Here is a 40,688-nt window from a genome sequence, read left to right as displayed (position 1 = left end):
GGCGGCCCACCATCTCGCGCCGGACCGTCCAATCACACCCTCACACCCTCACACCCTCACACCCTCACACCCTCACACCCTCACACCCTCACACCCTCACACCCTCACACCCTCACACCCTCACACCCCGTCCGGCTCCGTCGTCAGCAGGTCCTCGTGCAGATCGGGGATCACGCGGCCGGTCAGCACCAGGTCGCCACCCACCTCCGTCAGCAGCCAGCCGGGCATCCCATCGCCCGCCTCGGGATCGTGGCCCTCATCCACCGTCTGCACCGCGTCAAAGGCGGTGTGGAGGAAGATCGCGCGCGCCACTTCCTTCAGGTCCTCCGGGTCCGCGCCGGCGGCCAGGATGCGCTGCACCGCCTGCTGGGCGGCAAGGAAGGGCGGGTCGCCGTCCTCGTCCATCACCTCGTCGCCGGACGTCTGGACGAGCGTGGGCTCGTCTTCGTCATCCTCGTCACTGACCAGGACATCGTCCGCCGGGATTTCGGCGAACCAGTCCTCGGGCGGCTGCTTCCACTGCCAGGCGCCGCGCCACAGCCGGCGCAGAAAGATGAACCGCGCCAGCTGCGGGATGTCGTCCTCCACCTCCGACGCCGCCCATCCCTCCGGCGCCTCCGCACCCGCGGCGCGGAACCGCTCCGCCAGCGCCTCCGCACGGCGGCGCTGCTCGTGATCGAGCCCCGCAAAGGCGTCGCTCATCCGATCAGCCGGGCCAGCTCGCGGGCGATCAGGTCGGCGGCGTCGGGCTGGCCGCGCTCCTTGGCCTTGGCGGCGAGCGAGGCGCGCTTGGACGCGTCGTTGGCCACGCCCATCATCTCCGTCCACAGGCGGCCCCCGCCCAGCTCCTTTTCCTCTACCATCACCGCCGCGCCGGCCTGCGCCAGGGCGATGCCGTTGTGGAACTGGTGGTTGGCGGCGGCCGTCGGCAGCGGCACCAGGATCATCGGCACGCCCCAGGCGCACAGTTCGGCCAGCGACATGGCGCCGGCGCGGCTGATGGCGAAGTCGGCCGAGGCCAGCGCGCTGGGCATGTCCTCGATGTACGGCACCGCCTTGACCCATGCCGGATTTCCGAGGTCCGCCAGCGCCTTCTGCACCCGTTCGTAGTTGCCGGTGCCGGTGGCCCACAGGATCTCGAAGCCTTCGATCGACGGAACCCGCCGCTCCACCACGCCGCGCAGGTCCGCCATCAGCGCCTCGTTCACCGCCCGCGCGCCCTGGCTGCCGCCCACGACCAGCCCCACGGTGCCGCCGCCGAGGCCGAACTTGGCCCTAGCTGCGTTGCGGTCCACACCGAAGTCGGGCGGGCGGATGGGGTTGCCGAACTCGAAGATCTCCGTCCGCTTGCCGGGCTTCAGGTAGCGCCGCGCCTCGGGAAACGCCAGATGGATCTGCCGCACGCGGCCCGCCACGAGGCGCGAGACGACGCCGGGAAACGAGTTCTGCTCCTGCACCGCCGCGGGAACGCCGCGCATCAGCGCGTAGGCCACCGCCGGCCCGCTGGCGTATCCACCCGTGCCCACGACCAGGTTGGGCTTGAAGGTGCGGAAGATGTGGCCCAATCCGCTGAACGACTGCGCCATCGCCGGAACCAGCCGCCAGTTCTGCCACGGCTTGGCGCGGCGGATGGGCTCCAGCGGCAGCAACTGGTGCGGCACACCCTTCTCCGGAAGGACCCGCGCCTCCACGCCGCGCTTCGCCCCGACGAAGAACACCTCCGCGGCGGGATCCAGCCGTTTGAAGGCATCGCCCAGCGCCAGCGCGGGGTACAGGTGCCCGCCCGTTCCGCCGCCGGCAAAAAGGACGCGCGGCGCCGTCATCGGGCCCCCTCGCGAACCGGTTCCGGGCCCGTCGCCCGCGCAATCGCCATCAGAATCCCCACGGCGGCAAAGGAGGTCAGCAGCGCGCTGCGGCCGTACGACATGAACGGCAGCGCCACGCCGGTCGTCGGCAGCAGGGCCAGCGCCACGCCCATGTGCAGAAAGGCGCTCACGGCGATCAGGTTGGTCATCCCGATGGCCAGCAGGTAGCCAAAGCGGTCCGGCGCGCGCGCGGCGATGCGGTAGCCGACAACCAGGAACCCGCTGAACACGGCGACCACGAACAGGATGCCCAGCAGCCCCCACTCTTCGGCGATCATCGAGAACAGAAAGTCGTTGTGCGGCTCCGGAAGAAAGCCGTACTTCTGCCGGCTCTCCCCGAACCCCACGCCGCCCACCCCGCCCGAGCCGATGGCGATGAGCGACTGGTGGATCTGGTAGCTCACCCCGCCCGTGTCGTGCGTCGGATCGAGGAAGGCGGCAATGCGGCGCGCGCGGTAGCCCTCGCCCTGGATCAGCTTCCACAGCACCGGCACGGCCAGCAGGCCCAGGAGGATGAAGTGGCCGATGCGCGCTCCGCCCGCGAACAGCACCAGCGACGCGAGAAGGACGATCAGCAGCGCCGCGCTCATGTTGGGCTGCTTGAGCACCAGCAGCACGATCGGCAGCCAGACGACCAGAAAGGGCATCAGCCCCTTGCTGAGCGAGTGCAGCCGGTCGGCCTTTTTGACCGCCATGGCCGCCGTCCAGGCGATGATGGCGATCTTCATGAACTCCGAGGGCTGGATGCTGATCCCCAGGTTCAGCCAGCGGCGCGCGCCGTTGATGCGCGGCGCGATGGCCTCCGTCCCCGGCATCACCACCACGACCAGCATCAGCGTCAGCGCGCAGAGCATGGGCCAGGCAAGCAGGCGCCAGCGGCGGTAGTCCACGCGGGAGAGCGCGACCGCCAGCACGGCGCCCGTGATCCCGCCGGTGAGCTGCTTGAGCGCGTAGAAGTGCCCCGGCTGCCCATCCGACGCGGCCAGGAAGCTGCTCGCGCTGTACATCTCCATCAGCCCGAACGCAAAGGCGAACGCCGTCAAGCCGACCAGCGCTCGCGACTCCCACGTCTCCACGTGGGCGACGGGAACGGCGGTTGACGGCGTGCGGTCCCGCGGCGTCACCACGGGCTGCACGGGCTCCGCCTGCTTTTTACGCCATCCCAGTCCGATTGCGATGCTCGTCATCCTACGCGCCCTCCCGGGCCAGCTGCGCGAAGCGCCGTCCGCGCTCCTCGTAGTTCCTGAACATGTCGAAGCTGCTGCACGCCGGGGACAGCAGCACCGCGTCCCCCGGGCGCGCCACCTGCCGCGCGCGGTTCACCACGTCCTCGAAACATCCGTCCACCCGCTCCACCGGCGCCCTGCCCTCCAGGTCGGCGACGATCGTCGGCGCGGCCTCGCCGTAGGCCAGGATCGTCTTGACGCCCTGCAGATCCGGCAGCAGCTCGGTGTAGGGCTCGCCCTTGTGCTTGCCGCCCAGCAGCAGAACCGTGGGCCGCGTCATCCCCCGCACGGCCACGCGGGTGGAGGCGATGTTGGTGGCCTTGCTGTCGTTGATCCACAGCACGCCGTCCTTTTCCACGACCGGCTCCAGCCGGTGCGCGGGCGCCGCAAAGCCGCGCAGCCCGTCGCTGATCCCCTGCACCGACGCCCCCGCCAGCCGCGCCGCCACCGCCGCCGCCAGCGCGTTGGCCACGTGGTGCGGCCCCAGAATCTGCAGGTCCGCCGCGTCGCCCACGCGCTCCGTGCGCCCCGGCTCCGTGCGGATCATCAGCTCGCCGGTGGAAAGCCAGCCGCCCAGCTCGTCCTCGGACTCCGGCGCCGTCTCCACGCGGAAGTACAGCCGTGTCCCCGGCGCATCGCCGATCAGCGTCCGCGCGCGCTCGTCCTCCGCGTTCAGAATCCACCGGCTGTCCGCCGACGCGTTGGTGAAGAGGCGCGCCTTGTCGGCGTAGTAGGCCTCGACGTCGTCGTACCAGTCCAGGTGGTCGGGCGCCAGGTTGGTCAGGATGCCGATCCGCGGCGTAAAGCGGTGGATCCCCGCCAATTGGAACGAGCTGCATTCGACGACCGCCCAGGCCGGCTGCGGCTCGCGCATGGCCAGCTCGCTGAGCGCGGTGCCGATGTTGCCGCCGGCCACCGCGTCGATGCCGTCCGCGCGCAGCAGGTGCTCGATCAGCGCGGTGACCGTCGTCTTGCCGTTGGTGCCGGTGATGGCGATGACGGGCGAATCCAGCTGCTCGTACGCGAACTCGATCTCCGGGATCACCGGCACGCCGCGGATCGCCTCTTCCTTCAGCACCCTGGCCGTGGGCGGGATGCCGGGGGACAGGACGATGCGCCCGCACGCCGCCAGCTTCGCGAGATCGTGCCCGCCCAGCTCCGCGTCGCCGCCCATCCGCCGAACCTGCTCCGCCGCCTCCTTGGCCGCGTCGCTCGATCCCGCGTCGCTGGCGTAGACGTGCGCGCCGCGCGCCAGCCCCAGCCGCGCCGCCGCCAGCCCGCTGCGCGCGAGGCCCAGAACCCCGACGCTTTCGCCCGCCAGCGAACGCGGCATCAGCGGATCTTGAGCGTGGCGAAGGCGGCCATGGCGCAGATGATCCCCGCGATCCAGAAGCGGATGATCACCTTCGATTCATGCCAGCCGATCTGCTCGAAGTGGTGGTGCAGCGGCGCCATGCGGAAGATGCGCTTGCCCACGCCGGTCCGGCTCTTGGTCCACTTGAAGTAGAGGGTCTGCGACGCCACCGACACGGCCTCGGCCACGAACACCGCGCCCACGATGGCCAGCAGGAACTCCGCCTTGAGCATCACCGCCACCGCGCCCAGCACCCCGCCGATGGCCAGCGAGCCGGTGTCGCCCATGAACACTTCCGCCGGGTGCGCATTGAACCACAGGAAGCCCATGCATCCACCCGCGAGCGCGAGGCAGAAGATGGTCAGCTCCCCCGAGCCCGGCAGGTAGAACACGTTCAGGTAGTCCGACGCGTCCACGCGGCCCAGCAGGTACGCGAACACGCCGAACGTGGCGCAGGCGATGGCCGAAAGCCCCGCCGCCAGGCCGTCCAGCCCGTCCGTCAGGTTCACCGCGTTCGAACAACCGATGACGATGAAGGCCACCCACAGGATGTACAGCGGCCACCAGAAATCGACGTGGATGCTCTTGAAGAACGGGATCTGGGTCCAGGTGCTGGGGATGTCGCCGCTCACGTCGAACAGCACCAGCACCGCGCCCAGCAGCAGCCCGATCCCCGCCTGTCCCAGGATCTTGTAGCGTCCCTTGAGCCCCCCGGTGTTCTTGCGGACGATCTTCAGGTAGTCGTCCAGAAAGCCCACGGCGCCCAGCACGATCAACGTGACCAGCGCCAGCACCGTGTACCAGTTGTCCAGCCGCGCCCACAGAAAGACGGGGATCACCGTCGACAGGATGATCAGCACCCCGCCCATGGTGGGCGTGCCGCTCTTGCCCAGGTGCGTCTGCGGGCCCTCGGTGCGCACCACCTGCCCCACCTTGAGCATGCGCAGCCGCGAGATGATGGCGGGCCCAAACCAGAACGCCACCAGGAACGCCGTCACCACCGCGCCCGCAGCCCGGAAGGTCTGGAAGCGGAAGAGGTTGAAGGCGATGTTGTACTGCGCCAGCGGCACCAGCAGGTGGTACAGCACGGGTCAGCCCTCCCTCGGCGGGGAAACCGGCTCGACGGAGCCGAAGTCGCGTTCGATCAGCGGCATCAGCCGCTCCAGCGCCACCCCGCGCGATCCCTTGAGCAGGATGGTCTCGTTGCCGTGCAGCGCCGGCCGCAGCGCCTCATAACCGGCCACCGGGTCCTCGGCCGAGATCAGCCGGTCGCCCAGCTCCGAGTGGTTCTCCTCGAAGGCGCGCACAAAGTCGCCCGTGGCCACCACGCGGTCGATGCCGTGGCCCAGCAGCCCCGCCGCGTGCAGCGCCAGCTCGCGGTGCAGCTGCTCGGCGTGGCTGCCCAGCTCGCGCATGGTGCCGATGACGGCCACCTTTTCCCCCTCCGCCGGGATCGTCGCCAGAAGATCCAGCGCCGCGCGCATGCTGGGCGGGTTGGCGTTGTAGCAGTCCGCGATGATACCTATAGTCCCCACGCGCAGCCACTCGTTGCGCATCTTGGGCTGCTTCATCGCCGCCAGGCCCTTGGCCGCGTCCTCGATCGGCACGCCCCACTCCGCCGCGACGCCGAGGGCCAGGAGCGCGTTGCGGACGTTGTGCATCCCCGGCAGCGGCAGGTGGATGGGAACGCCGCGAAAGCTCCACTCCGTGCTGCCGTCCGGGCGAAAACGCACCCCCTCCTTGCCGCCATCGGGAAAGAGGTCCGCGCGTTCGTCGAACCCCGCCACCCGCAGCCGCATCCCGCCGATCCGCTCCTGCGCGCCCGTCGGCAGCTCCGCCGGCTCGTCCGCCACGAAGGCGGTGCCCCCCGGCGCCAGCCCGTCGAAGATCGCCAGCTCCTCGCGCAGCACGCCTTCCACCGACCCCAGCCCCTCCAGGTGCTCCTCGCCGATGGAGGTGATGATGGCCGCGTCGGGCTCGATGATGCGCGACAGCAGCGTGACCTCGCCCGGCTCGTTGGTCCCCGCCTCTACGATGGCGGCTTCCGCGTCGTCCGGTGCCGACAGCAGCGTCAGCGGGACGCCCACCTGGTTGTTGAGGTTGGCCTCCGTCGCGTGGACGCGGAAGGTGGACGAGAGGACCGCCCGCAGCAGCTCCTTGGTCGTCGTCTTTCCGTTGCTCCCCGCGACGGCGACGACGCGTCCGCCCAGTGCACGGCGGCGGTGCCGGGCCAGCTTGCCCAGCGCGTGCAGCGTGTCGTCCACCACGAACAGCGGCATCCCCGCGGGCGCGTCCGGCGGCACGCGGGAGACGACGGCGGCGGCGGCACCCTCCCGGGCGGCCTGCGCCAGGTAGTCGTGCGCGTCGAAGTTGGCGCCCCGCAGGGCCACGAAAAGCGACCCGCGCTCGATCTTGCGCGTGTCGGTGGAGATCCCGGTAAACGTCACGTCGTCCGCGGGAGACGGGGTCTCCAGCGCGGCGCGAACTTCGTCTGCGGTCCAGCGGAACCCGCTCAAAACTCACCTCCGGCGGCGGTCTGCAGTTCCGCGAGAATCTCCTGCACGATGGCGCGCTCGTCGAACGGACGCTTTTCGGTACCGATGATCTGGTAGGTCTCGTGGCCCTTGCCGGCCAGGAGAATCAGGTCGTCGGCGCGTCCTTCGGTGAGTGCGGTGCGGATGGCCTCGCGGCGGTCGGAAATGCGCAGGCGGGGTGCACTTCCCATGCCGCTTTCGATGCCGTCAAGAATGCGCTCCGGGTCCTCCGTGCGCGGATTGTCGGAGGTCACGATGGCCTGGTCCGCGTGCGCGGCGGCGATGCGCCCCATCTCCGCCCGCTTTCCCGGATCGCGGTCTCCCCCCGCGCCAAACACCACGATCAGCCGCCCGCCGACGAGGGGCCGCACCGCCTCCAGCGCCCGCTCCAGCGCGTCCGGCGTATGGGCGTAGTCGCGCAGCACGGTAGCGGAGTGAGGAGGCCCCGCGATGCGCTCCAGCCGGCCGGGCACCTGCGGCAGCGTCGCCAGCGCGTCCGCGATGCGGTGGACGTCCCAGCCGATGCTCCACAGCACCGCCGCCGCCGCCACCGCGTTGGACACGTTGAACGCGCCGAAGATGGGCAGCGCGACCGGCGCGGCGCCGTCCGGCGTGCGCAGGGTGAACTGCATCCCCCCCGGCCCCACGTGCATCCCCTCCGCCGCCACGTCGGCATCCGCCGGCCGCTCCACCCCGAAGCGGATCGTCCGCCCGATCGGCGAGGCCACGTCGCGCCAGGCAGGGTCGTCCACGTTCAGCACGGCGGCGCCGTTGGGCTTGAGCAGGTGGAGGAGGCGAAGCTTGGCCTCGCGGTACGCCTCCATCGTCACGTGGTAGTCCAGGTGGTCGCGCGTGAGGTTGGTGAACACCGCCGCGTCGAACCGCGCCGCCGCCATCCGCGCCTGGTCCAGCGCGTGGGACGAGACCTCCATCGCCACCCGGCCGGCGCCCTCGTCCAGAAAGCGCCGCAGCCAGCGCGCGGCTTCCACCGGCCCCGGCGTCGTCAATCCTTCCGTCCCCGGGATCACCTCGCCGTCCGCGCCGATCGCCCCCAGCGTGCCGATGTAGCCCGCGGGGCCGTCGGCGGCGAGCAGGTGGCGGAGCATGGCCGCCGTGGTCGTCTTTCCGTTGGTCCCCGTGACGCCGACCAGCGTCATCCCCTGCCACGGGTCGCCAAAGAACTCCGCGGCGGCGTAGGCGGCGGCCAGCCGGCCGTCCGTCACGCACAGCTGGGGGGTGGGAATGTCGTCCTGGCACGCCTCCACCACCGTGCCCGCCGCGCCGGACTCGAACACCTGGCGGACGTACTGGTGGCTGTCGTTGGCCGTGCCCTTCCAGGCGCAGAACAGGGCGCCCACGCGCACCTGCCGCGAATCGGCCGTAACGTCCCACACTTCGCGGGCGGCGTGGCCGTCGGACAAACGGCGGTCGCCCGCCAGGAGCTCCTCGCGGGCGAGACGCGCCTCGATGGCGCCCAGGGTGGATCGGCGGTTGCTCATCGGGTCTCCCCCACCAGCACCAGCGTGTCGCCCCGTGCCACCGGCGCCCCCACCGCCGGCCGGGTGGCGGTCACGTATCCCGTGCCCCGCACGCGCACGTGCACCCCCAGCGCGTGCATCCGCCGCGCCGCGTCGCGCAGCGGCAGCCCGGCCACGTCGGGCACCGGCACCGCGGCCGCGGACGGCGCCTCCGCCGCCTTGCGCAGCTCGTCCGTCGACACGAAGACGTAGACGCCCTCCGCGCCGGCCGGCGGCGGGTCCGCGCGTCGCCCGCCGGACGCGGCCGGCGGCGACTGCGCGGGCAGGCGCGTGGCCAGCAGGCTGCGCCGGTCCAGGCCGGGCGAGCGCGCGGCCAGAATGGCCTGCAGCGTTTCGCGCGTCACCGGCGCGGCGGTCAGGCCGCCGTAGTAGTCGCCCTGCGGCCGGTCCAGCCGGACGAGGATGGTCAGCTGCGGATCGCGCGCGGGAAAAAAGCCGACGAAGGTGGCGTTGTACGCGCCCGCCTCGTAGCGGCCGTTGGCGCCCGTCCGCCGCGCCGTCCCCGTCTTTCCCGCCACCTCGAAGGTCGCCAGCGACGCACGCGTCGCCGTGCCGTCCTCCACGACGGAGACGAGCACGTCGCGGATCTCCATCGCCACCGCGCGCGGGATCACGCGGCGCACCTCGCGCGGGTCGCGGCGCTCCAGGGTCCGCCCCCCCGCCGCGCGCACCTCGCGCACCAGCCGCGGCTCCATCAGGCTGCCGCCGTTGGCGATGGCGCTGTACCCCCGCGCCAGCTGCAGCGGCGTGACCGACACCTCGTAGCCCGTGGCCAGCGACGCCGCCGTGGGCTTGCTCCAGCGGTCCGGGCGCGGCAGCCGGCCGGCGGACTCGGTGGGATAGTCGATCCCCGTGGGCGTGCCGAAGCCGAAGTCGCGCAGAAAGCCGAACTGCTGCCCCGGCGACAGCCGCGGGACCAGCTTCACCATGCCGATGTTGCTGCTCACCCGCAGCGCGTCGCGCAGGGTGAGCCAGTCGTACGCGTGCACGTCGGTGTGCACCCGGCCGTCGGGGTCCGTCCAGCGCCCGCCCTCGCCGTTCACCCGGTCCGTGAGCCGCGCGCGGCCCGTGGCCAGCAGCGTGGAGACGAAGAAGGGCTTGAGCACCGAGCCCGGCTCGTACGGCTCGATAAAGGCGCCCACGTCGCGCGCGCCGCCGCGCCGCTTGCTGACCGCGGCCAGCACCTCGCCGGAGCGCGGGTCCATCAGCAGCAGGTCGCCGCCCTGCGCGCCGGTGCTGTCGATGGCCTCGTCCAGCGCCGCGTCGGCGATCTCCTGCAGGTCGAAGTCGATGGTGAGGTAGACGCTGTTGCCGTCCGTCGCCTCCACCGCGGGAAGCCGAACCGACGCCTCCTTCTTTCCCCGCGCGTCGCGGCGCAGGATCGAGTAGCCGTCCTTGCCGCTCAGCGTTGCGTCCATCGCCTGCTCGATGCCGCCCAGCGCCCGCCCGTCGCCGCTCACGCCGCCCAGCACTTCGCGCCCCACGCGGCCCTGCGGATAGAAGCGCTCCAGCCGGCGCTCCCAGTGCAGCCCGCGCTCATCGCCCAGCGCGCGCCGCTGCTCCGCGGAAAAGGCGCCGGGAAGCACCACCCACTTGCGCTTGGGATCCGTCGCGCGGCGGGCCGCGGCGCGGGTGAGATCGAGGGCATCCACCATCGCCCCCACCAGCGCGTTGCGGTCCGTCACCTCGTTGGGGGCGACGGACAGGCCGAAGGTTTCGCGCGTGAGCGCCAGCGGCACGCCGTCGCGGTCCAGAATGGCGCCGCGGCGCGCGGGAAGGGGCACGCGGGCCTGCTGCTGCTCCGCCGCCACCTGCCGCCAGTGATTGGCCTCGAACGCCTGCAGGTACACCGCCTTGCCCAGCACCAGCACCGCCGCCAGGCCGATGCAGACCACCAGCAGGCGGCGGCGCGCGCGCAGGCGGTGCTCGCTGTCCCAGCCGCTGGAGCGCTGCGCGGGAAGGTGGCTGCTCACGGCCGCTGCTCCATGGCGCTGGCCGGGATGGGCAGCAGCACCACTTCGTCGTCACGCGCCACGTGCAGGCCAAGCCGCTGCTGGGCCACGCGGGTGATGCGGGCGCGGGTCTGCAGCGCCTGGATGCGGTTGGCCCACTCCACCCGCTCGGCCTCGGCGATGGAGGTCTCGTTCTGGATGCGCGTCAGTTCCCGCTGCCGGGCCACCCCCTCCGTCTGCCGCCAGACCACCGAGGCGAGCGACCCGGCCACGGCGACGACGAAAAAGACGCGGCGCAGAAAGCCGCGGCGGCGGGCGCGCTTTTCCACGCGGCGCGCCTGCGGCTCTTCCCACGGCAGCGGCTTTTCCACGGCGCGCGCGGGGCGGCGCGGGAAATCCATGGCGTCCGTCGTCACGCGGCCCTCCACCCGCGCAGGTGCGCGCTGCGGGCGCGGGGGTTGGCGGCGATCTCCTCGGCGGAGGCGTCCGTCGGCTTGCGCGTAAGCGTGGTGCCCAGCGCGCGGCCGCGGCACCGGCACACCGGCAGGCCGGGCGGGCACACGCACTCCAGGCTCCAGTCGCGAAACGCGTTCTTCACCAGCCGGTCCTCGAGCGAGTGGTACGACAGGATCGCAAAGACGCCCCCCGGCGCCAGTGCGTCGCGAAAGCGCTCCAGGGCGCGCTCCAGCGACTCGATCTCGTGGTTCACGGCAATGCGCAGCGCCTGAAAGATGCGCGCCTTGTCCGCCGCCTCCGTGCGCGGCCCCAGCGCGCGCTCGATGGCCCGCAGCAGCTGGTCGCTGGTCCGGAACTCCGCTTCCTCCCGCATCTCGGCGATGACGCGCGCCAGCTTTCGCGAGCGGCGCTCCTCGCCGTAGCGGTAGAACACGTTGGCGAGCTCCCCCTCGTCAAGCGTGTTCAGCAGGTCGGCCGCGGAAGCTTCATCGGCCGACGCCTGCCCCATCCGCATGTCCAGCGGCGCGCCGGGGCGAAAGGTGAATCCCCGCGCGTCCACGTCGATCTGGTGCGAGCTGATCCCCAGGTCCAGCAGCACCCCGTCCAGCGTCCCTTCCCCGATCCCCGCCGCATCCACCGCGTCCGCGAAGTTCGACCGCACGGGACGAAACCGCTCGCCGAACCGCTGCAGCCGCGCCGACGCCTCCGCCAGCGCGTCAGGATCCCGGTCGACCCCGATCAAATGGGCCGTGGCCCCACGCTCCAGCAGCGCCTCCGCGTGCCCCCCGCCGCCCAGCGTGCCGTCGAGGTAAACGCCGCCGCGCTCCGGCCGCAGCAGGTCCATCACCTCGCGCGCCATGACCGGCGCGTGGTAGCCGCTCGCGTACGGCAGCGTCACGCGGGCACGTGCGCGCCGCGTGCGTTGCGGGCCGTAACCGTGGCGCGGCACGACCGGCAGCAGAACCAGTCCGTGCCAAGAAAGTCGCGCAGCTCGCCCAGGGGCTCGAACGGGCCCACGTGCCGGTCCATCCCGCAGGCCCGGGGCGGCGGCGGCAGCGTGTCGAACATGGCCGGGTAGGCGGGGAATACCATGCGCGCTCCGGGTGATGAAAGGGTCAGGCGAAGATCTCGTGCGCCAGCAGCTCCTCGTCGGGCACTGCCTGCGCGGTAACGGCGTCGAACGTTTCGGGATTCCACAACTCGATGCGGTCGATGGCGCCCACGATGAGCGTGGGCCCGGCGATGCCCGCTTCCTTCTGCATCCGCTGCGGCACCAGGATGCGCCCCTGCTTGTCGGGCACCACTTCCAGCGCGTTGGCGGTCACCCGAAGCACGTACGGCCTCGACCTGGGATTACGCCGCAGCATGTCGCGAAGACGCGCCTCCATATCGCTCCACACCGGGCGGGGAAAAAGCGTAAGGGAGTCGGGGTTTACGTGCACCAGAATCAGCGGCTCCTCCCCCCCGTCTCGCCGAAACGAGGCGGGAAGGCTCAGCCGCCCCTTTTCGTCGATCTGGTGCGTGTAGCTCCCGAGGAAGCCGCTCATGGGGCTCCGGTGTACGCTTCCGCCATCCTGCTCCACTATCCCCCACTTCTCCCCACCGTGCCCCACAAGCTAATCCGATCGACCCCCGCGTCAAGACGAAGATATGCCGAACTGCGAGTGCGGAAGTGCGGAAGTGCGGAAGTGCGGAAGTGCGTGGATGGAGAGGACTGGCGGTGCGGGCGGACGAAGTGGGTGGGCGGACGTGCGGAATGCGGATACGCTGGATTGGGGTGGGACGTGACGTGCCGCCGACCAGGATCTCATTCCGCGAAGGCTCTGCGATGCTGAGCAGGGGCACGTCGCATCTTCTGCGTCCGCACTCACGCACTCCCGCACTTTCGCACTTGGCCCTGGCGCACTTCCTGCCCCTCCGGGTTCTACTTTCCGGCACCCCGCACCCCAGACGACAACGGCCGTGCAGATCTCGGTGATCATCAAGCCCTCGCCAGAGGCGGTAGAGGCGCTGCGGACGGCGGTGGAGCGGTTGCGCGAGCAGGGCCACACGGTGCACCCGCGCGTGACGTTCGAAACGGGCGACGCACACCGCTTCGCGTGGAAGTCCGCGGAGTACGGCGCCGACCTGGTGGTGGCGTGCGGCGGAGACGGCACCATCAACGAGGTGGTGAACGGGCTGTACGACTGGATCGAGGAGCGGGAGAAGGACGGCAAGAAGGTCGTGCTGCCGCGGGTGGGCATCGTGCCGCTGGGGACGGGGAACGACCTGGCGGGGGGAATGGGGATCGCGACGGGCGACCCCGCGGGCGCACTGCTGAACGCCGCGAACGGCGAAGAGTACCCGGTGGACGTGGCGCGCGTGAACGGCCGCTACTTTCTGAACGTCTCCACCGGCGGCATTGGCGCCGAGGCCACGGACGAGGCGTCGAGCGACCTCAAGCGCACGCTGGGGCCCATCGCGTACGTCGTGACCGGCGTAAAGAAGTTTGTCCACCTGAAAGCGTCGCACGCCCGCTTCACCTCTGGCGGCGAGACCGTGTACAAGGACGGGTTCCTGCTGTTCGCGGTGGGTAATGCGTGGAGAACGGGCGGGGGCAACTGGGTGACGTCGGATGCGGACCCGGCGGACTGCCTGCTGGACCTGTGCATCGTGCAGGAGATGACGCACATGGAACTGGTGCGCATCGCCCCGCAGATCCGCGCGGGGACGCACGTCAACGACCCCAAGGTCACCTACCTCAAGGTCCGCGAGCTGACGGTGGAGTCGGACGAGGAGATGACCGTCAACGCCGACGGCGAGCCCCTTACCGCCCGCCGCTTCGAGTACGACCTGGGCCCGCACCGCCTGACCCTGATGGTGCCACACGCGCCGGCGGAGGGCGAGGCGGGAGCCCCGGGGGCACCCGCGGCGACGGGGAAGGCCGAGGGGGGCGAGATCCCGGCCAAGGGCGAGGAGGTCGAGACCTGACGGCCCGGTGTGTGGCGCCGTGCAGACCATCAGCCCCGACGGGATGAGCGGGTAAACCCGCTGCTGGGAAAGCGATAAGCCCCGTTCGGCGCCGCTGGCGCGTCGCCGAACGGGGCTTCAACCGCAACGGATTACGTGTGGATGGTCTCGAGGTCGGGAATCGTTGTTCCGTCGCGATGATGCGCCTCCTGGTTCAGAACGTACGAGCGCACCCGGTCCACGCCATGCCGCGACACACTGTATGCTCCGTACGAGCCCTGCCACTTGAACGTGTGCCCCAGCACCTGCTCCGCAAGGTATGACGACGCGCCCTTCATGCGGCCCACCAGGTCGGCGATCACGACCGTGGGCCCGAACCGCAGAAGGACGTGCACGTGATCCTCGATGCCGCCGATGGCGATCACCTCGCAACGGAGCTTTGAGGCGTGGTGCTGCATCACGCCATAGAGCCGCTCGCGAATTTCCGGCGTGATCAACGGCAATCGCCCCCACGTTGCCCATACCAGATGCAGGTACAATCGCGTCTGAGTCCGCCGCATGTTAACACTCCTCCTCTGGTTGTTTGCAGTTGAAGCCCGTCTGGCGAGCGCAAGCGAGTCAGACGGGGCTTATCGCTTTACCAGCAGCGGGTTTACCCGCTCATCCCGGCCGCGCATCTCGGCCCTTCTGTCCTGCGCAGCCGCCTACCTCTCCCTGCACACGATCCGCTCGGTTGTCGTCACCCAATTCCGCGGCGGCCGGGCGCGGCCGTGAACAACGGCACACTCCTCCGCACCCGCGATCGCGACGGCGGAGTAGCCGGCGGCACCCTCCGCCACGATGCGCACGTCAACCTCCCGCACCCGTTCGATCCCCAGCGCACTCAATGACGCCGTGTAGCGCCCGCGCGCCGCGCGATACGACGTTTCCGCCCGCTCCACATCGCGCAGCACGGCGCGCGGATCCGGCGCGCCAAGGTGGAACGCATCGGACGCGGCAGGGACGGCGGAGGCCATGCCCAGCATCAGCAGGATCGGAATCAATGCACGCATTCTGACACACTCTCCAGGCATGAGACGCGGTGCTGCGATGCATGAATGTGTACACAGAACACGCCGTACCACGCAAGCCACAAATGCATGCGCGCACAAGGCGTCTGAGGTGGTACCAGAGGTGTCAGGATGCCGGTGGCCGGTGCCACGGGAAGAGCGGAGAAGAGGCCGTCAGGAGTTGTGCGATGTCCGTCGCAGAGCGAGTGAGTGCAAGGAGCCTCTTCGCGGTGAGAAGCCCTGGGTTCACATGCAGTTGAAGCCCCGCCCGATCGCGCAGCGGTCGGGCGGGGCTTATGGCATCTCCAGCGCGCGGCTTTAGCCGCCTGTCTCGTGCGCCTGTCTCACGCGCCTATCGACCTCATCCCTACCACTCCCAACCCGCCAGCCGCGAGCACCCTCAGCCGCCACACTCGCCACACCCGCCGCCGCGTCCACTCCCCGCCGCCACCGCCGTGGCCATCACCGCAGTGGCCACTGTCCCCGCGAGCGGACACGTGATCCGAACGGGTGCGTCACGCCCCCAGGCGGCTGTTCAGCAGGTCAGCCAGGCGGTAGCCGGCCAGCGCAAGGCGCGGCTCGGCGGCGGTCCAGGCGCGGTGGCGGTAGCTCATCGTCGCGCGCTCGTTGCGCGGCGTGGTGTAGGCGACCCGCTGCGCCACCCGCAGCCCCTCGCGCGACCACTGCTCAAACTGCCCCGGCAGCAGCCGCCCGCGCATGTGCGACTGGGGCCAGCGGCGGGCAATGCCCTGGGCGATGGAACCCACGTACTCCGATTCGGTCTCGTCCTCGTCGCCCCACGGGACGGCGAAGCCCACCTGCGAATCCCAGTACGCGTGCAGGTTGTTGAACGGGTACAGCCCGGCCAGCCGGTAGCTGTTGCCGCCGCGATCGCCCTCGGGGTCCTCGGCCGTCATCCGCGCGCTGTTGTGCAGCGGCTGGTGCGAGTCGCCGCCCAGGTGCAGCAGCCACGCAAGGTCGATCGCCTCGGCCGAGTCCGGCACGGCCGCGCTCCCCAGCGTCTGCGAGATGCGCTGCATCTGGTCGAGCATAAAGCCCGCGCGCGGCACGTCGGGCCGGTCGCGCGGGGCGCCGTTGGGGCCCACTTCCCAGAAGAAGTTGACGTAGTGCCAGTCGGCGTGGGCGTAGCGCGCGCCGGCGTGCTCGCGGTCGCGGATCATGTCCGCCCACACCGCCGTCATCACGAACCAGTCGCGCTGCCGCTCCTCCATCGTCCCCGTCTGCGGCATCAGCTCGGCGATGCCGGAGCCGGGGGGCGCGGACTGCAGCAGGCGGATGGCGTGCTGCCGGGCCGCGGGCGTCATGTGGTCCCAGGCGATGCGCGCCACCACGCGGTGGCCCAGCTCGTCCCACGCGTGCGCGGGCGTGCTCCACAGCAGCCCCCAGGCCGCCAGCGCGAGTGTCAGGACGCGGAGCTTCATCGGTTTCTTTGCGTCAGAGGTGGATCGGTTTCCGTGCGACGGGACATTATCCGCGTCCGGCTCCCCGCCGTCAAACCGCGGGCCGCGCGGCGGGTCACACGCGCCGCCACATTCGCGGACCCACATCAAACGTTTATTCCGCAAGCGATTACGGGAACGCGACTTGCTCTTCACTCTGCGTCGGGGACGCTAACCGGAGGAACTGGGATGCGGTACATCGAGCGGACGGCAAAACGAGGAGGCACCTGGCGGGCGGCGCGATTGGGCGCGGCGGGCCTGGTGCTGTACGTCGCCGGCTGCAGCGATGCCGCGGGCCCCAGTGGCGGCATGGCCGCTCGTCAACCCGCCGAAGCGCCCGTCGTTTTCGACCAGGGGCGGCTGGTGGCAGCGGACGAAGAGGTGCGCGAGCAGATCGACGGCGGCGCGTTCCCCGGCGCGGCGCTGGTGGTGGGCGTAGGAAGCCAGGAGGTGCATCGCTCCGCCATCGGAAACGTGGGATGGACGGACGGTGCCGAGCCGGTGGACGCTGCGCGGACGGTGTACGACCTGGCCTCGCTCACCAAGGCCGTGGCGACCACCACCGCGGTGATGCTGCTGGTGGAAGATGGGCGGATGCGGCTGGACGATCCGGTCTCGCGCTGGGTGCCCGAGTTCGCGGGCGGCGAAGGCCGCGGCGTGACCATCCGCCAGTTGCTGAGCCACACGGGCGGAACCCGCGCGGGCGCCGTGGACATGAACCAGGACGCCGCGCCGGCCGCCGCGCGCCGCTACCTGGTCACGCGCCCGCTCGCGGTGAGGCCGGGAAAGGACATCCTCTACTCCGACATCGGCTTCGTCGTTCTGTGGACGGCCGCGGAGCGCGCCGCCCGCGAGCCGCTCGCGGACTACCTTCGCCGCCGCGTGTGGGCGCCGCTGGGAATGACGTCCACGCGCATGGCCGCGCCGCGCGGGTGCGAGCAGTGCGCGCCGACGATGCGCCTGAGCACCGGCGAGCCGTATCGCGGTGGATCGTACGACGAGGTGGGGCGCGCGCTTGAAGGCTTGGCGGGGAACGCCGGCCTGTTCTCCACCGCCGCGGACCTGGCGCGCTTCGCCGCGATGATCGCCAACGGCGGCCAGCTGGACGGCGTCCGCGTCCTGCGCCGCGAAACCATCGACACCTTCCTGCGCCCGCAGCCCGGCGCCGGCAGCTTCGCGCTGGGCTGGGTGACGTACTGCGCGGAGGGCAAGGTTCCGGACCACGTGGCGTGCAAGGACGTCTACGCCATCGGCCACACCGGCTCCACCGGCACCGCGCTCTGGATCGATCCCGCCACCCGCACGTGGATGGTCCTGCTCACCAACCGCGTTTACGAGCCCAAGCGCAAGGTGGACATGCAGGAGATCCGTCGCGACGTGTGGGAGGAAATCATCGGCGCATGAGGCACAACCTGCTACGCCATCTGATACTAAAATCGTCCTGAACCTTTGATAACGATTTCCGCCATCAAAAGTTCGCGCTCCAACTTTTGATAACAAACCTATTTGTTTACATCGCGTCCGTTCAGCAGGTCCAGCTGCCGCTGATACACGAAGATGCGATCCCGGGCCCGCCCCGACACTTCGCGTGCGATGCCCAGTTCCCGCAACCGCCGAAATGCGCCGTTTACCGTTGGCCACGTGAGGCCCGTCGCTTCCGCCGCGCGTGGGATCGAGAGGATGATACGCTCCTTCAGCTCATCGTAGACCCTCATGGCGGAACCGGTCGCGCGGCCCAGGTTTGCGACCCGCTGCTGGTCGTGCTGAAACAGCCCTCGCAGCGCCAGCGTCGTATCCGCCGCCTGCCGCGCAACGCTTTCCACGCCGGCTAGATAGAAGTGGATCCACCCCTCCCAGTCGCCATGCGTCCGCACACGCTGCAGGGCGTCGTAGTAGGCGGAGCGGTTCTCCTTGAGATACAGGCTGAAATAGAAGAACGGCTGGCTCAGCAACCCTTCGGAGCAGAAGATCAGGCTGATCAGCAGGCGCCCCACGCGGCCATTGCCGTCCAGGAAAGGGTGAATGGTTTCGAACTGCGCGTGGGCAAGCCCCGCCTTGATGATGGGAGGCGTAGCGCCATACCCGTCGTGCAGAAACTTCTCAAAGTTGTCCAGCGCGGCCAGCATCTCATGAGGTGGCGGCGGGACGAAGTGCGCGTTGCCCGGCCTTGAACCACCGATCCAGTTCTGCGAGCGGCGAAACTCGCCCGGGCTTTGCACGCTCCCGCGGCCGTCCCGCATCAGCACGCCGTGGATCTCGCGGATCAGGCGCAGACTCAGGGGCAGCGCGCCCGACTCCATCCTGTCGAGTCCGTGGTATAGCGCGTCGACGTAGCGGGACACTTCGCGCACGTCCTCAAGCGGCGTCCCTGGCACCGCATCGTTCTCGAACTGCAGCAGATCCGAAAGGGTTGACTGCGTTCCTTCGATCTGACTGGAAAGCACGGCTTCCTTGCGGACGTACATGTAGAGCAAGCGGGCCGGATCCATCGTCCGCGACACGCCTTCCAGCTGACCGACGGCGTGGACGGCCGTTTCGTGAACGCGCTGCAGCTCGGTGGTGAACTCCACCGGGGGAACGGGAGGCAGCGGCGCCGGGATGAACGCCGCGAATCCCTCTGCCCCGCCCTGCTGCTGAATCAGAGTGCCCGCCCTGCTCATGATACTCCTCACGAGTAGAACTGATACTAAAACTGATACGGGAAAGCGCCTGAACCTTTGATAACGGATCCGGCTATCAAAGGATAAGGGGTTAACCTTTGATAACGCAATCCGCAAAACGTCGCGTGTGCGGAGAAACGGCGCCGCGCGAGGAAAAAACACGAAGCCCGGCGGAGACACGCGTCTCCGCCGGGCTTTCGATGTTCGAACGTCAGTGGGCGCTGAGGGATTCGAACCCCCGACCCCCGGTGTGTAAAACCGGTGCTCTAACCAGCTGAGCTAAGCGCCCGGATGATTCCGGCCTACAGGATGATGCCCAGCGGCACCAGCACCGCAAAACCCAGCATCAGCAGCAGCGGGGCGGCCACGGTGCTTCCGCCGCCCAGCATCAGGAACCCGGCCAGGATGGCGGCCAGGCCGCCCGCCAGCACGGACAGGTTCAGCGGCGTAAAGCGAAGCGAGCTCTCGCTTTCGGCGGTGGACGTCGCGGGGACGGCCGTGCGGCTCTGGGCAGGTGTCGGTCTCGGCATGCCGCAAAGCTAAGGAAGGGCGCGCCCGAGCGTCAACCCCGGGGCGTCAATCAGCCCAGGTGCAGGGGACCTGCGCGGGCTGACCCTCCACCTCGCGAACACCGTTCCAGGCACGGACTTCGCCCGGATCAGCCGCCGTGTACGTGCCTTTGAACCGGCCCGCCGGAGCGTCCGGGCCGCCCAGGATGAGCTGAAAGCCGCCGGCGGTCTCACCGCTGCGCCACTCCCCCTGCCACACCAGCCCCGCGCGCGCCTGCCGCACCGTCCCCCGCACCAGCCCGTTCCATCCCGGCGCCGCCCACATCCCGTCGAGCGTGCTCTCGCTCTCCTCCGCCACGTACAGGCGGGCGCAGGGCGAAGTGGGGCCGTGCCCCGCCTCGAACCAGGTGATCCACGTGCCCACGTAGTCCGCGGGCGCGGACCCGCCGGACGCGGACGTGGGCGCGGCGGCGGCCACCAGCGCGCCGCCGATCATCAACACCGCGAAAACCGTACGGAACGAAGTACTCATCGTGCTCTCTCGAGGAGAACGGGTCTGTCGGCGGAAAGGCAACCCGTGCCTCCCGCACCGCCGTCACCCGCGTCGGTCCCCCCCGCGCGGGCGCATGGCGCACCGCAACCGCCGGGCCCGAACCACGAAGTGCTTCAAACCACCGTAGCACAAGAGATTACGGCTTGTGTCCGCTTCCGCACCCGGGCAACCTGGGACAGCGATGACACAGGAAATGGGGCGCCGGAGACACATTCGCTCCAGAGGCCCGTAGCCCGCTACGCCGGGAGGATGAAGGGCGGGCGCCTACTCGCGCCGCTGCGGCTCCGGCTCGCCGGGGAGCGGATACTCCAGGCTCATACCATCCTCGCGTGGTGGAGGGAGCATCAGGTTCTCGCGTTCCATCGCCTCCATCCGCAGCCGGTTGCGGCGGCGGCGGGGGATGAGGGCCAGAAAGCCCAGCAGCATCGCCGCGAACCAGACCAGCCCCACGTTCGCCGCCAGGGAAAGCCAGCCGTAGCGCCGGCGCACGTCCTTGCGCCACTCGTCTTCCAGCTGCCCCATCGTCATCCCCCAGGTCACGCGGACGGCCTGGTCCAGCGTGCCCTCGCGGCGCCAGTTGTCCAGCAGCAGCGCAAAGCCCTCCTCCCCCGTGCGGCGGCGCAGGTGGTCCACCATGGTCGCGGAAAGCAGGTAGGCCAGGCGCGCGCGGCCGGCGGAGCGCGGCCATTCCAGCTCCAGCGAGTCCAGCGGCGGCGCGCGCCCCAGCACGAACGCCACGCGCAGCGTCCATCCGCTCTCCACGTCCCAGCTGCCGGACGCCACCTCAGCGTACCCTTCCGTGAACCAGCGGGGAATCTGCCCGGGAAGCCGCTCCGCCACCACCAGGTGCGCCATCTCGTGACGCAGTGTGGCGGCCGCGTCTACCGGGCGCACGCCGGGGATGGGATAGGTGGGGAGAACGATGACGCGCAGGGAGGGGATGGCGATGCCGCCCGCCCACTCCGGCGCCCCGCCGCCCGTGGCCGCGCTGAAGTCGGCGGGCGTGGGGGCCAGGACGATGGTGGTGGATTCGGGGACGGCGCCGCGTCCCAGGCCGGGGAGCGGCATGGGGCGCGTGGCCGTCGTGAGGACTTCGCGCGCCAGCGAGCGCTCGCGCGGGGCGTGGATCACGCGGACGGAGCCAGCCGCCAGCGTGTCCGCGTCCGCCGTTTGCGCGGGCAGGGGCGCGAGCGCCGCGAGCAGGGAGAGGAATGCGAGAACGAAGACACGGTTCATGAGAGGAAAGGTCACACAACGGAGAAACGGAGGCAACGGAGGGTCATCCTCCGCCGCCTCCGTCGCGTGTTCCTGGACCCCGGTTCCCGGGCTTCCTCAGGCTCGGAGGGTGTTGCCGAACCTCCCCCGCGATCAGTCATCCTGAGGGAGGCGCCGCTCCAAAACCTGTTCAGACACAATACTCTGGCGCCGACCGAAGGACCTTGCCGGCAGAAGCGTGAGGCCGGCTTCATTCCTCGCATCTGGCCTCACGGTGGCGGAGAGAAGGTCCTTCGGTCGCGCGTAAGCTTTGTGTTCCTGAAGGTTCCGCGTGGCGCTCCCTCAGGATGACTGTGTGCTTCGTACGAAGAACTGAAGTTTCTCAACACCCTCTGAGGGAGGCGCCGCATTGCATCCTGCTTGTACGATGGAGTCTTGGCGCCGACCGAAGGACCTTTTCCACCTGACTGAGGGATTTGAACGGCGTCCCGAGGGCCGGGCCTGGAGCGACCCGACAGAGATCCTTCGGTCGCGCGCAAGCTTCGGTCGTTATGAAGGTTGCGGGCGTGCGCTCCCTCAGGATGACAGTGTGCCTCGGTTGGAAGAAGGTGAGGTGTTGTAACACCCTCTCACACGCCGTCCGTCACTGGCTCGCCCGCCTCCAGCTGCGCCAGCGCCTTGCCGCAGCGTTCGCCCCACAGGTTGAAGCGGTTGGCCTGGTGGCCGGTGCGCCACGCGTCGGCGGCCTCGGCTAGGCGGCCTTCCAGGTAATAGGCGCGCCCCGTCTCCCACCACGCCTCCAGCATCCCCGGCCCCAGTTCCAGCGTGCGGCCAAAGAAGGAGCGCGCGTCGTCGTACATCTCGCGCTCCAGGTACAGCATCCCCATGTACAGGTGCGCGTAGATCTGCGCCTTGCGGTCGCTTTCCTGGCGGATGGCGCGCGACAGGTGCTCGATCGCCTCGCCAAAGATCCCCTTCTTGAGGCAGATGTACCCCAGGTTCACCCGCGCCAGCGGGTTGTTGGGGTCCTTCATCAGCACCTTGTAGTACGTCATCAGCGCGTCGTCGTACTGCTCGCGCAGCATCTGCGCCCACCCCAGCAGGCTTTCGGCGTGCGGGTCGTTGGGGGCCAGCTCCAGCGCGCGCTCCAGCTCCTTCACCGCGCGCTTGGGATCCCCCGAGGCGATCGCCGTCCACCCACGCTCCACGTAGGTGCTGCTGCCGATGTGGTCGCTGACGATGGTCTGCGGCTGGGCGGGCGCGGGGGCCGGCGCGGGGAGGGCCTTGTAGCGCTCCACCAGCCCGCGGATGCGCTCCTTGAGCGCCGCGAGCCCCTCGATGGCGGATTCGGTCTCGCGGAAAAAGCCCACGATGTCTTGGCGCAGGGCGTCGCGATCCCCCGCCCCGGCGCTCTCCAGCCGGGCATCGATGGCGTCGTAGCGCGCTTCCAGCGCCTGCAGCAGCTCCTGCGCGGTCATGCCCCGTCCGCCGCTCCCTCCGCGGGGACAAGCTCCGCCGTCTCCAGCGCGATGCGCTCTTCGCTGCTCAGGATGCGCTCCAGGTCCAGCAGGATCACCAGCCGCGCCTCAAGCCGAACGATCCCCTTCATGAACTCCTGCGCCAGGCCGCGGATGTACGCGGGCGGGGGAGAGATGCTGGTCTCCGGCGCGCGCAGCACCTCCGTGACGCTATCCACGATCAGCCCCAGCCGCTCGCCGGAGTACTCCACCAGGACGATGCGGGTGTCGTCGTCGAAGGCGAAGTCCCTGACCTCGAAGCGGCGGCGCAGGTCGATGACGGGGACCACGGCCCCGCGCACGTCCAGCACCCCCTCCACAAAGGCGGGCGCCCGCGGCACCGGGGTCACCCCCTGGTAGCGCAGGATCTCGTGCACGGCAAAGACGTCGAGGCCAAACTCCTCGCCGCCGATCTTGAAGGTGACCAGCTGCACCTGCGGCACCGCCGCCTGCCTGACGTTTCTCATTGCTCCGCGCTGTCCAGGGTGGTGCGCTCGCCGAGGATCTCCGCGAGGTCGATCAGGGTCACCAGCCGGTCCTCCATCCGCGCCACGCACACCACGTAGGCGTCGCGGTCGCCGCCGGTGTGCGGCGCGGGGCGCACGCACTCCGCCGGCACGTCCAGTACCTCGTGCACGGCGTCCACCGCCACGCCCACGCGCCCCTCGCCCAGCGCCATCACCAGGATGGAAGGGATGCGCCCGGCCTCCAGCGCCACGCTGAGCGCCGGCGCCACGTCCATCACCGGCACCATCTCGCCGCGCAGCATCAGCACGCCCAGCAGGTGGGACGGCATGTCCGGCAGGGGCTGGACCGGCCGCTTGGTCACCACCTCCTCCACCAGGCGGATGTCGCAGCCGTGCAATTCACCGCCCAGGCGAAACACCACCGCCTGCGCGCCCTCGCCGCGGTCGATCAGGGCGCGGAAGTCCAGCTCCGAAGTCGGGGCGGGCGCGTTCACGGCGTCCCTCCCGCGGGCGCGGCGGCGAGCGAAGCGGCGCGGGCGCCCAGCTGCCGCTCAATGCCGACGTGGATCTCGTCCAGCGGGAGCACCGTATCCGCGATCTTGGCGGCGGCGGCGGGCATGCCGTAGATGACGGACGATGCCCGGTCCTGCGCGATGCCGTAGCCGCCCGACTCCACGATGTCGCGCAGCCCCTCCGCGCCGTCCTTGCCCATCCCCGTCAGCACCACCCCCACGGCACGCGCGCCGAACGTCTCCGCCACGCTGCGAAAGAGCGGATCCGCCGCGGGGCGCACGCCCCAGATCGTCGGCTCCTGGTCCAGCGCGATGCGCACCTCGCCGCCTTCGCGCACCACGCGCATGTGCCAGTCGCCTGGGGCAAGATAGACGTGGTCGGGGCGGACGACGTCACCTTCCGCCGCTTCCACCACGCGCAGGCCGCTCATCCCGTCCAGCCGCTCGGCAAAGGAGCGGGTAAAGCGCGGCGGCATGTGCTGCACGATCAGGACGGCGGCCCCCAGCGGCGCCCGCAGCCGGGGGATCAGCTCCGTCAGCGCGCGCGGCCCGCCCGTGGACGCGGCGACCGCCACCACCGTCTCCGCCGAGCGGCCGGTGTGCGCCGGGCGCGACGGCGGCTCCGCGGCTGCGCGCTCGCCACCGGTCCGCCTGCGCCGGCGCGGCGGCACGACGTTCGTCTGCGGCGGCGCCGCGAACTCCGCCGGCCCGTCCGCCCCGGGCGGGGGCGCGGAGGGGCGGCGGACACGGACGGGGAGGACGGCCAGGTTGGCGGTGGACGCCGCACGCAGCGCCTGCAGCAGCCGGTCCGCCACCGTGTCCAGGTTCAGCGAAATGGTGCCGGACGGCTTGGCGACAAAGTCCACCGCGCCGTAGTCCAGCGCCCGCATGGTCGCTTCGCCGCCCTCCGTCGTATAGGCGGAGAGCATGACGACCGGGCGCGGCGTCTCGCTCATGATGTAACCCAGCGCGGAAAGGCCGTCCAGTCCGGGCATCTCCACGTCCATCGTCACCAGGTCCGGCTCCAGCTGGTGCACCTTGCGCAACGCGTCGTTGCCGTCGCGCGCCGTGCCGATCACCCGGAACTCGTCGGTGCTGGACAGGATGTCGCTGATGACGCGGCGCATGAACGCGCTGTCGTCCACCACCAGCACGGTGTGCGGCCGCGTGCGCTCGGTGCGCTCAGAGAACGACATCGGCCTTGCCCACCGAGCTTACCGTCGTCCGGCCCGCGCCCACGTAAAAGCGCACGGAGCGGCCGTAGTCGCCCCCCACCTCTTCTCCGACGACGGGGATCCCCGCCTGCTCCAGCGCCTGGCGCGAGGCGATGATGTTGCGGGCGCCCATGTTCAGCGAGCCGGGCACCATCAGCGTCTGGAACATGGCCGCGCCGCCCACCAGGCGCGCCTTGAGCCGGCCGGGGCGCGCGCCCAGCCGCGCCATCTCCTGCACCAGCGCGGGCACGGCGGTGGTGGCGAACTTGGCGGCGTTCCCCTGGTCGCGCGACAGCGCGGGCTCGGGGAGCAGCACGTGCGCCAGGCCGCCCACGCGCGCCTCGGCGTCGTGCAGCAGGATGGCCACGCACGAGCCCAGCCCCAGCGTGACCAGGGTGTCGTCGGCCCCGCCCACGGCGGCCTGCGCCACCTTTACGAACGTCGATCCGTTGGACTTGGTCATGCCGGCCGCCGAAAGATCCGCTCGCGGTTGTTTACCGGCCTGAAGAGCAGTCGCGCCTCGCCGATCAACGTCTCCACCTTTCCCATCACCAGAAACCCGCCGGGGGCGAGCGCGTCGTGGAACTGCTTGAACAGCTGCTCCTGGATCTCGCGGTCAAAGTAGATCACCACGTTGCGGCAGAAGATCAGGTCCTGGCCCGTGAGCCCCGGCCCGGAGATCAGGTCGCGCCGCTCGAACGTCACCCCGGGCCGCGCCTCGGGCCGCACCGCCCACGGCGGGCCGCCGGTGAACCAGCGGTCGCGCACGCGCGGCGGCGTTTCCGTCATGGACAGGTCCGGGTACTCGCCCTTGCGCGCCGCGTCCAGGCTGCGCCGGTCGATGTCCGTTCCCGTGATGTGGATGCGCGACGCCTCGGCCGAGCGTCCCTGCTTTTCCAGCCACTCGCGCATCAGGATGGAGCAGGTGTACGCCTCTTCCCCGCTGGCGCTGCCCGCGCTCCACACCCGGACCGGCCCGGGGCGGTCGAAGAGCGCGGGGAGCACGTTCTGCTCCACCGCCTGCCACGTTTCCAGGTTGCGAAAGAACTTGGTGACGTTGATGGTCAGCGTGTCCAGCAGGTGGTCGTACTCCGCCGGATCGTGGTCCAGCAGGGCGCCGTAGTCCTGGAACGTCTTCTGCCCGCGCGCCCGCATCCGCACCGCGATGCGCCGGCGAAGGCACTTTTCCTTGTACCACTTGCAGTTGAAGCCGCGCTCCTTCTCGATCTTGCGCTTGAGCTTCTCAAGCTCCTCGTCGTCGCCCTCCATCTGCAGGGAGAACGGCGGAAACGCGGGGGGGATGATGCCCGTCATCGCAGCACGCTCTCCACCAGCTCCAGGTTGGTGCGCACCACGCTGTTGCGGGGGTTGATCTCCAGCGCCTTGCGCCACAGCTCCACCGCCTGCGTGCGCTCCATCCGCTTGTAGTGGATGTTCCCCATCCGAAAATACACGTCGTCGCCCAGGCGCGGGTTGATGCGCACGGCCCGCCCGTAGCACTCCGCCGCCTCGTCGTACGCGCCGCGGCGGTACAGGGCGTCGCCCAGCGCCTTGAAGGTCTGCGGCAGGTCGCCGTCTTCCTCCGTGGACCGGCGGTACATGACCTCCGCCTGCTCCCAGTCGCCCTTGCGCTCCAGCACGGCGCCCTGGTGCAGGTAGATGGCGGCCGCGTGCGGATGCCGCTCGATCCCCTCGTCCCCCAGGCGGAGCGCCGCCTCCACCGTCCCCGCGGCGGCCTCGGCCAGCAGGGCGAAGGCGTAGTACGCGGCCGGCGGGCGCCCGCTCCCCAGCGCCTCGCGGTAGGCGGCGAACCCCTCCGCCGCCGCGTGCACCTCGCCCAGCTTCAGCAGCAGGATGGCGCGCGACAGCAGCACCTGCGGCCGCTTGGGCGCCAGCCGCGCCGCCTCGTCCGCGGCAAAGCGCGCGTCCGCCATCCGCCCCAGCCGCTCCAGCGCAAGGGACATGGCGTGAAAGACGGAGGCGCGCGCCCCGCCCAGCTCCACCACTTCCTTCAGATAGCGCAGCGCGAAGCGGTCGTCGCCCTTGCGCAGGCCGATCAGCGCCAGGTGAAAGCGGGCATCGAGATTCCGCGGCTGCAGCTCGGCCACGCGGCGAAATTCGCGCGTCGCCTCGTCGTACATCCCCGTCTTGTAAAAGGCGATCCCCAGGTTGCGGTGCTCGTCGATGCGCGCCTGGGGCACCTCCTTGACCTGCGCCTGCCGCCGGCCCACGGGGTGCGCGAATCCCGCCTGGATAAGCCCGAACAGCGCCTTGCCCACGTCGAACTCCACCATCCCGCTTTCGTCGATCAGCTCCTGCACGCTGCGCTTGCCGTCCACCAGCGGGACAATGCGGTGCTGCTCGTCCGAAAGCTCCAGCCCCACCATCGGCTTGGACCGGTCGATCTCGAAAACCAGGTCCAGCGAGGGGATCTTCTTCTCGATCAGGCTCCACTCGTCGATGCGGCGGGCGCCTTCGAGGAGCAGGTTCTCGGGGTTGATGGAGACGCGCATCGCCCCTTCCTCGGGCCGCTGCTCAGCCTCGAAGTAGAACGAGCCCTGCGACCAGGTGAAGAGGTAGTAGACCGCCTCTTCGATCTGGATGCGGATGTACTGCTCCAGCTGGTCGCGGGTGATGGCGCCGCGGCGGATGAGGATCTCGCCCAGCCGGCTCTTGTCCGGGTCGCGCGCCTGCTCGTCGATGGCCTCGGTGAGCTGCGAGCCCTGGATGAGGCCGTTCTTGACCAGCAGGTCGCCCAGCCGGTCGCGCCGGTTGACGATGCTGGCGTAGGTGATGCGCCCGCGCTCGAAGAAGATGTAGCCAAAGTTGCTGCGGTCCGTCAGCGACAGGCAGCCGGTCTTCTGCCCCATCGCCAGCAGCTGCAGCACGTCGGGCAGGCTGGCTTCCTTGAGATTTCCCTTGATCGCCATGTCAGGCCAGCTCCTCGATCAGGCGATCCTCGATGGCCAGCCAGTCCCACGCCGCCTTTTCGGGGTTGAAGTACCAGCGGTCCACCTGCGGCTGCGCCTTGATGGCCTCTTCCGCCTTGCGCGCCGCCGCCGCCCTGGCCGACACCACCAGCGCCTCCGCTTCGCCCACACGGTCGGGGTCGGCCAGCAGCGGCGAACTGGCCGAGTCGGAGCGCATGGTCTCCAGCTCGCCGCGGATGGCGCGCAGCTTGTCCACGTCCGCCGTGAACGCGTCAAGGATGGCGTCCATGTCGGGCGCGGTGTCGGCGTCCAGCGCGGCCTCGAGCCGGCGGGTGCGGATCCCCTCGCCCTCCCAGCGCAGGATGGCCTCGGCCAGCCGCTTGCGCCACGGCGCCGTCTCCACGATCTCCTCGACCGTGGCGGTGATGTCGCTCAAAAAGGCGCTGAACTCGTCCGGCGTGTGCGCCGCCGGCTCCGGCTGGTTGAGCGCCGCCACCTCGTGCGCGGTGAGCGTGCCGCCGCGCTCCGTCTGCGCCGCGCCCACCCGCTCCACCGCCTGCACGAGCCCCGCCGCGTCGGCGAACGGCAGCCGCGCGATCTCCGCCGCGGCTCCGTCTACCAGGGTGATGCCGCGCTGGTCCGCCGCGCGCCGGGCGATCTCCTGCCGCGACTGGTCGCCCTCGTCCGTCGCGGCGGGCAGGTCCACCGCCAGCCCGCGGACAAAGCGGGCGCGCAGCTCCGGCTCGATCCCCGGCAGCTCCGCCGCGGTCGATTCGCCGGCCAGGACGATCTGCGCGGTCCACTCCAGTTCGTCCCACAGGGCCAGCAGCTCCTGCTGGGTGCGCGCCTTGCCGGCCAGCGCCTGCACCTCGTCCAGCAGCACCAGTTCCGCCTCCAGCAGCTCGTCGCGCAGCGCGTCCATGGACCCGCTCCCCACCGCCGCCGACACGCGGTCCACCAGCGTGTCCGCCGTCAGGTAGAGGATGCGGACGTCGGGGCGCACGGCCAGGGCCAGCGCGCCCATGGCCTGCAGCAGGTGCGTCTTGCCGCTGCCGCGTGCGCCGTGGATGAACAGCGGGTTGTACGCGGCGCGCGGGGCCTCGGCCACACGGCGCGCGGCGGCCGCGGCCATCCGGTTGCCGGGGCCGACGACGAACGTCTCGAAGGTGAAGCGCGGGTCCTGCTGAAAGATCATCGTTGCGGTGGAATAAGGGACGTCTAACCTAATCGTGTCCCCGGTCCGGCGCGAGGCGGGGCTGATGCAGATGGATCGCGGCTCGGCGAACGGGATCGAACTGCGTCCGCCGGGGTGCCCCTCCCCCGGCCCCTCCCCGTTCGTTCCTCACGGAGAGGGGAGAAGTCGATCCCGTTTCCGAAGGTGCGTCGCACCTCCCTCCCCCGCGCAGTTTGCGGGGGAGGGCCGGGGAGGGGGGCGGCCCACCATCTCGCGCCACCCCATCCGAACCACTCCGAACCCGCCCCACACCAACCCCTTCCCCGAAGTTGGGGGAGGGGTCGACCGCCGTCGCGAGGAACGAGCGAAAGGCCGGTCGGGGGAGAGGGCCAGTCCGGAGCGCGTTACACCCTCCCCCGCCCTGCGCGGAAGAGGGTGCGAGTCCCGCCGTCCGCCGGACCCCGGCCTACTCCGCAGCCGCGTCCGTCACGCTGCGGCCAAAGCGCTGCGACAGGCGGCGCAGCACCAGCTCGCTGATCCCCTTGAGCGTGTCGAAGACGCCGATCCCCCCCAGCGCCTGCGCCTCGAAGCGCGGCAGGTCGCGGTAGTTGAGCAGGTCGTCCATCTCCTCCATCCCCATCACGTCCGGCAGGTCGCGCTTGTTGTACTGCAGCACGATGGGGATCGTGCGCGGATCCACCCCCTGCTCCAGCAGGTTCACCTGCAGGTTGCGGAAGCTTTCCACGTTCTCGTCGCGCTGCGCGCGCTGGCTGTCGGCCACGAACACCACGCCGTCCGCGCCCTGCAGCACCAGCTTGCGGGTGGCGTCGTAGTACACCTGGCCGGGCACCGTGTACAGCTGGAACCGCGTCTGGAACCCCGAGATCGTTCCCAGGTCCAGCGGAAGAAAGTCGAAGAACAGCGTGCGGTCGGTTTCCGTCGCCAGCGACACCATGCGCCCGCGGCGCTCCTCCGGCACCTGGCCGTGGATGTACTGCAGGTTCGTCGTCTTTCCGCTGCGCCCCGGACCGTAGTACACGATCTTGGACGTGATCTCGCGGGTGCTGTAGTTGACCAGCGACATATGCCTCTAACAGTCAGGCGGACGCGCCGCCGAACAGGTTCTCCAGCCCGGCCTCCAGGTCCTTCTCGAACGCCCGCGCATCCGCCGTGGGCCGCACCTCGCTCCACCCCGGCAGCCCCGCCACCTGCGCGGTAAACTGGCCAAAGAACACCTGCACCAGGCCGATGGACGAGTCTTCGCCAAAGACGGCGATCACGATCAGGTTCTCCGCCGGCGTGCGAAAGGGGCCGATGAACACCTGCGCCTGCGCGCCGCCCTGGTGCAGGTGCCCGAACCCTGCCTGCCCCAGCAGTTCCGCCAGCGCACGCGACGACGCATGGATGCCGGCACCCAGCGCGGCCACTCCCATCACGTCCAGCGCACGGGCAAAGCCGCGCTGCGCCAGCACCTGGCCGCTCTCGTTGATCAGCAGCACCAGCCGCAGCCCGGCTTCGCGCGCAAACCGCTCTACCGGCGCCTCCAGCGCGCCCACGAACTCCGGAAGGTCGCCGCGCCTCATCCCAGCGCCTCGACCACCCGCTGCGCCTCCAGCCGCACCAGGCCCACGTTCACCCAGCTTTCCGCGATCACCACCAGCAGCAGGTCGCCCAGCTGCGGCGGCGCGGCGGCGAACAGCAGGCCGTCCTCACCCTCCACCTGAAGGTAGCTCGCGCTGCCGAACTCCGCCGCCTGCACGGACCGCCGCGCGCGCCGAAAGAGGGATGCCACCAGCGCCGCCGCCGCCGGGCCGGGGACCCCCACCATCAGGTCCTCCTCCACGATCAGCCCGTCCTCGGCCGCGACCACCATGGACCCCCGCACGCCGGTGATGCGGTTAACGCGGCCCAGCATCTCGCCGTACGCGCTCACGCCCCGCCTCCCGCGCCCAGAAAGCGCAGCGCCGCGTCGCGCGCCCGCACCGCCACGCGCAGCGTCCACCCCGTGGGCACCTCGCGCCGCCCGGCGACGGCGATCATCCCGTCCCCGGCGGGGGCCAGGCGGACGACGGCTTCCGGCGTCTCCACCAGGATCCCCTTCCACGCGCCCAGCCCCAGGTGCGTCAGCGCGCGCCCCGCCTCCGACGACGCGCCGGAAAGGACGGCGGCGACTTCCGGCCCGCGATCCACGCCGCCGACCACCATCTGCCCCGCGAGCACGAAGCCCTGGTCGTCCAGCAGCACCGCGCCCACGATCCCCCGCTCCGCCGCCAGCGCGTCGAACTCCCCCGCCACCGCGTCGAAGTGCGTCCCGTCCGCCGCCCCCGCCGCCGGAGTCGCGACAGCCGCGGCAGGCACGGCGGATACGGTCGATGGCGACGCAGCCGCGGCCGGCGCCGTCGCCGTCCGCACCGGCGCAGCGGGAACGACGGGCGGCGGCGGGGCGGGGCGGGCGGATGCGGGCGATGCGCCGCCGCCCTTCGACTTCGCCCAGGCATCCTCGAGCGCGTCGCGCACCTCCTGGTCGAAGGCGTCGTTGGCCAGCGACTTTTCCAGGTGCCGCACGGCGACGGAATGGTCGCCGCGCGTGTAGGCGATCAGGCCGATCTCCCGGCGTGAAGCCGCGTGGTCGGGGTCCAGCGCCAGGGCGATGTCCCACTCGTCGAACGCCTTGAGCTGCTCGCCGCCCTCACGGTACAGCAGGCCCAGGAGGTAGTGTGCCTCCACGTGGTCCGGGTGCTTCTCCAGCCCGCGGATGCACAGCTTGAGCGCGGCGTCGTGGCGGCCCTGCTCGCGGTACGCGCCCGCCAGCGGAAGAAAGGCCAGGCTGGCGGGGTCCGCCGCCACCTCGTCGCTCCACTGGCGCACCTGCATGGGGGTGGCGGCGCTCACTGCGTCTCCTCGTCCAGCACGGACAGCAGGGCGTCGGCGGCTTCGCGGGCACGCTCGGCGCGGGCGCGGCGCGGGGCGTCGCCGGCGTCGTCCAGGCGCAGGTACGTGTCCCACGCCTCGCGGGCGCGGTGCAGGTCGCCCGTGTGCGCGGCGGCGATCCCCATCTGGTAGTGCACCGGCGCGTCCAGCGGGTCCAGCGCGGACGCGCGGCCCAGCGCGATCAGCGCCTCGCCCCAGCGCCCAAGGCGGCGGTGCGCCGTGGCCAGCAGCGTGTAGACCTCCGGCCGGTCCGGGTGCGCGCGTGCCAGGTCGTCCAGAATGCGCCGCGCCCGGTCGGACGCGCCGTCCGCCAGCGCCAGCTGTGCCTCGCCCAGCGCGTCGCGCAGGGGGCGCTCCATCGGCACGGGCGAGGCGGGTTCCGGCACGTCCTCGCGGATGTCCACCACGCCGGTGGACGCCAGGCCAAAGACGATCTTGGCGATGTCGAAGTCGCTGCGCCCCAGCGCCGAGGCGATGGCCTTGAGCGGCCGCGTGCCGTCGATCTCCGCCAGCACCTCCCACTCGGTGGGGTGCAGGTCCAGCGCGGGCCCGTCCGGCGAGTCGCCCACCAGGACCGGGATCACCCCCATGTGGGGAACCTTGGTCTCCAGCGTGGACCACTCGTCCACACGGCGCGCGGCCTCCATCAGCAGCGACTCGGTGCTCACCCGCACGGCCACGTTGCCGTTGGCGCCGCCCGGCCCTTCCTCGAAGCGGAAGTAGCCGTCCTTCCACTGGATGAGCTCGAAGACGATCTCCTGGATCTGAAAGCGCAGCTGCCGGCGGATGTCATCCTCCGTGACGATCCCCTGCTCCACCAGCACCGTCCCCAGCGCGCGGCCGGGCGCCACCTGCTGCGCGCGGCGCGCCGTCTGGATCTGCGCCTCGGTCACCTTGCCGGCGCGCAGCAGCAGGTGCCCTAGCCGGTCGTGCGCCGTCCCCAGCTCCGCGCCCGTCACCGCGCCGCGGTCGAAGCGCACCAGCGCCGGCCGGTGACGCCCGCCCTCGGGGGCAATGCTGAGCGTCCCCGTCTTGCGGCTCAGGTCCAGGAGCTGAAACACGTCGGTGAGCGCCAGCTCGCGAAGCGGTCCTTCGATCGCCATCCGCTACACCCCCACGCCCGCCTCGGTGTGGAACACGCGCGCCATGTCCAGCGCCATCGCCAGGTTCTGCCGCGACGGCTCGGCGTACGGACCGTGCGGGTCCGCGTCCACCGCCGCGCGCCAGTGCTCGATCGCCTGCCTGAACCGCCGCTCCGACGACGCGATCACCCCCAGGTGAAAGTGCGCGTCCGCCCGGTCCGGGTCAAAGCGCAGCACCCGGGTGAACGCCCGCTGCGCATCGTCCCGCCGCCCGTCGTCGTTCAGCGCCTGGCCCAGCAGGACCAGGCCCTCGAAGTGGTACGGATCGCCCGCCAGCAGGTCCACCAGCGCGTCCACCGCCTCCCCCGGCCTGCCGGAGCGCCGCAGCGCCGTGGCAAGGAGGTACGCGGCCTCGGAGTACGTGGGCAGCACGTCCAGCGCCGCGCGGCACTCCGCGATCGCCTCGTCCACGCGGTCGATGGAGATCAGCAGCCGCCCCAGCTCCACCCGCGCGGCGACGAAGTCCGGATCCAGCTGCACCGCGCGCCGCAGCGCTTTTTCGGCGTCGTCCTGGCGGCCGGCGGCCAGCGCGGCGCGGCCCAGGTGGCGCAGCAGCCCGGGGTCGCGCGGCGAAAGCTCGCAGGCGCGGGACAGCACCCGCACGGCGCCCTCAGCCTCGCCCTGCAGCAGCAGCACCTCGCCCAGCACCTGCAGGTTTTCCTGGTGATCCGGCTCGTGCGCGGCCACCAGGTCCGCGGCCTCGCGCGCGTCGTCCAGGCGGTGCAGGCGCAGCAGGGCACGGGCACGGCCGGCCAGGGCGCGCGCGTGGTCGGGCGTCCACCCCTGCCCCTCCAGCCGCGCGTACGCGGCGTCGAAACGCTCCAGCGCCTCGCCCTCCAGCCCCTGGCGCAGGAAGATCTGCGCGGTGAGCAGCGCGGCCTCCACGGGGTTCGCCCCGCCGACGGCCACGCGGCGGATCTCCGCCAGCGCGCGGTCCAGCAGCCCCTTGGACAGGTAGTCCTCCGCCAGGGAGAACGCGTCCGCCGCCGGCTCCGGCGCCTCGTCCCGCTTCGGCTGCAGCTCGGCGAAGATGGAGTCGAGCGCGCCTTCCTCGAAGCTGAAGCTTTCCACCCCGCGATCCTCGCCGCTGATGCGCTCCGCCGCGTCCAGCTCCGGCGCCAGCACCTCCGCGTACTCAAACTGCAGGTCGATCGCCAGCTTGTAACGCGGCGTGGTGTAGTACGGGTTCAGCTCCAGCGCCCGCTTCGTCTCCCGCAGCGCTCCCTCGAAGTCGCCCAGGTTGGAAAGGACGAAGGAAAGGTTGTAGCGCGCCTCCGCGTGGTCCGGATCCGACTCGACGGCGCGGACAAAGGCGTTGCGCGCCTCCTCGTAGCGCCGCGTCTCCATCAGCACCGCGCCGATGCCGTTCCACGCCGCCGCGGCCGCGGGGTTGGCGCGCAGCGCGGCGCGGTAGGCGTCCAGGGCGGCGCCGTGGCGGCCGCGGCGCAGGTACATCAGCCCGCGGTTGCACCAGGCGTCGGTGAACCCCGTGCGCAACGAAACCGACTCGCGGAACGAGGCCTCCGCGCCGTCCGCGTCGCCGCGGTGCAGGCGGACGACGCCCAGGTTGTTCCACGCCAGCGAGTACGCCGGGTCCATCTCCAGCGCCCGGCGGTAGCTGGTCTCGGCGTCGTTGATCGAACCGGATTGATGGAGGCAGACCCCGCGCTCGTTCCACAGCTTGGGGCTGCGCTCGTCCTCCGCCAGCAGGCGATCGTAGAGATCGAGCGCCTGCCCCGCCTTACCCTGGAGCAGGTAGACCTCGGCCATAGACTGGCGGGTGAGCGCGGGCTCCTCGCCCTGCTCCAGCGCGCGGGTGAACTCGCGCAGCGCCTCTTCGTACAGCCCCTTCTGGCGGAACGCGATGCCCAGGTTGTAGTGCGCCAGCACCTCGCCGGCCGCGACCTCGGGGCGGCGGACGCGGCCGCCCACCAGCTCCTGGTAGCGCGCGGACGAGTAGCGGTCCAGCGACAGGTTGGTCTGCGCCTTGGCGTAGTTGGGGTTGAGCTGCGTGGCGCGGCGGCTGCTGGCGCCCGCGCGCTCCATGTCGCCCATGTCGCCGTAGACGAATGCGAGCACGTAGTGGGCGTCGGCCAGCTCGGGGTTCAGCTCGATGGCGCGCGACAATTCCCGCAGCGCCTCCTCGTTCAGGCCGCGGTTGTAGTACAGCTCGCCGAGCGAGAAGTGGAGCACGGCGCTGTCGGGGTCCATCCGCAGCGCCTGGCTGAACCACTCCATGGCCGCCTCGAAGTGGCCGCCGGCCTTTTCGGCCTGGCCCAGGTGGATGAGCGTGGTGAGGTCGTCCTGGTCGGTGGCCAGGACGCGGCGAAGCTCGGCGACCGCGCCCGCGCTGTCGCCGGTGTTCAGGTACGCCTGGGCCAGCCTGCGGCGCGCGTCGGAATCGGTGGGATCCTCGCGCAGCCGCTCGCGCAGCTCGCTGATGAGCCGGTCGTAAAAGCCGGTGTTGAAGTAGGCGATCTCCAGGTTGCGCTGGGCAACCTGCATCTTGGGGTCGATGGCCAGCGCCCGCTGGAACTGGGCGATGGCCTCTTCGTACATCCCCTTGTTGAAGTAGAGGACGCCCAGGTTGTTGTGCGCGCCCGCGTCGGCCGCGTCGATGCGCTGGGCGAAGCCGCGTAGGATGCGGAGGTCCCGCTCCGAGTGGGGCGGCCGGGCGGCCGCTTCGGGGGCGGCGGGTTCCGTCACGTCAAGCCAGGCGGATGGATTGCAGGATGATCTGCAGCGACTCCACGTCGGGAAGCAGAAGGAACTGCCCCATCACACTTTCATCGGTGTCCATCTGGAACTCGGTCTGAATGCAGAACACCACGTCGCGCTCGTGCCCGAAGTTGGTGTACGCGGTGGTCATCACCGCCCCGCACAGGTCGATCACCAGCGAGGGCACGCTGGGCAGCAGCATGAGCCCCATGAAGTCGCTGATGGCGTTCATGTAGGCCGCGCTCAGGATGTTGCCGGCCTCCTTGATGGCGCTCTGCTCCAGCTCGCCAAAGACGTGCGCGGTGCCCTTGGGGCGGTGCAGCAGCATCTCGGCCAGGCGCATGGCTGCGGGGCGAGGGAAGATGAGCAGCGTGCGCCCGGTCAGGTCGCCCAGCATGTGCATGAGCACCGCGGCCACCACCTCGTCGGCCTTGCCGATGACGTCGGGCACTTCCTCCAGCGGCACCACCTGCAGCCGGGGGACGTTGATCATGATGCGGGTGTTGGTCATCTGCGACAGCGCCGTGGCGGCGTGCCCCGCGCCCATGTTGGACACCTCGCGCAAGCCGTCCAGCTGCACCGCCTGCAGGTCCCGCAAATCGATCGTCATCGGACGTTGGTTCCGTTGATCAAGTTCAAGTGCTGCGTCGATGCTGCGTCGAAGTACCGCTCCGGCCGACATCTCACTGCGCCCGCGCGCCCCCTCCGGGCTCGTAAACCTCGCCCACCTCCCCCAAAAAACCCTGGGGGAGGTTGGGGATGCCGACGGATTCAGGCTGGCGGCGGGCATCCAACCGCGCCCGCCGCGGTGCCCCTCCCCCGGCCCCTTCCCGTTCGTTCCTCACGGAGAGGGGAGAAGTCGATCCCGTTTCCAATGCCTGTCGGCGAGGCACGAGAAAACTCTGTTGACTCTGCTGACTCTGTGTGAGGCCCCATCTTCTGGACCCGCACACAGATCTCGCCGAAGCGCTTACCCCGCCTGGACCGCCGCGCCCAAGAGGCTGCCGGCGTCCAAAATGAGCGCGGGGCGGCCGTCGGAGAGGATGGTGGCGCCGCTGAACAGGCGCAGCGTGTCGGCCGTGGCGTCGAACGCCTTGACCACGATCTCCTGCTGCCCCAGCAGCGCATCCACTTCAAGCCCCACCCGCTGCTCGCCCACCTCCAGCACCACCGCCGCGCGCTTCCCCTCCGGCCGCACACCGTTGCTGCTCAGCAGCTTGCGCAGCGAGTGCAGCGGGATCACCTCGTCGCGCAGGTAGGCGACCGGGCGGCCCTTCACCGCGCCGATCTCCTCCGGCTGCAGGTGCACCGTCTCGCCCACGTGCGTCAGCGGCAGCGCGTACGTTTCCCCGCTCTGGCGGACGAGCAGCGCGCGGACGATGGCCAGCGTCTGCGGCAGCTGCAGCGTCATGGCCGTGCCGTGCCCCGGCTGCGTGGCGATCTCCAGCATCCCACCCAGTGCCCGCACCCGCGTCGCGACCACGTCCAGCCCCACGCCGCGCCCCGAAACGTCCGTCACCGTCTCCGCCGTGCTGAAGCCGGGGCGGGTGATGAGGCGCGCGACGTCGTCGTCGCTCATCCCCCGCGCCTCTTCGGGCGTGACCAGACCGTTGGCGAGCGCCTTGGCCAGCACCCTGTCGCGGTGGATGCCGCGGCCGTCGTCTTCCACGCGGATGACGATGCGGCTGCGCTCGCGGGCGGCGGACAGGCGCAGCGTCCCCGTCTCGGGCTTGCCGGCGGCCCGGCGCTCCGCGGGCGACTCGATGCCGTGGTCCAGCGAGTTGCGGAGGAGATGGACCAGCGGGTCGCCGATCTCGTCGAGCATGGACCGGTCCAGCTCGATGTCCTTGCCCTCGATGACGAAGTCCACGCGCTTGCCCAGCGAGCGCGCCGCGTCGCGCACCAGGCGCGGAAAGCGGTCGAACACCTGCCAGACGGGCGCCATGCGGGCCTGCATGATCTCGTCCTGCAGCTCGCCGATGAGCCGCGCCGCCTGGTCGATGGAATCGGCCAGCTCCGGCTCGGCCGCGCCCGCCAGGCGCCGCATGCGGTCGCGGACGATGACCAGCTCGCCCACCCCGTTCACCAGCGCGTCCAGGCGGCGCAGGTCTACGCGGATGTTGCGCGCCCGCCCCGCCGCCCCGGACTGCGCGGCGGCCGCGGACTCGGCCACGGCCGAGTCGTCCGCCGCGGCGGGCGCGTCCATCAAGCCCTGCGCGATCTCCACCTCGCGGATCTCGCCGGCCGTGCGCAACGCCGCCTCGATCTCCGCCGGTGCGGCGGCGGAGCGCAGGACAAAGCGGACGGTGCCCGCGAAGTCCGGCTCCTGCATGGCCGCCTCGGACGGCTCCAGGCTGGTGACCGTCCCCAGCCCGCGCGCCGCGCGCACCGCCATGAACGCGCGCACCCCCGGCAGCGCCGAAGCCGGGTCCACGGTGACGCGCACCCGCATCGCGGTGTCCTCGTCCGCCTCCACGTCCAGCACGGGGACGATGGGAGCCGCGGGAGCCGCGATCGCATCGGCCGAGGCCGGTGCCGTATCCATTGCCCGCGACGGCACCTCGGTGCCGGCCAGCGCGCGGAGCCGGGCGACGACGGGGGCCACCGTGGCGCCGTCGTCCTCGCCCTCTTCCACCGCCGTCTCGATGCTGCGCTCCAGCGCGTCGCACCCGGCAAACAGGGTGTCGACGAGCTCGGCGTCGGCCGTCATCCGCCCCAGGCGCACCCGGTCCAGCAGGTCTTCCATCTCGTGGGCCAGGTCCGCCACGGCACGGTAGCCCATGGTGGCCGACATCCCCTTGATGGTGTGGACCGCACGGAACAGCCCCTCCACCGCGTCCCTGGAGCGCGGATCGCTTTCCAGGGTGAGCAGCAGGTGGTTGATGGCCGAAACGTGCTCGCGGGATTCGCTGAGGAATAGCTCCGCGTACTGGGACAGCTCCATGCGGCCGGGCGCGGTTCAGTGCGTAGTACGAAAGTACGAAAGTACGAAAGTACGGAACGGCGCGGCCGGGAGCAGACGCGCGGACGTCCGGGCTCCTCGCGTACTTTCGTACTCCGTACTCTCGTACTTCATGTCGTACTTCAGCCCAGAACCCGCTGCACCGCCTCCAGCACCCGCGAAGGCTGGAACGGCTTGACCACGAAGTCCTTGGCGCCGGCCTGGATGGCCTCGATCACCAGCGCCTGCTGGCCCATGGCGCTGCACATCAGGATGCGCGCGCCGGGATCCTCGCGGGTAATCTCGCGCACCGCGTCGATGCCGCCCATGTCGGGCATCACGATGTCCATCGTGACCAGGTCGGGCTTGTGCTGCCGGTACTTCTCGACGGCCTGAACGCCCGTCTCGGCCTCGGCGACGATCTGGAATCCGGCCTGCGTCAGGATGTCGCCGATCATCGTCCGCATGAAGATGGCGTCGTCGCAGATCAAGACGGTCTGGCTCATTGGCGTCTGTAGGGGTGCCGGGTTGGGGCGCTGGCGCCCGGATGGTTCGGTTTCACGCGGAGAGGATGGGGGCGATGATCTCGTCCGGGTCAACGGCCACGAACACCTGCCCGTCCGTCTCGCCCACTCCGCGCAGATAAGCGCGGTCAATGCGCAGCGCCCGCAGCGTGCTGGCGGCGTCCTGCAATGCCGCCGTGTCCACGTCGACGATGCGCGACACTTCCTCCACGGCCAGGCCGGCCAGCCGGCCCCGGTGCTCCACGATCACGATGCTGTGGTCCGGGTTGGCCGACGCGGGCGCAAGCTTCAGGCGGGCGCCCAGGTCGATGACCGTCACAATGCGCCCGCGCAGGTTGATCAGCCCGCACACGTGGGGCCCGCTTCCCGGCAGCGGCGTGTACGGCCGGGCCGGGATGATCTCGCGGATGCGGTCGATGGACACCGCGAAACGGTGCTCGCCCACCACCAGCAGCGCCATCCGCTCCAGAACGGCCTCGTCCGGGGTGTCCCCCAACGGTTCAGCCCGGGTGTCGGATTGGGACATCAGCGGCTCGAAGGTGGCGCCCTGGTAGGTGAGCCGACAGTATAGCGGGGGCGCGTGGGGCCGGTCAAGAAAACAGAAGGGCGGGAGTGCGGGTGAACGGGTGTGATGGTGTGATGGTGTGATGGTGTGATGGTGTGATGGTGTGATGGTGTGATGGTGTGATGGTGTGATGGTGTGATGGTGTGATGGTGTGATGGTGTGATGGTGTGATGGTGTGATGGTGTGATGGTGTGATGGGAGCGTCGGAGTGCGACGGGTCTCCGTGCCGGTGGTGGCGGAGACCCGTGCGCAAAGAACGACCCCAGGCAGGGAGCTGTGGTGTGGTCCCGGGTTGCCGGCCGTCGTGGCCTCAGCAGTCCCAGCCAGGGCAGGTTTCCTGGCAGGTGTATCCGCAACTGTCCCAGCAGGTGTGCCGTCCGCCCAAGCACGTCTCATCCACGCACGTCATGATGCACTCGGAATCGTCGCACGTATAGGCGCAGGTCTGCGGACACGTCGCGTCGCAGGTAAGGCAGCCCGGGCAGGTGCAGTTGGTGGGGCAGGTGCACTCCTCGCCGAATACCGTCCCCTTCGCCTTTTCCGCGGCCGTGGTCTCGAAGCTCTCCACGGCGAGCGCGTCCAGTCGCAGGCGGATCTTCTTCATGGGTCCTCCCGGGTCAGGTGGGTGAATCGGTGGCGCAGACGGTCAGCGATGCCGCACGGGGCCATCTGCACCCGCCTGAGAAAGGGATGGGGGCGGCCCGCGGGTCGGAGAAGCCGATGCTGCCGCCGC

General features: G+C 70.6%; 40 protein-coding genes and 1 tRNA gene. 2 read left to right on the top strand and 39 right to left on the bottom strand.

From position 1 onward, the window contains the following. Window positions 1-120: 120 nt before the first annotated feature. Genes ACOJUJ_RS09430 through ACOJUJ_RS09375 form a run of 12 tightly spaced genes read right to left on the bottom strand, consistent with a single transcriptional unit; the run spans window position 121 to window position 12,472 of the window. On the bottom strand, window positions 121-702 hold the full coding sequence (locus ACOJUJ_RS09430; RefSeq protein WP_420126611.1) for a hypothetical protein: 582 nt from the start codon (window positions 700-702) through the stop codon (window positions 121-123). Continuing rightward, a complete protein-coding gene (locus ACOJUJ_RS09425; RefSeq protein ID WP_420126610.1) occupies window positions 699-1,823 on the bottom strand; it encodes a UDP-N-acetylglucosamine--N-acetylmuramyl-(pentapeptide) pyrophosphoryl-undecaprenol N-acetylglucosamine transferase in 1,125 nt (374 codons plus the stop codon). The genes ACOJUJ_RS09430 and ACOJUJ_RS09425 overlap by 4 nt, the downstream gene beginning before the upstream one ends. Next, window positions 1,820-3,052: an FtsW/RodA/SpoVE family cell cycle protein gene (locus ACOJUJ_RS09420; RefSeq protein ID WP_420126609.1), complete on the bottom strand. Its 1,233-nt coding sequence runs from the start codon at window positions 3,050-3,052 to the stop codon at window positions 1,820-1,822. The genes ACOJUJ_RS09425 and ACOJUJ_RS09420 overlap by 4 nt, the downstream gene beginning before the upstream one ends. 1 nt (window position 3,053) lies before the next feature. Continuing rightward, window positions 3,054-4,424 carry a UDP-N-acetylmuramoyl-L-alanine--D-glutamate ligase gene (gene murD / locus ACOJUJ_RS09415; protein WP_420126608.1) on the bottom strand — a complete coding sequence of 457 codons (1,371 nt, stop codon included), beginning with the start codon at window positions 4,422-4,424 and terminating at the stop codon, window positions 3,054-3,056. Further along, complete coding sequence (gene mraY / locus ACOJUJ_RS09410) at window positions 4,424-5,533, bottom strand: phospho-N-acetylmuramoyl-pentapeptide-transferase (RefSeq protein ID WP_420126607.1); 1,110 nt, start codon at window positions 5,531-5,533, stop codon at window positions 4,424-4,426. Before mraY ends, murD begins: the two co-directional genes overlap by 1 nt. A 3-nt stretch (window positions 5,534-5,536) precedes the next feature. After that, window positions 5,537-6,961: a UDP-N-acetylmuramoyl-tripeptide--D-alanyl-D-alanine ligase gene (locus ACOJUJ_RS09405; protein WP_420126606.1), complete on the bottom strand. Its 1,425-nt coding sequence runs from the start codon at window positions 6,959-6,961 to the stop codon at window positions 5,537-5,539. After that, on the bottom strand, window positions 6,958-8,478 hold the full coding sequence (locus ACOJUJ_RS09400) for a UDP-N-acetylmuramoyl-L-alanyl-D-glutamate--2,6-diaminopimelate ligase (RefSeq protein ID WP_420126605.1): 1,521 nt from the start codon (window positions 8,476-8,478) through the stop codon (window positions 6,958-6,960). The genes ACOJUJ_RS09405 and ACOJUJ_RS09400 overlap by 4 nt, the downstream gene beginning before the upstream one ends. After that, the gene (locus ACOJUJ_RS09395; protein ID WP_420126604.1) at window positions 8,475-10,490 is read right to left on the bottom strand and encodes a penicillin-binding protein; all 2,016 of its coding nucleotides are present in this window, start codon (window positions 10,488-10,490) and stop codon (window positions 8,475-8,477) included. Before ACOJUJ_RS09395 ends, ACOJUJ_RS09400 begins: the two co-directional genes overlap by 4 nt. Further along, on the bottom strand, window positions 10,487-10,885 hold the full coding sequence (locus ACOJUJ_RS09390) for a hypothetical protein (RefSeq protein WP_420126603.1): 399 nt from the start codon (window positions 10,883-10,885) through the stop codon (window positions 10,487-10,489). The genes ACOJUJ_RS09395 and ACOJUJ_RS09390 overlap by 4 nt, the downstream gene beginning before the upstream one ends. After that, the gene (rsmH, locus tag ACOJUJ_RS09385) at window positions 10,882-11,823 is read right to left on the bottom strand and encodes a 16S rRNA (cytosine(1402)-N(4))-methyltransferase RsmH (protein WP_420126602.1); all 942 of its coding nucleotides are present in this window, start codon (window positions 11,821-11,823) and stop codon (window positions 10,882-10,884) included. Before rsmH ends, ACOJUJ_RS09390 begins: the two co-directional genes overlap by 4 nt. Continuing rightward, complete coding sequence (locus ACOJUJ_RS09380; RefSeq protein ID WP_420126601.1) at window positions 11,820-12,017, bottom strand: hypothetical protein; 198 nt, start codon at window positions 12,015-12,017, stop codon at window positions 11,820-11,822. Before ACOJUJ_RS09380 ends, rsmH begins: the two co-directional genes overlap by 4 nt. Window positions 12,018-12,040: 23 nt before the next feature. Next, window positions 12,041-12,472 (bottom strand): division/cell wall cluster transcriptional repressor MraZ, encoded by a 432-nt coding sequence (locus tag ACOJUJ_RS09375; RefSeq protein ID WP_420126600.1) that lies wholly within the window; start codon window positions 12,470-12,472, stop codon window positions 12,041-12,043. Between the two features lie 415 nt (window positions 12,473-12,887). On the opposite strand from ACOJUJ_RS09375, the gene ACOJUJ_RS09370 reads away from it, so the two are divergent. Beyond that, on the top strand, window positions 12,888-13,895 hold the full coding sequence (locus ACOJUJ_RS09370; protein WP_420126599.1) for a diacylglycerol/lipid kinase family protein: 1,008 nt from the start codon (window positions 12,888-12,890) through the stop codon (window positions 13,893-13,895). A 131-nt stretch (window positions 13,896-14,026) separates the two neighbouring features. On the opposite strand, the gene tnpA is transcribed toward ACOJUJ_RS09370, so the two are convergent. The 3 genes from tnpA to ACOJUJ_RS09355 form a co-directional block, all read right to left on the bottom strand. Beyond that, window positions 14,027-14,434, bottom strand: coding sequence for an IS200/IS605 family transposase (gene tnpA, locus ACOJUJ_RS09365; RefSeq protein ID WP_420126598.1), 408 nt, complete (start codon window positions 14,432-14,434; stop codon window positions 14,027-14,029). Between the two features lie 144 nt (window positions 14,435-14,578). Next, entirely contained in the window at window positions 14,579-14,926 is a 348-nt protein-coding gene (locus tag ACOJUJ_RS09360; RefSeq protein WP_420126597.1) for a hypothetical protein, read from the bottom strand. A gap of 512 nt (window positions 14,927-15,438) precedes the next feature. Beyond that, the gene (locus ACOJUJ_RS09355) at window positions 15,439-16,365 is read right to left on the bottom strand and encodes a S1/P1 nuclease (protein WP_420126596.1); all 927 of its coding nucleotides are present in this window, start codon (window positions 16,363-16,365) and stop codon (window positions 15,439-15,441) included. 207 nt (window positions 16,366-16,572) lie between these two features. On the opposite strand from ACOJUJ_RS09355, the gene ACOJUJ_RS09350 reads away from it, so the two are divergent. Beyond that, window positions 16,573-17,787, top strand: a complete 1,215-nt coding sequence (locus ACOJUJ_RS09350; protein WP_420126595.1) for a serine hydrolase domain-containing protein — start codon at window positions 16,573-16,575, stop codon at window positions 17,785-17,787. 98 nt (window positions 17,788-17,885) lie between these two features. On the opposite strand, the gene ACOJUJ_RS09345 is transcribed toward ACOJUJ_RS09350, so the two are convergent. The 24 genes from ACOJUJ_RS09345 to ACOJUJ_RS09230 form a co-directional block, all read right to left on the bottom strand. Further along, window positions 17,886-19,043, bottom strand: coding sequence for a Fic family protein (locus ACOJUJ_RS09345; RefSeq protein WP_420126594.1), 1,158 nt, complete (start codon window positions 19,041-19,043; stop codon window positions 17,886-17,888). Between the two features lie 215 nt (window positions 19,044-19,258). Further along, a tRNA-Val gene (locus ACOJUJ_RS09340) sits at window positions 19,259-19,332 on the bottom strand. A gap of 13 nt (window positions 19,333-19,345) precedes the next feature. Next, the gene (locus ACOJUJ_RS09335) at window positions 19,346-19,573 is read right to left on the bottom strand and encodes a hypothetical protein (RefSeq protein ID WP_420126593.1); all 228 of its coding nucleotides are present in this window, start codon (window positions 19,571-19,573) and stop codon (window positions 19,346-19,348) included. 46 nt (window positions 19,574-19,619) lie between these two features. Beyond that, on the bottom strand, window positions 19,620-20,084 hold the full coding sequence (locus ACOJUJ_RS09330) for a hypothetical protein (protein WP_420126592.1): 465 nt from the start codon (window positions 20,082-20,084) through the stop codon (window positions 19,620-19,622). 285 nt (window positions 20,085-20,369) lie between these two features. After that, window positions 20,370-21,341, bottom strand: coding sequence for a peptidase MA family metallohydrolase (locus ACOJUJ_RS09325; RefSeq protein ID WP_420126591.1), 972 nt, complete (start codon window positions 21,339-21,341; stop codon window positions 20,370-20,372). Between the two features lie 608 nt (window positions 21,342-21,949). Then, on the bottom strand, window positions 21,950-22,798 hold the full coding sequence (locus ACOJUJ_RS09320; protein ID WP_420126590.1) for a tetratricopeptide repeat protein: 849 nt from the start codon (window positions 22,796-22,798) through the stop codon (window positions 21,950-21,952). Then, window positions 22,795-23,304, bottom strand: coding sequence for a chemotaxis protein CheW (locus tag ACOJUJ_RS09315; RefSeq protein ID WP_420126589.1), 510 nt, complete (start codon window positions 23,302-23,304; stop codon window positions 22,795-22,797). Before ACOJUJ_RS09315 ends, ACOJUJ_RS09320 begins: the two co-directional genes overlap by 4 nt. After that, complete coding sequence (locus ACOJUJ_RS09310; RefSeq protein WP_420126588.1) at window positions 23,301-23,798, bottom strand: chemotaxis protein CheW; 498 nt, start codon at window positions 23,796-23,798, stop codon at window positions 23,301-23,303. The genes ACOJUJ_RS09315 and ACOJUJ_RS09310 overlap by 4 nt, the downstream gene beginning before the upstream one ends. Then, window positions 23,795-25,012, bottom strand: a complete 1,218-nt coding sequence (locus tag ACOJUJ_RS09305) for a protein-glutamate methylesterase/protein-glutamine glutaminase (protein ID WP_420126587.1) — start codon at window positions 25,010-25,012, stop codon at window positions 23,795-23,797. The genes ACOJUJ_RS09310 and ACOJUJ_RS09305 overlap by 4 nt, the downstream gene beginning before the upstream one ends. Beyond that, on the bottom strand, window positions 24,999-25,493 hold the full coding sequence (locus ACOJUJ_RS09300; protein ID WP_420126586.1) for a chemotaxis protein CheD: 495 nt from the start codon (window positions 25,491-25,493) through the stop codon (window positions 24,999-25,001). Before ACOJUJ_RS09300 ends, ACOJUJ_RS09305 begins: the two co-directional genes overlap by 14 nt. Further along, the gene (locus tag ACOJUJ_RS09295; protein ID WP_420126585.1) at window positions 25,490-26,344 is read right to left on the bottom strand and encodes a CheR family methyltransferase; all 855 of its coding nucleotides are present in this window, start codon (window positions 26,342-26,344) and stop codon (window positions 25,490-25,492) included. Before ACOJUJ_RS09295 ends, ACOJUJ_RS09300 begins: the two co-directional genes overlap by 4 nt. Then, complete coding sequence (locus ACOJUJ_RS09290) at window positions 26,341-27,960, bottom strand: DUF4388 domain-containing protein (RefSeq protein WP_420126584.1); 1,620 nt, start codon at window positions 27,958-27,960, stop codon at window positions 26,341-26,343. The genes ACOJUJ_RS09295 and ACOJUJ_RS09290 overlap by 4 nt, the downstream gene beginning before the upstream one ends. A gap of 1 nt (window position 27,961) precedes the next feature. Further along, entirely contained in the window at window positions 27,962-29,155 is a 1,194-nt protein-coding gene (locus ACOJUJ_RS09285) for a DnaA ATPase domain-containing protein (RefSeq protein ID WP_420126583.1), read from the bottom strand. 445 nt (window positions 29,156-29,600) lie between these two features. Next, window positions 29,601-30,218: a GTP-binding protein gene (locus ACOJUJ_RS09280; protein WP_420126582.1), complete on the bottom strand. Its 618-nt coding sequence runs from the start codon at window positions 30,216-30,218 to the stop codon at window positions 29,601-29,603. A gap of 13 nt (window positions 30,219-30,231) precedes the next feature. Beyond that, the gene (locus tag ACOJUJ_RS09275) at window positions 30,232-30,717 is read right to left on the bottom strand and encodes a roadblock/LC7 domain-containing protein (RefSeq protein ID WP_420126581.1); all 486 of its coding nucleotides are present in this window, start codon (window positions 30,715-30,717) and stop codon (window positions 30,232-30,234) included. Beyond that, window positions 30,714-31,067 (bottom strand): roadblock/LC7 domain-containing protein, encoded by a 354-nt coding sequence (locus tag ACOJUJ_RS09270; protein WP_420126580.1) that lies wholly within the window; start codon window positions 31,065-31,067, stop codon window positions 30,714-30,716. Before ACOJUJ_RS09270 ends, ACOJUJ_RS09275 begins: the two co-directional genes overlap by 4 nt. Further along, entirely contained in the window at window positions 31,064-32,026 is a 963-nt protein-coding gene (locus ACOJUJ_RS09265; RefSeq protein WP_420126579.1) for a tetratricopeptide repeat protein, read from the bottom strand. Before ACOJUJ_RS09265 ends, ACOJUJ_RS09270 begins: the two co-directional genes overlap by 4 nt. Continuing rightward, window positions 32,023-33,168: a DUF4388 domain-containing protein gene (locus ACOJUJ_RS09260; protein WP_420126578.1), complete on the bottom strand. Its 1,146-nt coding sequence runs from the start codon at window positions 33,166-33,168 to the stop codon at window positions 32,023-32,025. The genes ACOJUJ_RS09265 and ACOJUJ_RS09260 overlap by 4 nt, the downstream gene beginning before the upstream one ends. Before the next feature lie 3 nt (window positions 33,169-33,171). After that, window positions 33,172-35,913 (bottom strand): tetratricopeptide repeat protein, encoded by a 2,742-nt coding sequence (locus tag ACOJUJ_RS09255; RefSeq protein ID WP_420126577.1) that lies wholly within the window; start codon window positions 35,911-35,913, stop codon window positions 33,172-33,174. Window position 35,914: 1 nt separating this feature from the next. Beyond that, window positions 35,915-36,535, bottom strand: coding sequence for a chemotaxis protein CheC (locus ACOJUJ_RS09250; RefSeq protein WP_420126576.1), 621 nt, complete (start codon window positions 36,533-36,535; stop codon window positions 35,915-35,917). A gap of 360 nt (window positions 36,536-36,895) precedes the next feature. Continuing rightward, window positions 36,896-38,869, bottom strand: a complete 1,974-nt coding sequence (locus ACOJUJ_RS09245) for a chemotaxis protein CheA (RefSeq protein WP_420126575.1) — start codon at window positions 38,867-38,869, stop codon at window positions 36,896-36,898. A 140-nt stretch (window positions 38,870-39,009) separates the two neighbouring features. Further along, a complete protein-coding gene (locus tag ACOJUJ_RS09240) occupies window positions 39,010-39,372 on the bottom strand; it encodes a response regulator (RefSeq protein ID WP_420126574.1) in 363 nt (120 codons plus the stop codon). A 52-nt stretch (window positions 39,373-39,424) separates the two neighbouring features. Next, window positions 39,425-39,916 carry a chemotaxis protein CheW gene (locus ACOJUJ_RS09235; protein WP_420126573.1) on the bottom strand — a complete coding sequence of 164 codons (492 nt, stop codon included), beginning with the start codon at window positions 39,914-39,916 and terminating at the stop codon, window positions 39,425-39,427. A 349-nt stretch (window positions 39,917-40,265) separates the two neighbouring features. After that, window positions 40,266-40,559, bottom strand: a complete 294-nt coding sequence (locus ACOJUJ_RS09230) for a hypothetical protein (RefSeq protein WP_420126572.1) — start codon at window positions 40,557-40,559, stop codon at window positions 40,266-40,268. Window positions 40,560-40,688 lie beyond the last annotated feature (129 nt).

Origin of the sequence: Longimicrobium sp. (assembly GCF_048594345.1) — a bacterium.
In the GTDB taxonomy this organism is placed as follows: Bacteria; Gemmatimonadota; Gemmatimonadetes; order Longimicrobiales; family Longimicrobiaceae; genus Longimicrobium.
The sequence above is the reverse complement of the archived record's forward strand: the minus strand, read 5'-3'. Positions and strand labels throughout refer to the sequence as shown.

What these genes read in the sequence shown, in the direction of transcription:
- ACOJUJ_RS09430 (WP_420126611.1), bottom strand. Translation starts at nt 702, where the DNA reads ATGAGCGACGCCTTTGCGGGGCTCGATCACGAGCAGCGCCGCCGTGCG.
- ACOJUJ_RS09425 (WP_420126610.1), bottom strand. Translation starts at nt 1,823, where the DNA reads ATGACGGCGCCGCGCGTCCTTTTTGCCGGCGGCGGAACGGGCGGGCAC.
- ACOJUJ_RS09420 (WP_420126609.1), bottom strand. Translation starts at nt 3,052, where the DNA reads ATGACGAGCATCGCAATCGGACTGGGATGGCGTAAAAAGCAGGCGGAG.
- murD (WP_420126608.1), bottom strand. Translation starts at nt 4,424, where the DNA reads ATGCCGCGTTCGCTGGCGGGCGAAAGCGTCGGGGTTCTGGGCCTCGCG.
- ACOJUJ_RS09400 (WP_420126605.1), bottom strand. Translation starts at nt 8,478, where the DNA reads ATGAGCAACCGCCGATCCACCCTGGGCGCCATCGAGGCGCGTCTCGCC.
- ACOJUJ_RS09380 (WP_420126601.1), bottom strand. Translation starts at nt 12,017, where the DNA reads ATGGTATTCCCCGCCTACCCGGCCATGTTCGACACGCTGCCGCCGCCG.
- ACOJUJ_RS09375 (WP_420126600.1), bottom strand. Translation starts at nt 12,472, where the DNA reads ATGAGCGGCTTCCTCGGGAGCTACACGCACCAGATCGACGAAAAGGGG.
- tnpA (WP_420126598.1), bottom strand. Translation starts at nt 14,434, where the DNA reads ATGCGGCGGACTCAGACGCGATTGTACCTGCATCTGGTATGGGCAACG.
- ACOJUJ_RS09360 (WP_420126597.1), bottom strand. Translation starts at nt 14,926, where the DNA reads ATGCGTGCATTGATTCCGATCCTGCTGATGCTGGGCATGGCCTCCGCC.
- ACOJUJ_RS09355 (WP_420126596.1), bottom strand. Translation starts at nt 16,365, where the DNA reads ATGAAGCTCCGCGTCCTGACACTCGCGCTGGCGGCCTGGGGGCTGCTG.
- ACOJUJ_RS09350 (WP_420126595.1), top strand. Translation starts at nt 16,573, where the DNA reads ATGCGGTACATCGAGCGGACGGCAAAACGAGGAGGCACCTGGCGGGCG.
- ACOJUJ_RS09345 (WP_420126594.1), bottom strand. Translation starts at nt 19,043, where the DNA reads ATGAGCAGGGCGGGCACTCTGATTCAGCAGCAGGGCGGGGCAGAGGGA.
- ACOJUJ_RS09335 (WP_420126593.1), bottom strand. Translation starts at nt 19,573, where the DNA reads ATGCCGAGACCGACACCTGCCCAGAGCCGCACGGCCGTCCCCGCGACG.
- ACOJUJ_RS09330 (WP_420126592.1), bottom strand. Translation starts at nt 20,084, where the DNA reads ATGAGTACTTCGTTCCGTACGGTTTTCGCGGTGTTGATGATCGGCGGC.
- ACOJUJ_RS09325 (WP_420126591.1), bottom strand. Translation starts at nt 21,341, where the DNA reads ATGAACCGTGTCTTCGTTCTCGCATTCCTCTCCCTGCTCGCGGCGCTC.
- ACOJUJ_RS09320 (WP_420126590.1), bottom strand. Translation starts at nt 22,798, where the DNA reads ATGACCGCGCAGGAGCTGCTGCAGGCGCTGGAAGCGCGCTACGACGCC.
- ACOJUJ_RS09315 (WP_420126589.1), bottom strand. Translation starts at nt 23,304, where the DNA reads ATGAGAAACGTCAGGCAGGCGGCGGTGCCGCAGGTGCAGCTGGTCACC.
- ACOJUJ_RS09305 (WP_420126587.1), bottom strand. Translation starts at nt 25,012, where the DNA reads ATGTCGTTCTCTGAGCGCACCGAGCGCACGCGGCCGCACACCGTGCTG.
- ACOJUJ_RS09300 (WP_420126586.1), bottom strand. Translation starts at nt 25,493, where the DNA reads ATGACCAAGTCCAACGGATCGACGTTCGTAAAGGTGGCGCAGGCCGCC.
- ACOJUJ_RS09295 (WP_420126585.1), bottom strand. Translation starts at nt 26,344, where the DNA reads ATGACGGGCATCATCCCCCCCGCGTTTCCGCCGTTCTCCCTGCAGATG.
- ACOJUJ_RS09290 (WP_420126584.1), bottom strand. Translation starts at nt 27,960, where the DNA reads ATGGCGATCAAGGGAAATCTCAAGGAAGCCAGCCTGCCCGACGTGCTG.
- ACOJUJ_RS09285 (WP_420126583.1), bottom strand. Translation starts at nt 29,155, where the DNA reads ATGATCTTTCAGCAGGACCCGCGCTTCACCTTCGAGACGTTCGTCGTC.
- ACOJUJ_RS09280 (WP_420126582.1), bottom strand. Translation starts at nt 30,218, where the DNA reads ATGTCGCTGGTCAACTACAGCACCCGCGAGATCACGTCCAAGATCGTG.
- ACOJUJ_RS09275 (WP_420126581.1), bottom strand. Translation starts at nt 30,717, where the DNA reads ATGAGGCGCGGCGACCTTCCGGAGTTCGTGGGCGCGCTGGAGGCGCCG.
- ACOJUJ_RS09260 (WP_420126578.1), bottom strand. Translation starts at nt 33,168, where the DNA reads ATGGCGATCGAAGGACCGCTTCGCGAGCTGGCGCTCACCGACGTGTTT.
- ACOJUJ_RS09250 (WP_420126576.1), bottom strand. Translation starts at nt 36,535, where the DNA reads ATGACGATCGATTTGCGGGACCTGCAGGCGGTGCAGCTGGACGGCTTG.
- ACOJUJ_RS09245 (WP_420126575.1), bottom strand. Translation starts at nt 38,869, where the DNA reads ATGGAGCTGTCCCAGTACGCGGAGCTATTCCTCAGCGAATCCCGCGAG.
- ACOJUJ_RS09240 (WP_420126574.1), bottom strand. Translation starts at nt 39,372, where the DNA reads ATGAGCCAGACCGTCTTGATCTGCGACGACGCCATCTTCATGCGGACG.
- ACOJUJ_RS09235 (WP_420126573.1), bottom strand. Translation starts at nt 39,916, where the DNA reads ATGTCCCAATCCGACACCCGGGCTGAACCGTTGGGGGACACCCCGGAC.
- ACOJUJ_RS09230 (WP_420126572.1), bottom strand. Translation starts at nt 40,559, where the DNA reads ATGAAGAAGATCCGCCTGCGACTGGACGCGCTCGCCGTGGAGAGCTTC.